This window comes from Kitasatospora sp. NPDC088548 (assembly GCF_044753005.1).
Lineage (GTDB): Bacteria > Actinomycetota > Actinomycetes > Streptomycetales > Streptomycetaceae > Kitasatospora.
The window spans coordinates 135,909-191,262 of the sequence record NZ_JBIVMI010000012.1 but is presented as its reverse complement, the minus strand read 5'-3'; the positions used below and the strand labels follow the sequence as shown (position 1 = coordinate 191,262).

The window sequence follows — 55,354 nt, the reverse complement described above, 5'->3', positions numbered from 1 at the left end:
GGACGGCGGAGCGGGCATCAGGTAGCAGTGCGCCTCGGGGTGGCCGGGGATCTGCGGGCCGATGCGGAAGAGACCGGTGTCGCCCGTGAAGACGGCGGTGTACTCGTTCAGCTTCTGCACCTCCTGCTGGTTGAACTGGCGCAGCTTCATCCCGATGACGAGGTCGTCCGCCGTGTTCTTGTAGGTGCGCACGCCGGTGGCCTTGACGTGCAGGCTCTCCCAGTACGCGCGCAGCTTGTCGCGCTTCTCCTTGGGGATCTGCTGGAGGTCGTCGTCCAGCTCGGCGGAGAGCACGTCCGCGCCCAGCTCGACGTCGTTGCCGTAGCCGCCCTCGTCCGGGCCGAGTTCGTAGCCGGCCGGGACGGGCAGCAGCAGGTCGCGCAGCGAACCGAAGTGGTTGCCGTTGGACTTGGCGCCGAAGGGGGTGGGCGTGGCGGTCGGGGCGGGGGCGGTGGTCGGCCCGGCGACGACGACGGGAGCCGGGTCGTCGTACTGGGTCTTGATGATGCCGATGCCGATGCCCACACCGACCAGGGCGGCCGCCACCGTCGCGCCGGTGGCGCGGAGCAGCCGTCGGCGGGCCGGGGAGGGGACGGCCGTCTCGGGGGCGGCGGCCTCGGGAGTGACGGCCTCGGGAGTGACGGCCTCGGCGGCGGGCGCGTCCACGACGGGCGGTGCCGGCTCGACGGCGGCGGTCGGCTCGACGGTCGGCACGGGGGCCGCGGCCCCGGTCACGGTGCTGTCGCTCATACCAGCCGCTCCCACTGCTGCTTGGCGATGTCCTTCACGACATCGGGGTTCACCGGCTTCGTGCCGAAGACCTCGACGTCCATCACCACGGTTCCGCGCTGCGCGAGCGCGGACCCGTAGTAGAACTGCTCGGTGGTCTCGGCCCAGTACTCGGCCTGGGTGTCGACCTGGTAGCCGCCGTTGGCGCCCTCCGCGAACGGCGTGAGGTGGTAACCGGCCGCACGGGACTTCGCCTCGGCGGCGCGGTCCGCCGCGTACTGGATCAGGGTGACCCGGACCTTCAGGTCGTCCTTCTTCCAGTCGACCTCGACGGCCCGCCGGAAGTCCTTGGAGTTCAGCGCCTTGAAGAGCGAGGCCGAACTGCCGCTGTGGCCGGCCAGTTCGCCGACGGTGATCCAGCTGGGCCGGTCCGGGTAGTCGGCCCAGGCCGTGCTGCCGTCCGGAGCCGTCATCAGCAGCTTCCGCAGGTCGCCGTCGATGGCCAGCGCCTTCGGCGCCTCCGCGGCGACGGCCGCCGGGTCCACCGCCTCGGCCGGGTAGGAGGGCAGCGCGACCTGGATCGGCGGCAGCGGGGTCGGCGGGCGGTTCGCCTGGATCGCGTACCCGACGGCACCGCCGACCACCGTGCCGAGCAGCAGGGCGGACACCAGCAGCAGCACCGGCCGGGGACGGCGCGGGGCGCGCACCGGCGGGACCGCGTCGGCGGGCAGGGCGGCGCCGCCGGGCAGGGCGGCGTCCGGGGCCGCGTCCTGGGCCGTGTCAGGGGCGACGGCCTCAGGGGCGACGGCCTCGGGCAGCGGCGGGACGGCCGGCACTACAGGCGGGGCGGGCGGCACGGCGGGCACCCCGGGCGCGGCCGGGGGCGGTACAGGCGGAACGGCCGCCGGAGGCGCGTCGGCGGGCGACGGCTCCACGGATTCGGTGGTCACGAAGTGGCTCCAGAAAGGAAGGAAAGGTGACGTCGACGACGGGCGGCGGGGTTCAGCCGCCGGAGGACAGCCACTCGCGCTGGCGCTTCATCAGCTCGCTCAGCAGTGCCTTGTCCGGAGTGCCCTTCACTTCGACGTCGATCGTGTACTGGACGTCGCCCTGGCTGGAGATGCCGGTCATCGAGCCGGTGTACGCCTGCTGCTTGGGCTTGTGCACATAGCCGTGGGCGTTGGGATCGCCGTCGATGTCGATCGAGTCCTGCTTCATCGTGTAGCCCTTGGCGAAGTCGCCCGCCTCCCGGGTGGAACCGAAGTGCAGCAGGGTGACGGTGACTTCGGCCTTCCCGTCGGCCGTGCGGTACATCCGGCTGGCGGCGTCCTTGTACCCGTACGAGCCCAGGATCCGCATGATGCCGTCCTGGTTGCCGAACATCTCCGAGACCTCGTCGTCGGTCAGGGTCGCACCGTCGACCGGCCCGTACGACTCGCCACCGTCCGGGATCGGGAGCAGGAAGTAGCGCAGATCGCCCTCGTGCTTGCCGCCGTTGACGCTGCCCTTGACGGTGCTCGTCGGCTTGGGCGCGGGCGGGACGGCCGGTACCTCGGTCGGCACGGCGGACGCGGTGGCGGACGCACTCGGGCTCGGCGAGGCGGTCGGTGACACGCCCGCGGCCGCCGTGCCGGTCGGTCCGGCCACGACGGCCGGCCGGGACTCCGGCTTCCCGACGGCCACGGTGACGGCCGCGCTGGTCGCCGTGACGGCGAGCAGGCCGGCCGTGGCGAGGGCCACGCCGACGGCGCGCGGCAGCCTGCGCGCGGGCGCGGCGACGGGTTCGGCGGCAGGCACGGGCTCGGTGGTAGGCACGGGCTCGGCGGTAGCGGGCTCGACGGCAGGCGCGGGCTCGACGGCCGCAGGCTCAGTGGCGGGCTCGACAGCGGTCTTGGCGAGATCGGGCACGGGCGCGGGCACGGCACCGTTCACCGGATCTGCGGCGGGCGGCACGTTTTCGGGCGCGGACAAGGAACTCCCCCCGGGGAAAGTGGAATATCGCGCACGGGCCCCTCGCGAGCCACCCCCCGTGGCTCTCCAGGCCGACCGTCACGCGTCTCACCTGCAATTATGAGAGCCGGTCCACACCTCTGCCAACAAAATGAATCACCACACTCCCGCCCAATGATCAATCAAACGGACACGTCGTGATCTAACCGCAACGGGCCGCCGCGCCGGATCGGGGCCGCGGTTCGGGAGCCGCCGCGTCCGACCGGCCCGACGGCCCTGCCGAGCGCGCCGAACACACCGACCGCGTCCCGTCAGCCCAACTGCGCCAGGCCCTCGGTGGCGATCCGCTCGAAGACGGCCAGGTCACTCGCGAAGATCGAGTCCGGCACCGGCCAGTGGATCACCAACTCCGTGATGCCCAACTCCTGGTACGTGCCCGCCCAGTCGACGAACGCACCCAGGGACTCCGGCGACTGGATCTTCGCCCCCAGCCAGAACTGACCCTCCACCGACGCCCTGGCCTGAACGTGGATGACGCGCTACCGAGGGGCGAAGGGCTCAAGGTGTACAGCTTCAGGGAGCTGTACGAGATGGAGTCGGATGGCGATCTCGTTGCTCGGCGCTCAGCTCGGCCCCGTGACCGACGGGACGCGGCGTCTTCCGCCCAGTTAGGGTCGATGACATGCGTCTCAGCACAGTGATCCTCCCCATCCACCGGTGGAGCGAGGGACAGAAGATCTGGCGGCGGGCCGAGGAACTCGGCTTCCACGCCGCGTACACCTACGACCACCTGTCCTGGCGATCCTTCCGCGACGCGCCGTGGTTCGGATCGATCCCGACGCTGACCGCAGCGGCCACCGCGACCGAGCGTCTGCGGCTTGGGACGCTCGTAACATCGCCGAACTTCCGCCATCCCGTGACGCTGGCGAAGGAGCTGATCACGCTGGACGACGTGTCCGGCGGGCGGTTCACGCTGGGGATCGGGGCTGGCGGGACGGGCTTCGACGCGACGGCGCTGGGGCAGGAGGCGTGGTCACCGAAGGAGCGGGCGGACCGGTTCGGGGAGTTCCTGCCGCTGCTGGACGAACTGCTGCGCAGCGACGCCACGACGCGCGAGGGCGCGTACTACTCGGCGGTCGAGGCGCGGAACATCCCCGGCTGCGTGCAGACTCCCCGGGTGCCGTTCTACGTGGCAGCGGCCGGCCCGCGCGGGCTGAAGCTGGCCGCCGAGTACGGGCAGGGCTGGGTGACGTACGGCGACCCGAAAGGTCCGGCGGACGTGCCGGTGGAGCAGGCGCCCGGCGTGATCGCGCAGCAGATCGGGAAGCTGACGGCGGCCTGCGAGGCCGTCGGCCGGGACGTGGCCGCGATGGAGAAGGTGCTGCTCCAGGGCTCGACCGCGGAGAAGCCGCTGCAATCCGTGGACGCCTTCGTCGACTGGGCGGGCACCTACCGGGAGCTGGGCGTCACCGAGCTGGTGATCCACTGGCCTGTCCCCGACTCGATCTTCGAGAACGACCTCGCCGTCTTCGAGAAGATCGCCACCGAGGGCCTCGCCCAGCTGGATTGATCACGGATTCTGCTGCTGACCACGCCGAGCGCTCCACGTGGTTCGTGCCGCCGGCCCACGCGGAGCAACCAGTCCGCCAGCGGCCTATTGGACGCTGGCGGACAAACGACATCAGCTGTCGCGACCCCGGGTGACCACAAGCTCCGTTCCCTCGAGTACCGCGCCAACGGGCGACTTGGCCCACTTGGCGAGAAGGTCCGCCTGTTGCTCGACCTTGTCCAGCAGACTGGTGAGCTGGGCCGCCTCCGGCGATACAGCCAGTTCGCAGCGAATCGCCACGACGCCAGTCGCGCTGCTGCACTCCTCGTCGTCGGGGTCGTCAGGTTCCCAGCGGGCGATCTCGATCTCCCAGGACTTGGCGTCCTCGTCACCCGGCTCCGGCGCGAAGATCGACAGGTAGTAGCCGTCCGAGTCGTACGGCTCCGAGAAGATACTGAGGGGAGCGTAATCCAGCGTGGCCTGCTCGCTGGAGCACCGAGAGTAAGCCGTGACCAGCACGCGCAGATTCGCGACGGCCTGCTTGCGTTCCTTCGACGAGATGTCCGTTTCGAGGCGATCCAACCGCTCCCGAACCTCACGGCTCAGCACCTGCATGCCGCCGTCATACGCCACGAATGGATAGCCGAATTCCCAGTCCCGTCGGCTCTCCGACGCAGGCACGGGGATTGCCTCCGAGTACTCCGCCAACGCATCACGCAGCCCGCGCGCCTCCGTCGCCAGCTCCGCATCGATCGCGGTCAGGACAGGCGGGGGAACAACCGCCAGCGCGTCGTCCAAGTCGGCCAGCGCCTGGTGGAGTTGCAGGCAGATGTACTCGTACCACAGGCTGTGCGAGCCACTCAGGAGATCGGCGCGCGAGTCCCGGTTGGTAAGCGCTGCGAGGTGCGTTCGCGGGTAGCGGTTCACGCCGCGATCGCGGTGATCCCGAACACTCACAGGAACGGTGACCAGAGCTGAGATCCGGTTGAGCGCTTCGACGATCGGCGCCGCGAGAGCGGGGGCGCTCAGACTCGTCACGGTGGACGACATAACCCCGCCCGGCCCCTGATAGGTCGCCAGAATCTGTGTCTTCCCACGGTTCGCATGCTGGGAGTAAATGGTCATGATGGCACCTTCCGACCACCGCACTGATGGCAGCCCGCTGGTCACGTGAGTGATGGGGAGGAAGGCGGTGGCGAGGGTACTTTCCGACGCTCCGTGCCGTGAAGAAATCAGCGGTGGTCCAGGCGCTCTCCCGGACTCCTTGCCGCTCTCACCCTAACGCACTCATCATGAATGCCTGCCAGGTTTCCGAACTCTACTGAAGCGCCTACAGCTTCACCCAACAGACGGCTTTCGACCCCATCACCATCGAGGATGCAGGTGGGGCCCGAATCCGCCGGCCTCCAGCAGCGACCGGCCCGCCGGCGCATCTGTGCTGGCGCCTCAGCCTTCCCTGTCGCGTTCCCCGCCGTCCCCTCGCCGACGGAGCACTCGCTCGGCGATCCCGCTTGAGAGCTTGCCCGTCACCGACCTGGCCCGGTCGAGGGTCTCGATGCCGAGGCGCCTGGCGGCACCAACGCCCTCTGCTCCCGTCTCGAACACCTTGTCCCTCGCCTCCGCGGCCGCGTCCACCCATCGTCTCGCGCCCAATGACTGTCGACCGCGCTCGATCCCGAGCCGCCCGTGAAAGTCAACGACGGCGATCGCGACATGGCTGCTCGAATGCACCACGGCCGGGGACGCGGTTGGGTGCAGCAGCACCTTCGTATTGGCCGTGCCGACAGCCGCATCCACGCGGGCCATCAGGCGCTCGGTGCTCCGTGAGATGAGCTCCATCCGGTTCTGTCGGGCAGCCCGGAGCGCGAGGCGATGCAGGTCCAGCTCGTCCGGAGACGCACCCAGCACGCGGTCGAGTTCGAGCACGGCGATCGCGTCGTGCAGTTGAAAGCAACGAGCTAGAACGGCGAGCCACTCCCGAACTGTGAACTCGGCGTCCTTGGACGCCCTGACGAGGTCACCGATCTTGGTCTTGTGCTCCATTTTCTCGGCGAGCGCGTCGAGTTGCCGCAACGCGTAGGCCTGGGTTCGCGCGATTGTCATCGACGTGGCCTGCACCTTCGACCACGTGACCTCGGAGACCCGGCCCACCTGCTCTCGGATGGTCATGGCCTCCTCGATGACGAACCCCGCTCCGATCATGTCCGCCAGCACCGCGTCCTTCTGGGCGCAGAGCACGTCGTCGACCTTCTCGTCGATCGCTGCGAGATAGTCGGTGATCTCGTTCATGGTCTGCTGCATCGCAAGCTGAGCCATGAGTCCCGCAGCACCTGCCAGAAGTGCCGGGTTGGTCAGAAGCGATCCGGGAGTCCTCACCAATTCGAGGATTCCCTTGATCTTGCCGTTCTCTGTCACCACGGCACGGCTGACACCCGCATGCGAACCCTTCATCAGCCCGTGGTTCTTGAGGGCTTGCGCGGACTGCTCAGTCAACTTCACCCAGCGACCCGAGTTCGCGGCAATCTCGGAACCTGCCTGCGCGGCTCCAGCCACGGCACCGAGGGTTGGCCCGAGCCTTGGCAACCCGAGGTCCTTCGACGGCAGTCCTTCGGAGACGAGGAAGCGCTCGACAGCCGTCGGACTTCCGATGACCGCCAGGCCGTCGCCGTCGCTGATCAGCTGAATATCGTCATCCATCGTCGGCTCCTGAAGTAGCTCTTCGCAGTTGAGGGCGTGGGCGGTGTGCGCGGCGGTGGCCGGGTAGGGTCGAGGTCCTCCGATGATGGAAGTCCTCACACTGCCCATCCGGAAGACGTCGACGTGCCTGACGCTACCTTCGTCCGCCCTGACCTGACCACGCTCTCTCGCCTCGATGAGCTCGGCTCGGAGGTGACCGGGCAGCGTGCGGAGCCGGATCAAGCGGTTCACTGGGCTGGGTTGGCTCCCGCGCCTACCGGCGGCAGTCCAATGGCAAGGTCGGACCGCTGCTACCTGAACTCAGAGGTAGCAGCGGTCCGACACACAGACAGCCCTTCGGGTGAAGACAGCTCAGATGGCGGGAGCAGGTTCCGATGCTTCTGTCGTGGCTTGCCGGGGAACCTCAACCGCTGCTGGCTGCAGCAACGATGTACCAAAGAATGCCTCAAAAACGAGGTCGAACTCGCAAATAGCCGATTCCTTGAAGACCGGCAGACCGCGAATGGCATCGGCGGTGGTGTAGCGCTCACAGAACGCGCGGGCCCGGTCGTTCTTGTTGTTCGACTCGCTGGCCTGGAGCTCGGGATAGTACGCCTCGATCGCCCCGCGCTCCCAGACATAGATGCCTTCGCGGCGAAGGTTCTTCAGCAGCTCCAGCTTCATCTTCTTCAGCTCCGGGTCCTCGGCTTCTTCGAGGATCCGCCGTGCGGCGCTGGAAGTGGAACGGGCGAAGAACGCCTTCACCGCTGCGTCGAGTTCCTCGAAGTCACACAGCCCCTGGGCGTGCTCCTCGCTCTTGAGCTGTGCGCGCTCCCACAGGGCACGTGCGCTACCGCTCTTGCTGAGGCTCTTTAGAGTACTGGCGGACGCCTTGACGTCCTCGTCCTTCACCAGTTCATTGACCTTGGTGACGACCCGCTCACGCAGTTTGCAGCACTCGGCACTCGCTCCCAGTTTGTCGAACCCGTCAAGAATTGCGTCCAGGTCCGCGATGACCGCGACCCTCATCTCAAAGCGCTGGAAGAAGCCGCGGTACCGCTCGATACTGCCTTTACCTTCGACCTTGGCGATCGCAGCGCCGTGCTTGTCGAAGTCCCACTGCGGTTCGAGGGTGCGCGCGATATGAGGGATGACGGTGCGGTCACTCGGACCCTCCACGAGGAGCACTGAGCTGGCGAAGAACGCCGCCTCGTTGTTCTCGTGCGTGATGATTTCGAACTGGTCGCGAGCGCCCATGTCTGACAGATCGATCACGCAGGTCCGGCTGGCCGGGGGGTCCAGCGTGTGGTCCTTGACCACCTTCACGAACGTGCCCGTCGCCCCGGGCGCGCAGAAGGCCGGCGAATGTGTGCTGACCAGAACGTCGTTGTAGTCGGAGAACACTGTCAGGGCTTCGAAGAGCTTGCGCTGCGCCTGCGGATGCAGAAAAACCTCGGGTTCCTCGAACAGCAGCAGGCAGGGCTGCCGGGCACCGTCAGGCTGAGTCGGTTTCGCGGTCTTCATGTCCACGTAGGCGCGCAGGATGGCGAAGGCCACTGACCGACGCAGGCCGTCCCCCTTGGTCTTGAACGGGCCGCTGATGCCGTCGTCGACGGCGATCTGCGCCTCCTCAAGCAGGCTGCGCAGGCGCGGCGGGGGGATCTCCAGGCGAACGCTCGCGCGCGGAAAGGACTCCTGCAGGTTGCGCTGGATCAGCGATTCGATCTTGCGTACCTCCTCCAGCCGACCGTCCGACTCGCTTCCGTCCTTCCCCGGCACGACGTTCAGCTGCCTGCGAAGCAGATCGAAGGATTCTTCCAGCTGCGGCAGTTGATGCTCGATGTCATCGAACAGGATGGACAGGAGGCGTCCGAACGTTGCCGTCGAGCTGGTCTTGAGATCGTCGTTGAGTTCCTTCACGGCGGGGATGTAGATCGGCTCCGGCAGCAGGGGAGCAACCGACTTGTCCAGGCCGGTCATCAGTGCGTCGTCGCCCGTGGTGTACTCGTCCTCCTTGAGTGCGGCGACGCATTCGACCCATTCCCTCCTCACAGCAGCCCGGTTGATCTTGCCGGACAGCCTGTCGAAGATCTCGGGATAGGTGTGCCGAACGTTCGCCGCAAGCTCCTCCGTAGAGATCTTGGGCTTGAGCACCTCCTCCAAGACCGCCTTGTGGAAGCGCTGGTCGCTCGGTACCTTCTGAACCACCCGCATCTGGCCTTTGCCCGGCCCGTTGTACGTCCGCGCCAGGGTCAGACGTCCGTCCTCAACCACCGGTTCGATGCGTGAACGGTGACTCTCTTCGAGGCGTTGCAGGTCTGCCGCGCCGATGCCGGCGAAGATGAGCTGGATGCGAATGGGCTGTGCCGGGTTCAAGAAGTCGGTATCGACCGCAGACCCCGAACGCAGGAACATGTTGAGCGCTTGGAACACCGAGGACTTCCCCGCGTTGTTCTCGCCGATGAGGCAACCAAATCGGGAAAACGACATGTCCACGTGGCTCAGACCGCGGAAGTTGTCGATCATGATGTGTTCGAGGCGCATGTTGCTCCAGAGGATGATCAAGCCCGAGCAAACATCGTAGTGGCCCACATGGTCATCGCTGCCGAGTTATACCGGGACCGAGGACGTCACCAGCAACACGTCATGGCGGTGACGTGTCGCGGACCGTGCGATCGGAAGGACTGTTCCCCGAGCGTGAAGGATGGTCGCCTTCATGGTCGCTGCAAGGTCCACCGACTTCATCCCAGCATCCCCATAGCCGCCCTGCAGCCTCTACGCTTCGTGCCCGTGCTCACGGCCCGTGCGACATGCTCAATGGAGTGCCAGATCAGACTGCGATGGGTGAACGAGGCTTGACCGAGGTCACCAGCGTCCCGAGCCGCAGCCGCTCGGCGGCCCCGGCCACGGCGCCGGGGCGGTCGCCCGCCGGATCCGACGGGCGCCGTGTGGACAGCCGCCTTGAGGCAGCCGTGCGCACTCGCCCGGTCTCGCCGGGCCGGGGCCACGCTCGCGCACGACTGCCACGCGCCGCCTCCGTCCGGCGTTGCCGGGGGTCAGGGTGGGATCAGTGCAGTACGTCCAGCTGGTTGGTCGCGTCGTCGACGAAGTAGACGGCGTCCTTGTCCAGGTCCACGGCGAGGCCGAAGAGCGCACCGGCCCCCGGAGGGTTGCCGCTTGCGTCGAGTTGGCGGAATGCCACCTGGGCGCCGCGCGGGGTGGTCTCCACGAGGTTGCCGTCGCCGGCGTTCACCGTGAGGATGTCGCCCCCGGGTGCGATCGCCAGGCCGAGCGGGCCGTTCAGCCTGCCGCCCGCGGTCACTTCCCGGCCGGTACCCGCGTCGGAGTCGCGGGTCAGTGCGTCCGGGATCGCGGTGATCCGGTTGCCGGCGGTGTCGGCCACGTAGAGGGTGCCGTCCTGGCCGAGTCCGACGCCGGTCGGGCCGATCACCAGGGCCGCCGGATCGGTGCGTTCGGTGAATCCGGAGCCGATCCTGGTGGTCGCCAACCGGCAGGGCGGCTCCCCGGCGCGCCCGGTGTCCAGGGTGATCCGCAGCACGGTGCCCTGATTCACGTCGTTGCCGCCGCCGGCCACCGTGCCGTTGAGCACGTTGGTCACGAACAGTTCGGTCCTGTCCCCGTGGCTCACCGAGGTCATGTCCCACGGGCCGTTGATGCCTTCACCGGCGAAGGTCTCGCGCACCGTGCCGTGGCTGTCCAGAACCAGCAGGCAACCCGCCCGGGCGGTGGCCGAGGTGCCGTCGGCCGTGGGCAGGCTGCCGACCACCACCCATCCGCCGGGGAGGACGGACAGCGCGGTGGTGAGCCCGACACCACCCGGGCAGGGGCCGGGCAGGTGGGCGGGATCGATCTCGGCGAATTGCCGCGCGGTGCCGTCGGGGCTCACCTGGACCAGCGTGGTGCCGGTGCCCTGCTGGTTGAGGCTGTTGTTGAAGTTGCTGACCAGCACATTGCCCCGGTGCAGGTCACCGGCGCTGTGCTGGACGACCGCCGTGCCGTAGGGGTTCAGATCGCCGTTGGCCGGGACTGTCGAAGCGATGAGCGACACGGTGTTCAGCGGACCGACGAACGGCTCGCGAGCGCCCGCCGGGGTGGCCGTGGCCGTGCCGGCCGCCATGGCGACCACCACCGCGGCCATCGTCGTCAGGCGGGTGCGGACTCGAACTCTCACGTGAAGCCTCCTGGACATCGAGTAGGGGACGTCTGCGGACGGAACGGACTCCGCCGACGCCGCCGCACGTGCCTCCCGGCCGCATCGGCGCACCAGGAGCACCGAGCGGTGAAAGCGCTACCGCGGCACGGCCCGACCGGAGTTCGTCCCGGGCGACCCTGATCCGGCGTTGCTCATGACGTCACGCTAGGCAGGCCCGCGGGCGGCCGCGCGGTGACGTCCGCCAAGAGTGCGCTCACACGGAGTGACACCGTTCCGGGCGCGGCCGTGCCGGAGCGACGCCCCCTGTCAGGCTCGGCCGCGACGGCCCGGGGGCAGGTGGCGGTAGCCGGGGTGGACGCCGGAGGTGAGGCCCTGCTGGCGGGCGACGGTGTCGAGCAGCCGGGCCAGCTGCGCCCGGTCGCCCTCGTCGAGGGCGGCGAGGAGGGCGTCCTCGTGCTCGGCGGCGACCTTCCCCACGCCGCCGAGCACGCGGCGGCCTTCGTCGGACAGGTACAGCTCGTGGTTGCGGCGGTCCTCGGTGCTGCGCCGCCGTTCCACCAGTCCCTTGCGGTCCAGGTTGTCGATCAGGGCGACGACACGGCTGGGCACCACCCCGAGGTCGGTCGCCAGCGATCGCTGGCTGCGGCCCGGCTTGCCCGCGATCATCCGCAGCAGCCCGATGTCCGGTGGGGTCAGGCCGAGTTCGGCGACCCGTTCGGCGAACCGCGCGGCGGCGTGCGCCCCGATCTGGGCGAGGAGGAACGCCGCTCCGCCACCGGGGCGCGGGGCCGGCGGGCCGGAGTCCTGGTCTGGTTGCCACGCACTGCTCACGGGGCTATGGTACGGAAAGCTAAATGATTCTCCACTGTGAACTGTTCAGTCGAGAGAACGGATATTCCCATGGAATCACCACGTACCGGCGACAGCTGGCCCCGCCACCCGGATCTCGACGGCAAGGTCGCTCTCGTCACCGGCGGATCGCGCGGCATCGGCGCGACGACGTGCCGGGCCCTGGCGGCCAACGGGGTGAAGGTCGCGGTCAACGGGCGGGACGAGACGGCGATCGAGGCCGTCGTCCGGTCGATCACCGAGGACGGCGGGCACGCCGTTCCTGCGCCGGGGGACGTGACCGAGCCGGACACGGCCGGGCGGCTCCGCGCCGTCATCGAGCGCGAGTTGGGCCCGGTCGACATCCTCGCCCCCTTCGCGGGCGGCCAGGGCCGGCCCGTACCGACCGCGCGGCTGACACCCGACGTGTGGAACGCCGCCATCGCGTCCGACCTGACATCGGTGTATCTGACGGTGTCCGCCTTCCTGCCGGCCATGATCGAACGGAGGTCGGGCACGGTGGTCATGATGTCCTCCACCGCCGGCCGCCACCCCGGCGGATCGAACGCCGCCTACGCCGCCGCGAAGGCCGGCGTGCTGATGTTCGCCCGGCATCTGGCCAACGAAGTCGGCCGCCACGGCGTACGGGTCAACTGCCTGGCGCCGTCGGCGGTACTCAACGAACGGATGCGACAGTCCATGTCCGACGAGCAGTTGACCGGCCTGGCCGGCATGTTCCCGCTCGGCCGGCTCGGGCGGCCCGAGGACGTCGCACAGGCGGTGCTCTACCTCGCCTCCGACGCCGCGTCCTGGGTCACCGGAGCCACGCTCGACCTGTCCGGCGGGCGGGTGATCGCATGACCATCGCCGCCGTCTCTCCTCCAGCACGACGACAGGCCCAGGGCGGGCCCCCACCGGGTGTGCTCGCCGTGGTGTTCACCGCGCTGTTCCTGGCCGGCCTGATCATCAGCACCCTGCTGGCCGACGGTCATCCGTTCCCCTCGCCGTTCGGCCGCACCGACGAGATCGTGGCCTACTTCCGCGACCACCACGGCGCCGTCCAGGCCTCCGGCGCCCTGCAGTTCGCGGCCGCGATCCCGCTCGCCGTCTATGCCGCGACCGTCTCCGCGCGACTGCACCGACTCGGCGTCCGCGCCCCGGGCGCGACCATCGCCCTGACCGGCGGCGTGCTCGCATCGGCCTTCCTGGCCTGCTGCGGACTGGTCACCTGGGCGCTCTCCCGGCCCGAGGTGCTCGACCAGCCCGCGCTCGTCCGGGCGCTGCAGTACCTGGCCTTCGCCACCGGCGGGCCCGGGCACGTGGTGCCGCTCGGTCTGCTCGTCGCCGGGATCGCCGTACCCGGTCTCCTCGCCCGCCTGCTGCCGCGCCGGCTGGCACTGGCCGGTCTGGTCGTGGCCGCCGTCGCCGAACTGGCCGCCCTCACCCTGCTGGTCGACGGCGCGGCCGTGCTGCTGCCGATTGCCCGCTTCACCGGCCTGGCCTGGCTGATCGCCGCCGGGTTCCTGCTGCCCCGGCAGCGTGTGCGGACGGAGGGACGACATGACCGCGAGGGATGAGACGACCACGGACCAGGCCGCAAACCAGGCCGCAAACCAGGCCACGGACCAGGTCACGGCCACGGCCGCCGGTCGGGCCAGGAAACTGCTGGTCTTCGGTGCCACCGGAGGCACCGGCGTACAACTCCTGGCGCAGGCCCTGGCCGCGGGCCACGCCGTCACCGCGGTCGTCCGTGACCCCGGCCGCGTCCCCGCCCCCGCCTCCCGGAAGGCCGACGGGCCACTGACCGTCCTGCGCGGTGACGTCCTCGACGCGGCGGGCTGGCGTTCGGCCCTCGCCGGACACGATGCCGTCCTGTCCTGCCTCGGCAGCACCGACCGCCGGCGCCCCACGACGGTCTACTCGCAGGGCACCCTGAACATCCTCGCCGCCATGCACGAAGCCGGGGTGAGCCGCCTGCTCTGTCTGTCCTCCGCCGGTCTGGAGACCGACCCCGGCATCCCGCTCGCCCAGCGGCTGGTCACCAGGCTGGTGATCCAGCGGCTCTACCGCCACGGCTACGCCGACATGGCCCGGATGGAGGCCGTGGTCAGGACCGACGACACCGCGTGGACGGTCGTCCGGCCGCCGATGCTCACCGACGGACCGCTCACCCGCCGCTACCGGACGGCGGAGAACGCCCATCTGACCGCCGCCACCTCGCTCTCCCGCGCCGACCTCGCCCACTACCTGCTCACCGGCGTGGGCGACCGGCGCACCCACCGGGCGGTCGTCGAAGTCTCCTACTGAGGCCTCCGGTCCCGAACTGCCGGACCGCGGACCGGACCGCCGCCCCGACCGGTCCCGGGGCCGGCGGGTGCGCGGCGCACAGGAAGGCCCGGCTACGGGTGCGGGCGGGTGCGCTGGGCCGGGAAGCGGGGCGGGGCCTCGGGGGTGCGGCGGGCGATGTCGGCGAGGGCGGCGAAGATGACGTCGCCGATCAGGACCGGTTCGCGCGCGTCGCGGGTGTCGTCCGGGGTGGTCGGTGGGCGCTCGTCTCGAAGCTGGCGAGTTGGCATGGCTCTTCCTGCCGACGGGGTGGCCATGGCAGTTCTGCCCGTGCGGGGGAAGCGGGACACCCCGATCGGGTGCGAATCGGCTGGAAACGTCGTATCCGGGGCCGAAACGCGCCGCACGGCACGGCACTTACCGGAAACAGATACGGGCAGGGGGTATTCTCCGGCCCGTGACGGCGGACGGGCACGGGAGCGGACGGCCGAGCGGACGGCCGAGCGGCGGGGCGATGGCCCGGCTGCTGGTGCTCGGCGCGCTCCTGGCCGGGCTGTTCCTGATGCACGGCTCCCCCACCTCGGCGGGCGGCTGCCACGAACCCGGGGCAGCGGCGGTCGCGATGGCGGCGGCCGGCCCGCACCACGACGCCCCCGCCCTGGACGGCCACCGGGCGCGCGGCAGTGATCCGCAGGCCGTCTCCTGCGTGTCCACCCGGGACCGGGACGGCGCCGGGCTGCCCGCCGCCGCGCCGCTCGCCGCCGGGGCGTTCGCCCCGCTGCTCGCCGTCCGGGTCGCCGCCGACCCGCGCGGGCGGCGGACCGGCGGCCCACGGGCACCACCCGCCGCCGGGCGGCGGCTGCTCCTCCGGGTGTGCGTCGCACGGACCTGACCGGGCCCGCGCCGGGCTCCACCGCCGAACGCGGGGAGGCCGGGCGCGCCGCGTCCTGCCCGTACCCACCGGAAGACACCGACCGACATGACTCCCACCCCCCGTCACCGCACCCGCACCCTCGCTCTCACCGCCGGCGCCGCCGTCCTCGCGGCCGCCCTGACCGCCTGCGGCTCCGCCGGAACGGGCGGGGCGAACGGGATGAGCGGGATGGACCACGGCGCGAGCACCGCCACGCCGGCCGCCTCCCCCAGCGGCGGCCATCAGGGCCACCAGCCGCCCGGCGCCGACTCGGCCACCGCGGCCGGGACCACCGCCACACCCGGCTCCGCGAACGCCCCCGGTCTCGCCGCCGAGCAGAACGGCTACCGCCTCGACCCCGCCACCGGGACACTCCCCGCCGGCACACCCACCGAGTACCGGTTCACCGTCACCGGCCCGGACGGCAGCCCCGTCACCGCCTACCAGACCGACCAGACCATGCGGATGCACACCTACGCGATCCGCTCCGACCTGACCGGCTTCCAGCACCTGCACCCCGAGATGGCCGCCGACGGCACCTGGACGGCCCCGCTGACCGCACTCGCCCCCGGCGACTGGCGGGTCTACGCCTCGTTCATCCCGGACAGCGGCGCCGGAAAGGGCACCGGTCTGGTGCTCAGCCGCCCCGTGACCGTCCCCGGCGACGGCTCGGCGGCGGCCGCCGAGCCGCCCGCCACCACCGGCACCACCACCGGCACCGCGACCGTGGACGGCTACACCGTCGCCGTCGAGGGCACCCCCGTGGCCGGGCGGGCCGGCGAGCTGAAGGTCACCGTCAGCCGGGACGGCAAGCCGGTCACCGACCTCCAGCCGTACCTCGACACCTTCGCCCACCTGACCGCCTTCCACACCGGCGACCAGGCCTTCGCCCACCTCCACCCCGAGGCCGGGGCCGAGCCGGGCGGCACCGGCGGCCCGACCCTGGCGTTCCACGCCGAACTGCCCGCGGCCGGCGACTGGCGGCTGTTCCTGCAGTTCCGCACCGGTGGCACCCTGCACACCGCGGCGGTGACCCTCAAGGTCGTCGTCTGAGGCAGGCCTCGGGGCGTCGGGAGGCCGCCGCCTCGGCGGTGACCTCCCGACGGCGGTAGGCGAAGATGGAGCGGTGACCAGCCAGCCGATGCCGCCCCGCCCCGTTGCCGCCACCCGTCTGATCGCCACCGACCTGGACGGCACCCTGCTGTGCTCCGGCGGCACCGTCACCGAGCGCACCGCCGCCGCCCTCGCGGCGGCCGAGGCGGCCGGGATCCAGGTGGTGTTCGTCACCGGCCGCCCGCCGCGCTGGATGCAGCAGGTCAGCCCGCACATCGGCGGCCACGGGGTGGCGATCTGTTCGAACGGCGGCGCGGTGGTGGACGTCCGGCGCGGCGAGCTGCTGGAGTCCTTCCCGCTCTCCGCCGAGGACGCGCTCGCCGTCGTGGCGGCGCTGCGGGCCAAGCTGCCCGGCACCGCGTTCGCCTTCGAGTACCCGGCCGGGTTCGCCCGTGAGCCCGGCTACGAGGTGCGGATGTGGGGCCAGGACGAGAACCATCCGGTCGGCCCGGCGGAGGAGCTGCTGGGCACCGGCGGCCCGGTGCGCGGCCTGTTCAAGCTGCTCGCCAAGCACCCGGACCTCGACCCGGACAAGCTGCTCGGCGAGGCCCGGGAGGCGGCCGGGCACCTGGCGGAGATCACCCGCTCCGCCCCGATCCCGCTGCTGGAGATCAGCGCGCCCGGCGTCACCAAGGCCAGCACGCTGGCCCACTGGTGCGCCGGGCGCGGGATCGACCGGAGCGAGGTGGTGGCCTTCGGCGACATGCCGAACGACCTGGAGATGCTGGCCTGGGCCGGCACCGCGTACGCCGTCGCCAACGCGCACCCGCAGGTGCTGGCGGCGGTGCCGCTGCACACGGTGAGCAACGAGCAGGACGGCGTCGCGGCGGTGCTGGAACGGCTGCTGGGCCCCGAGGCGTAGCCCCAGGGCCCAGCAGCCGTTCCAGCCATCAAGCCCCTTAGCCGAAGCGGCCGTTGACGTAGTCCGAGGTCCGCTGGTCGCGCGGGCTGCCGAACAGCTGCCCGGTCGGCCCGGCCTCGACGATCCGGCCCGGAGTGTCGTGGGTGGCCAGGAAGAACGCGCAGGACTGCGAAACCCGCTGCGCCTGCTGCATGTTGTGGGTGACGATCACGATGGTGAGCCGCCCCCGCAGCTCGGCGATGGTCTCCTCGACCCGCCGGGTGGACGTCGGGTCGAGCGCCGAACACGGCTCGTCCATCAGCAGGATGTCCGGCGAGACCGCCAACGACCTTGCGATGCACAGACGTTGCTGCTGACCGCCGGAGAGCGCGCCGCCGGGGGTGTGCAGCCGGGTGGAGACCTCGTCCCAGAGCCCGGCCCGGCGCAGGCTGGACTCCACCAGGTGCTCGCGCTCGTCCTTGGAGACCTTGATCCCGGCCAGCTTCAGCCCGCTGGCGACGTTGTCCTGGATGGACATCGCCGGGAACGGGTTCGGCCGCTGGAACACCATCCCGATCCGGCGCCGCACCTCGGCGGGCCGCCGCCCGGGCCGGTACACGTCGTCGCCGTCCAGCAGCACCTCGCCGGCGAGCGCGGCGCCGCGCACCATCTCGTGCATCCGGTTGAGGATCCGCAGGTAGGTGGACTTGCCGCAACCGGACGGACCGATCAGCGCGGTGACCTCCCCGGCCGGCATGGCGAGCGAGACCCGCTCCAGCACCTTGTGCGAGCCGAACCAGGCGGAGACGTCCCTGGTCTCCAGCCCGGCCAGCCCCTCCTGGCCCGGGCCCGCGGACAGGTCGGCCGCCGGGACGGGCGGCAGGGTGAGGGTGGTCTCGGCGTCGCCGGCCCGGGCGTACCCGGCCCGGTCCACCGGGTGGGGCACGGCGCCCTGGTGCGGTCCGCCGGTCGGGTTCGGCGCGTCGGTCATCGGTGCGTCGGTCATCGGTACTTCCGTCATCGGTACGTCCGTCATCGGTACGGTCCTCCGGGCGCGCGTCAGTAGAGGTTGGGCAGCAGGGCGGCGGCGTTCTCGTACACGGCCCAGAGCAGCGCGCCGACGACCGGCGCGAGGCTCAGATAGGCGGCCGAGCGGTGCCAGCGCCGGGCCAGTACGGTGGCGGCCACCACCGCGCCGAGCAGGCCGAGCATCCACAGCTGCAGCGTGGCCAGCGCGCCCTTGTCCGCGGCCAGCGCCTTGTCGTACGGGACGGTGGCGGGCCGGCCGCCGGGGTTGACCTCGGGGTCGCCCTCCAGCCGGGCGCCGATCAGCACCGTGGAGCCGGGGATCCAGTTGGAGTCCCCGGTGACCAGCACCAGCCGGTTGCGGACCGGGTCGCTGATCGGGTGGTCGCCGTCGCCGTACACGTTGACGGTGTAGGTGAACCTGCCCTGGCCGGTGGTCGCCTCGATCTTGTCGCCGACCCGCAGCTTGGACAGCTCGGCGAACGGCGCCCCGAAGCTCGCCCCGCGGCCGAACACCACGGCCACGCCGGTCTGCCCGGGCAGCGCGGTGTCCCGGCGGTGGCCGGGACCGCGCATCAGGTCCCGGCCGGTGGTGCCCTCGACCACCACGGCCTGGTGCAGGCCGATCGCCGGGATGTCGAGCAGCGCCACCGGGTCCCCGTCGGCGGCGGCGCCGGTGGGGGCGACCGCCCGGGCCAGCTGGTCCCGGAAGGTCTTGTAGGCGGTGGACTGGAAGTGCCGCTCCTGGACGTGCGAGAGCGTGAAGAGGTACCCGACGAAGCCCGTCACCAGCACGGCGAGCAGGCTGACCGCCCAGGCCGCCTGGAGGAACCGCCGCCGCCCGGGCGTCACGGCGGCGGCCTCCGGCACGTCCGGCTTCGGCGCCGGGGCGGGAGCCGCCGCGGGCGCCGGGGCCGCCGCCGGTCGGTCGGGGGCGGCGGGCTTCTCCAGTGCCGGGGCCGTCATGACCGGCCGCCGGTGGCGTTGCGGCGGCGCAGCAGCCGGCGGCCGAGCAGCGGCGGCACGGCGACGACGGCGAGCAGTTCGAGCGCGGTGAGGGTGGTCAGCAGCCAGTCCTCGGGCCGCCCGTCCACGGCGACCACGTTCGCCTGGACCTCGGTGGCGACGCCGCCCCGGCCGCGGGCGACCACCTGGCCGGTCTGCGGGTCGACGACGTCCTCGGCCGTCGGGTCGCCCTCGCCCCCGGTGGCGGCCGCGTCACCGCCGGCGCCGGGCTGGCCGGCCGCGTCACCGGTGCCACCGGCTCCGGAGCCGGTACCGCCCGCGCCGGAGCCGGCGCCCGTGGTGCCGGGGGTCTTGCCGTTACCGGTACCGCCGGTACCGCCGGTGCCGCCCGCGGCCGAACCGGAACCGCTGCCGCCCGTGGCCGAACCGCCCGAGCCGGACCCGTTGCCGACCGGCTTGCCGTTCTCCACGGTGCAGTTCAGCGGCGCGCCCGCCTTGTCGCACGGGCTGGGCTGCGGGGCGTTCTTGAGGACGGTCAGCTCACCGGCCGAGTTGAAGGTCGGGTTGGCGCAGTTGGAGAGGGTGTTGGGGTCGACCGGGCTGGCGTTGCCGGGGATGTGCTGGGTCTGCAGCAGCCCGCCGCGGACCAGGCCGCGCGGGATCGGCGAGTAGCCGAGGCCGTCCGCCTCGCCCTGGCCCTCGCAGAGCACGTAGGAGAGGAAGCGGCTGAGCGCGCTGCCCTTCTCGTTGGTGAACTTCGGCAGCTTCTCCAGGCTGTTCTCGCGCGGGACGATCAGATAGCTGTAGCTGGAGATCGGGTACGCGCGCGGGTCGTTCATGGTGTAGACGGCGTCGAGGTTCTGCTGCAGGTAGTTCGGGTCGTCCGGCGCGGTGTTGTCGTCCACGCCGCGGATCTTGGCTGCGGTGAGCGCGACGGCGACGTTGGAGGCGGTCGGCAGGGAGTAGTAACCGGCCGAGTTGAGCACCTTCACGACCGGCCAGTTGCTGCGCTTGGCGAAGGCGTACTCGTCGTAGCCGATGGTGCCGAGGCCGGACGGGGCCTTGATGTAGCCGGCGACGACGTCGGAGCCGTTCTGGGCGACCATGCGGCCGGACGGCGGGAAGAACTCGGTGTAGTCACCGCAGGGGACGCCGTTGATGCTGCGGCAGTACTCGTCCCACTGGGCCTGGTGCGTGTGGCTCATCCAGCGGGTGAACTGGGCGGTGGCGCCGGAACCGTCGGAGCGGACCACGGGGGTGATCGGCGTGCTGGGCAGGGCCTTGCCGTAGTCCGCGGTGATCTTCGGGTCGTTCCAGTTGGTGATCTTGTTGGTGAAGATGTCCACGATGGTCTGCGGGGAGAGTCGCAGGTCGCGGACCTGCTTCCCGGCCACCACGAGGTTGTACATGAACGTCGTCCCACCGGCCGTGACCGGCACGTAGGAGTAGCCGTAGCGCGGGTTCTCGGTGCCGCCCGCGCCGCTGGCGTGCCCGGCCTCGCCGAGACCGTCGTCCCGCTTGCTGCGGAACGGCACGTCCGAGGCGGTGAAGTCGTCCTGGCCGTTGCTCCACTGGGTGCGGCCGGCCGCCGAGCCGATCGGGTTGAAGTTGATCTGGATGCCCTGCGGCGCGACGTCCTGGCGCCACTGGTCGATGGCCGGGCCGGCCCAGCTGGAGCCGTCCGCGTTGAGCGCGACCGCCGCGTACGCCGGGGTGCTCTGCCCCAGCAGCAGGGAGGCCGAGGCGAGCAGCAGGGACAGCAGCACGGCCAGCGTGCGGGCCACGGGTCGGCTTGCGGCCTCCCACGACATGGGGACTCCTCTGGTGCGGAGGGTGGTTGGGTGGGACATCAGTGCTCCCCGGCGGGTACGGTCGTGGCGGTACGGGCGGTACGGGCGGTGGCGGCGGTCGTGACGGTGACGGCGGGGACGGCGCGGGCCGCGGTCTCGGCACGGCGGGCGCCGCGCTCGATCCGGCGCTTCTGACGTCGCGTCAACTGCCCGGGGCGTCGGCCGCCGAGCACCCGCGCGGTGACGAAGAGGATCAGCACCACGGCCATCAGGGTCAGCGCGGCGGCGAACGCCCGGGCGACCATCTCCGGGTAGGGCTGCTTGACGTAGTTCCAGATGTAGAGCGGCAGCGACACCTGGTGCTCGCTGAACGGGTTGCCGTTGAACTGCGAGGTGAAGCCGGAGGTCAGCAGCACCGGCGAGGTCTCACCGACGCCGCGCGCCATACCGAGCACCACCGCCGTGACCAGGCCGGGCCGGGCGGTGGGCAGCACCACGTTCCACACGGTGCGCCACTGGCTGCCCCCGAGCGCGTAGGACGCCTCGCGCAGCGTGCCCGGCACCAGTCGGATGACCACCTCGGCGGCGCGGGTGACGATCGGCATCATCATCACGGTGAGCGCGAGCGACGCGGCGAACCCGCTCTTCTCGAAGCCGAAGGTGAGGATCACGATGCCGAGGATGAAGAGCCCGGCGACGATCGACGGCAGCGCGGTCATCGCCTCGACCAGGGTCCGCACCGGGCGGGCCATCCGGCCGCCGACCTCGGACATGAAGACGGCCGCCGCGATCCCCAGCGGGACGGCGAACAGCGTGGCCAGGCCGAGCTGTTCGAGCGAGCCGACCACCGCGTTGAGCGCGCCGCCCGAGGTGATCGGGGAGAGCGCGGCGGTGTGGTCCATCGACTCGGTGAAGAAGTTGAGGTGCTTCGCCGCCTCCAGGCCGCGCAGCAGGACGTAGCCGATCTGGTCGGCGATCAGCGCCACCACCAGCAGGCCGGAGCTCCAGGCGACCACCGAGACCAGGCGCTCGCGCACCATCAGCGGCCCCCACTGCAACCGGCCGAGGGCGAAGTAGCCGATGAGGAAGAGCAGATACCAGCAGACCAGGAAGCCGAGCGCGCCGCTGAACGGCAGGATCCGCTCGTACAGCATCCAGTCGAGCGCCAGTGAGCCGGCGAGGGAGCCGGCCAGCGTGAACACGTCCTCGCGGGTGATCCCGCCGAGCTTCACCCGCTTCTCCGGGCGGGGCGGCTCGGGCGCCGGGGGAGCACCGGCCGGCGCGGGCGCCGTGACGGGTGGCAGGTCGAGCGTGGTCATCGGGTCGTCCCTTCGCGGGCGGGCGGCAGCGGTAGGCGGGCGTCAGACAGTTGAGTCATCGTCAGTCCGCCGTGGCCGAGCCGGAGCGGGACCGGTTGATCACGAAGCCGGCCGCCAGGTTGACCAGCAGGGTGAGCGCGAAGAGCACCAGGCCCGCCGCCATCAGGGCGGAGAGCGAGAGGGTGTCCGACTCCCCGAAGCGCAGGGCGATCAGCGCGGAGATCGAGTTGGCGCCGTTCTCCAGGATGTGCGTGATCGTCTTGAAGTTGGGCGAGATGATCAGCGCGACGGCGATGGTCTCGCCCATCGCGCGCCCGAAGCCGAGCATCACCGCGCCGATCACACCGCCCTTGCCGAACGGCAGCACCACCGTGCGCACCATCCCCCAGCGGGTGGAGCCCAGCGCGTAGGCACCCTCCCGCTCGCCCTGCGGGGCCTGCGAGAAGACCTCACGGCTGAGCGAGGTGACGATCGGGATGATCATCAGGGAGACGACCACGCCCGCGATGAAGGTCGAGGAGGTGTACGAGGTCCCGATGTCGCCGGTGCGCACCTTGAGGAAGGGAATGGCGTCACCGAGGTGGTTGGCCATCCAGCGGACGAAGCCGATGATCCGGGGCTGGAGGAAGAAAAGCCCCCAGAGGCCGTAGACGATGCTGGGGATCGCCGCCATCAGGTCGACCAGCGAGACCAGCGTGGCCCGTAGCCGCTGCGGCGCGTACTCGGAGATGAAGACCGCCGCCGTGAGCGCCACCGGCACCGCGATGACGAGGGCGATCAGGGCGATCAGCAGACCGTTGGGCAGCACGGCGGCGATGCCGAAGTTGTGCGCCTGGGTCTGCCACTTCTGCTCGGTGAGGAAGGACCAGCCGACCTCGGTCAGCGCGTCCGAACCGCGCAGCAGCAGGAAGAACGCGATCAGCCCCATGATGGCGAAGACCGAGAGGCCGGCCGCGCGCAGCAGGCCGCGGAACACCCGGTCGCCGGGCGTGGCGGGGGCGGTGATGGTGCGGGGTACATCGGGGTCGGGCTGTCGGTCTGGTTGGCGTGGAGCCCCGGCGTAGGGTGCCGCGGGCTCGGCGGCGGCTGTCATGGTCTGCTCTCCGGCGCGCTCGGTACGGAAGTGCTCGGGTACAGGGAGATCCCGGAGGCGAGGCCCCCGGGAAGGGGACTCGGCGGGGCCAGGACGGCGGCCCCGCCGAGTCGTTACCGCGGGAGCGTCAGGGCCTGCGGCGCAGCCGCGCCCAGCCGGAGCGCAGTCCGGCCGCGGCCTTCGCTCCGGCGGGGGTGCCGCCGAAGAAGAGCGCCGCCGGGCCGCCGACCAGCAGCACCAGGCCCGCGATCAGCGCGATCGGCAGGAGCAGGCGGGCGGTACCGGCCCGGTCGGCCGCCGGGGTCCCGGCCGCCACCGGAGCGGCTGCCAGCGGGCCGCCGGACGGGCTCGGCGTGGCGCCGGGCTTGCCGCCGGGAGCCGCCGGGGTGCCGGCCGCCGGGGCGCCCGTGGTGCCGTCCGGGCCGAGGCCGCCGGCGGTTCCGCTGCCGCCGGTGCCGCCTCCGCCGGAGGTCGTACCGGCACCGGTGCCACCGCCGGTGCCCGAGGTGTCGGTCGCCGAGGTGGTTCCGCCACCGGTACCGCCGGTGGTACCGCCGTCGGTGCCACCGGTCGTACCGCCGTCACCGCCGTTGGGCGGCGCGGGCGGGGCCACCTGGTTGCCGGGCAGCTTGCCGTCCTGGGCCTCGACGTGGTCGGCGGCTTCCTGCGCCTGCTGCCGCTGGGCGTTGGTCAGGCTGAGGAAGCCCGGTGCGAGCTTGCCGGGCTCGGTCCCGTAGACCTGGCCCGCGCCGCTCACCGTCTTGACGAACCGCGAGATCGCGGCGGCCTTGTCCTGCCCGACGCCGGCCGTGGGCACCATCGCGTACTGGACGGTGGTGAGCGGGTAGGCCTGTGCGTCCCGGAAGAACTCGGTCCCGGCCTGGCCGTACGGCAGCTCCTGGGTACCCGTGACCGCGTCGACGGGCATGTCCGCCACCGCGGCCTGGAAACTGGAGGTGGACGGCGACACGAAGGCTCCGGCCGGGTTCAGCAGTGCCGCCTCGGGCAGCGAGAAGGCCTTGGCCTGGCCCGCGTCCATGATGGCGAACAGGGTACGGACACCGCGTTCCATCGCCGGGCAGGCGTCGTGCCCACCAGTGCCGTTGAGATCGGGGTTCACACAGTTCGGCTGGTTCTGCAGAATCTTGCGAACCACCCCGAGCAGCCCGTCGGCACCGACCGGGTTCCACTCGTACTGCTTCCAGTGCTGCAGGCCCTCGGGCGCCTTCGGGTCGTCCACACCGGAGTCGTCCTGGCGCTGGAGCGCGTCGATCGGGTAGCCGGCGTACTTGGGCCGCAGGTAGAAGGTGTTGATGTGCATGCCCCACGGGTCGGCTTCACCGTTCAGGAACCGCGCGGCGTCCGGGTCCGCGCCGATCCACGAGGTCAGCTGGTAGGTGAGGTCCGTGGTGCTGCCGACGACGCTCGGCAGAAAGCGCCCACAGCTCGCCGGCCAGTGGATCCCGTTCTCGGCGGTCTCCGGATTGAGCTTCAGGAACTCCGGATCCTGGAAGACGCAGGCCGGGTTCCCGGACACCGAGGCGACCTTGGTGCCCGGTGAGGAGTACGACTGGGTGAGCAGCTTGGCCAGCAGTCTCGCGTTCAGCCGCAGGTCCCGGATCTGCCGCCCGGTCGTCTGGTCGTCGACGACGAACACCACCGAGGTTCCGGTGGTCGCGAGCGGCGCGTAGACGTAGGGCCGGGCCGGCGGACTCCGGTCCGGCCTGGCCGTCAGCGCGACGTCCGGCCCGGAGCCGCCGAGGAAGTCCCCGCGGGCCTGGGGCTCGCCGCCCGCCGGGGTGTACTGGATGGACATCGGGTTCTGGTCCAGGCAGAGACCGGTACGCCACTGCTGCATGGCGCGGTTGGCCATCTCCAGGCCCGCCGCCTTGAACGCCGACGCCGCGGCCTTGCAGTCACTCGGAGTGGGCGCGAACGACAGCGGCACGACGGCGCGGTGCTCCCACGCGCACATCTCGCCGATCATGAGATGGTCGTTGACGCCGCCGTCCCAGCCGTACGTGTTCTGCAGGAAGCCGTCGGTCGTGGTGTTGAAGTAGTAGTCGACGTCGCTCGAGTGGTCGTTGCAGTCCGCCTGTCCGTTGCGGGCGGCCCAGCCGTCGAGCGGGTCCCCACCGTAGTTCGGCTCGACCACCAGGGAGCAGGGGTGGGTCGCGTCGCAGCCGAGCGAGGGGCTCTGCTGGCCGGTCCAGACCTCGATGCTGGCCGCCCCGGAGCCGTCCGGCCCGGTCGGGGCGACGACCATGTTGGTGGGGAAGTCCGGCGTGGTGGTGCCCGGGGGCGGCGCCGGCTGCAGGAATCCCTTGGCCGGGTCCGCGTTGTAGACCGCGGTGCCGTAACAGTCGGTGATCTTGGGGTCCTTGCCCCGGCACTGGTAGACGCGCACCGCGTAGGCGATCGAGCTGTTCGCCCGGGGCACCACCGTCACGGGCCTTCCCCCGACGATGTCGACCGTCGGCGTGAAGCCGCTCCAGGACACCTGGAGCACCTGGTTGCCGAGGTTGCTCGCCTGCGAGACGGTGACGCTGCCCTCGGGGCCGTACGTCTCGGTCGCGGGCAGCCACACCTTGGGGCCCTTCACCGTCAGGGAGGACGCGGCCTGCGCCTGCGGCAGTGCCCCGATCCCGATCGGCACCACCCCGAGCGCCGCCACCACTCCCCAGACGAGCGCGAGCGCCGGTAGCCTCCGGCGCCACCACCCGGGATGTCTCCGGTCGGGCAGGCGGATTCTCATGCTGGGCACCTCCGTGCGATCCCGCACCACCGTTACGCGGCGCGGAGGATGGATCAGGCTGCGAGCGGCCGGCGATTCCGGTACGCATCCATTCGGCCAGCCATAGATGGCCGGATTCGGTCGGCCTGATGTACGAGGGCCCAACGTGGTGACTCTGTAGCGGAGTTGGGAACTCCACAACGGGGGGCGGGCCCACACCGTCGCGCGGGCCCGCCGAACTGCCGTGAGGTGCGGGAGAGATCAGCTGCCGGCCGTGAAGGTCAGCGAGAGCGAACCGAGGGACTGGCCGCCCTTGAAGAAGGTGGTGTTGAGCTTGGAGTCCACGTACCGCGCGCCCTCCGCGTCCACCTGGAGGTCGGCGGCCGTCAGGGTCTGGGTGGCGCCCACCTTGGTGACCTGGGTGTCGCCGGCCGGGTCCAGCAGCGCCACCGGGGCGGTGCCGTCCACCGGCACACCGGTGAGCTGCCAGTTGTCGGCGCTGAACGCGAGCTGCTTGAAGACCGCGCTCTTGCCGGTGAAGACGTTGATGAAGAGCAGGCCGCCACCGAGCTGGATGTTGCCGTAGTAGGCGGGCAGGTTGACCTGACCACCAGTCACCGGGAAGGTCGTCGAGAAGCCCGAGGTGTTGTCGTAGGACGGAGTCGCCGAGGGAAGCGGGATGACCACCACACCGTTGAGAGCGGAGTCCTTCAGGAAGGCGGTGTTCTCGTGCACCACCACGCTGCCGGTCGGGGCCGTGGCCGCCGGGGCGGCGGCAGCCACACTGCTGGCACCGGTGACGGCGAGGACGACGACGGCACCGGTGGCGGCCAGGCGGGCGCGGGTACGGGACATGCTGAGCTCCTTGGAGAGTGAAGGTTGTGCTGGGTGGAACACCGGCCCGGAAGGCCGGCCGCCGGTTGCCCGGATCCCGTGAACACGCACCGGGGATCAGAGGGAAGCCGAAGTTCTTGGGGTCACCGGCGCCGCACTCGCGTGGTCACCGCTCGCGGGCCGGTCGCTAGATGGTGGAACCGCACGCGATGGCCGGCAGTGGCAGGAAGCCGTAACTCCTGATCGTGCTGGTGGCGTTCTTGCAGATCCAGCCGTTGACGGAGACCGAGAGGCCGCTGTCCACCGAGCTCGGCCGGCCGATCGGCGCTGCCCCGGCCTTCGGCGCGATCGGCGAGGGCCCGGTCGCGTCCCAGCTGTACCCGGCGGAGAGCCCGTTGAGCACACCCTCGGTGTCCTCGGTGCCCACGCCCACGATGTCGGTCGCCGGCGGCGTGACCGCGGGGTCGGCAGCGGCGGTGCCGGTGGCCGTCACCGTGATGGCGAGGGCCAGAACGGCGAGCAGCTTGACAGAGGTTCTACGCACTGTTGCCAGGGCTCCTTGGGAATCCGTACTCGGCGCCGGATCCGGCCCGGCGGCCGGGGGTTCAGCACCCCCGGCCGCCGGTTGGTGACGGATGATCAGCTGGCGTTCTGGGTGGTGCTGCCGCACGCGGTGCCCGGCAGCGGCAGGAAGCCGTAGTTCTTGATGATGTTGGTGCCGTTCTTGCAGATCCAGCCGTTGCCGCTGGCCGGGCCGAAGATGGCGCGGAGCGCGGCGCCGTGGGCGTCGGTCGCCGTCCAGTCGCCCTGGCGAACCACGTTGTAGACCACGCGGCCGTACGCGGTGGAGGCGAAGGCGGGCGAGAGGGTGTTGGTGGCGGTGAGCGGCACGTTGCCGTCGGCGTTGCGGATGGTCAGGCTGCCGGGCGCGTCGGAACCACTGCTGTGGCCGCCGTAGACCTGGCCGATGTAGTGCGCGACCGAGTAGGGAACCAGCGAGGCCGGGTCGGTGAACGCGGCGTCGGTGCCCTCGTTCTCCTGCGGGCCGGTGGTGACGCAGCCGCCCAGGATCGGGTTGCCGATCGCGGTCAGGAAGAACGCGCGGGTGCCGGAGTTGGCCTGCGGCAGGTACGGCTTGATGGTGGTGCCGGCCGGCACCGACGGGACCAGCGCGTGCCAGTCGGTCGTGGTGCACTCGTAGATGCCCTTGAGCTGGGCGGTGGTGAGGTTGGCCGGGGCGTAGCCGGTGGCCGGGGCGGCCCAGGAGACCGCGTCCTTGGCGAAGGCCACGAACACGTCGGTGGTCGGGTCGCCGCCGGGGTTCGCCTTCGGGCCACGCGAGGAGCGGGCCACGTCGACCGGGCTGCTGACGGCGTTCAGCGCGTTGATGCCGGCGCCGGAGCCGTTCGGACGGGTGAAGCCGGAGACGCCGGCCCGCAGGTTGATGGTGGCGGAGCCGGTCGCGTCCCAGCTGTAGTAGCGCGGCGAGGTGGTGTCGCCGATGCTCGCCAGGTAGGCGTTGTAGTCGGTGGAGAACTGGTTCGACACGGCCTGGGTCGTGTCGGAGCCCACGCTCACGATGTCCGTGGCGGCCGGGGTGACCGTCGGGTCGGCAATGGCGGTGCCACTGGCGATCGTGGCGACCGAGGTCGCGAGAGCGGCGACGGCGAGCAGCTTGGCAGCGGTCTTGCGCATGTTCCTGTTCCTCCGGTGGGAGAGACGTACATCGCTGTACCCGGGCCCTGGTTGGGGGCCCGGGGCCGGTGACCGCGTCCGCGGCGGTCCGTCCGGCAGAGCTGATCCTGTCCGGCTCGGAGGTTCCGCCGGAAGGGTGGTCGACGACGGGCGGAGATTGTCGATACGTCGGTTCAGACAGGTTTAGCGACTGGTCAGCGCGGGCGTGGAGGGGCAGAAACACGCAGGTCGCAGGCCTGTGACGTTCTTCTCCAGGTGGCGGTTCGGGAGGCTGCCGGAAACCTGGGCTTCACCGGAACGGCGCGCACGGGGCAGCGGTAGCCACGGCGGGCGGACGTGCGGGGAGTGCCGGGCGGGCCGGGAGCGCGGGAACGCCGGAGCCGGGGCGGGCGGGAGGGCGCGAACGGGCCGAAGGGGGAAGAAACGAACGGCCGGCAGGGGCGCGCAGCGTCACCAGGGCCAGCGGGCGTCACGGCCGGCCCGCCGCAGTTCCTGGCCGACCCAGTGGAGCCCGGCCAGGAAGCCGTCCACCCCGGCCTGGCACTGGTCGCGCCGCAGATAGCCGCGGGCGCTGCGGGCGATCGGGCCGGCCTCGCCCGCGCCCGGCCGGGTGCTGCGCACCGGCAGGTAGGCGGTCCACACCCAGAGCCGGGCCTCGGACTGTCCGACGGTGCACCGCAGCGCGGCCCGTTCGATGATCAGTTCTCTGACCGCGTCGGCGAGTTCGTCCTCGCTGCGGTAGGTGCGCACACCGACGCCCAGCTGCCGCCCGTTGGCGGCGCGCAGCGCCCAGCCGACGCACTGGCCGGCCGCGGGGACGGTCAGCAGTCTCGGACCACGCCGCTCAGCCCGCATCGGACGGTCTCAACGGGACTCTGATGTCGGTGAGTTCGTGACCGGGATGCTTGGCCAGCAGCGCCACGAACCGCCGGAAGGCGTTCTGGCAGGTCGCGTACCGCTCGTACGCGCGGCTGGAACGCACCTCGGGGAGGGTGCGGGAGCCGGGGACGACCCAGATCCAGCCGATGCCGTCCCGGACATGGGTGATCCGGGCGACCAGCCCGTCCGCGCCGGCCCGTAAGCCGTCGAAGCCGCGCTCGGCCTCACCGGCCGTCTCGTACGCGGCCGGGGTGATCGCCACCACCCGGCCGTTGGGCGCCTTCAACTGCCAGCGGTACCGGCCGTCCGGCGCCCGTTCGGTCCGGAACCCCCCGCGACCTGCCCCTGCTGCGGTGTGACCGCGACCTGACGCGTCCACTGCTCCCCCAGTCCGGTACCTCTCCGAGACGGGAGTAAAGCTATGTGTGCACACGAGGGCGCCGGAAGGGAGGGAAATGCACAACTTGCTCCGTTGGCCGGGAAGTTCTCTCTCGTTAAACTTTCACCGGGTGTACACCAACTGGACGCCGTCATCCCTTTCCGCGCACAGGGCGTTCGAAACCGGCCGGACACTCAGCGTCGAACGTTCAGAGCCGGGCGGTCCAGCACACCCTCGTGCCCTTGCCGTACGGGCCCGGCTCGTGCCACGCGTCGCCGCCGAGCACCTCCGCCCGCCGGGTCAGGTTGCGCAGGCCGCTGCGGCGCCCACCGGGCGGAATGCCGACGCCGTCGTCCGTCACGGTGAGCAGCACACCCGGCCGCCCGGCCCGGTCCAGCGACTCCGGGCCGCCGCCCATCGGGTGGCCCTCGTCGTCCAGGTGCACGGTCGCGTCGATCTCCACCCCGACCCGCGAGGCCCGCGCGTGCCGGGCCGTGTTGGAGAGCATTTCCCTTAGCGCCGCCAGGAGTTGACGCCCGGTATTCTCGCCGACCAGGCTCTCCACCGGCCCGGTGAAGGTCACCGACGGCTTGAACCCGAGCGCCGCCGCGGCCTGACTGCCCTCCCGCAGCACCCTGGTCCGCAGGGTGTCGGGGGCGTCGCCGTGGTTGTCGTGCTGCAGTGCGTAGATGGTGGTGCGGACCTCCTGGATGGTGGCGTCCAGCTCGTCCACGGCCTTGCCGATGCCGACCTTCACCTCGGGGACGAGGGCCCGCCGGGCGGCGCTCTCCAGCATCATCCCGGTGGCGAACAGCCGCTGGATCACCAGGTCGTGGAGGTCCCGGGCGATCCGGTCGCGGTCCTGGAAGACGGCCAGGCGCTGCTGGTCCCGCTGGCCCTCGGCGAGCCGCAGGGCGAGCGCGGCCTGTGAGGCGAAGGTCTCGGCGAGCTGCTTCTCCGAGTCGGTGAACGGCAGCGCGCCGCGCGAGCGCCACACGCAGAGCCCGCCCAGCACCCGGCCGGCCGCGACCATCGGCACCGCCATCGACGGACCGAAGCTGCGCGCCAGGCGGATCACCACGGTCGGGTCGCTGGACATGTCGTCCAGGTAGACGCTCTCGCCCTGCAACAGCCGCGCGGCGAAGCTGTCCTGCGGCAGCAGCTCGCCCCGGACGAACTCGGCCGCCTCGCCCGAGGCGTGGGCCACCCGCATCTGGCCGTCCGCGGGCCCGCCGCTGGTGGGCAGCAGGATCATGCCGAGCGCCGCGTCCGCCAACTCCCGTACCTGCTCGGCCGCGACGGTCAGCGCCACCTCGGCCTCGTCGGTGGAGAGCAGCGCCGTGGTGACGGCGGCCGCGCCGGCGATCCAGCGCTCCCGGCGCCGGCCCTCCTCGTACAGCCGCGAGTTCTCGATCGCCACGCCGGCCGCGGCGGCGAGCGCGTGCACGACCTGCTCGTCCTCGGGGGTGAAGGCGCCGCCGCCCTTCTTCTCGGTGAGGTAGAGGTTGCCGAAGACCTCCTCCCGGATCCGGATCGGCTCCCCGAGGAAGGTCCTCATCGACGGGTGGTGCGCCGGGAAGCCGGACGAGCGCGGGTCGGTGGTGAGGTCGGTGAGGCGCAGCGGCTCGGGGCGGTCGATCAGCGCGCCCAGGATGCCCCGCCCGGCGGGCAGTTCGCCGATCTCGGTGGCGGTCTCGTCGTCCACCCCGACGTGGATGAAGTCGGCCAGTCCGTGTCCGCCCGGCGCGATCACCCCGAGCGCCGCGTACCTGGCGTCCACCAGTTCCGCCGCGCCGGTGGCGATCCGGTGCAGGGTGGCGTGCAGGTCCAGCCCGGACCCGACCGAGACCACCGCCTCCAGCAGCCGCTGCATCCGGTCGGTGACGGCCGCCGCCGACTGCAGGCGCTCCGCCACCTCGGTGACCAGCGTGTCCAGCCCGAGCGAGGAGATCTCGGGCACCCGGTGCGGCGCCGGATCGGACGGCGTCGGGCCGGGTGCGGCGGCGGAGAGGTCTGGCGTGGGGTCCATGAAGACGAGCGTAGTTTGTACGGTTTTCTGCCGAAGGACGGCACGGCCGCCCGGCATCAGTTTCCGACCGGCGCCCCGGCCCGGTCGGGGGCGGCAGGCCCGCTCCCCGGCGCGTCCACCAGCCCGTCCGCCTCCTGCTCCCGTTCCCACATCGCCCGCAGCCGGCCGCCCCGGTCCGCCACCAGGGCCGACCAGGTGCCGCGTTCGGCGACCCGTCCGGCGTCCAGCACCAGGACCTCGTCGACCGTGGTGTCGTCCAGGCCGGCCAGCCGGTGGGTGATCAGGACGGTGGTGCGGCCCGCGGTGGCGGCGAGCAGGTCGGCGGTGAGGGCGTCGGCGGTCGGCAGGTCCAGGTGCTCGGCGGGCTCGTCGAGGACCAGCACGGGGAAGTCGGCGAGCAGCGCGCGGGCGAGCGCGAGCCGCTGCCGCTGGCCGCCGGAGAGGCGGGCGCCGTGCTCGCCGACCATGGTGTCCAGGCCGGCCGGGAGGGTGTCGGTCCAGTCCAGCAGGCGGGCGGCGGCGAGCGCCGCGCACAGCTCGTCCTCGGTGGCCGCCGGCCGGGCCAGCCGGAGGTTCTCCCGCAGCGAGCTGTCGAAGACGTGGGCGTCCTGCGCGCAGAGCCCGATCACCCGCCGGACGTCGTCCCCGGCGAGCTCCCGGCTGTCCACGGCCGGTGGACGGCCGGCGGCGAGGGTGACCGTGCCCGCCGTCTGGTCCAGGAAGCGCAGCAGCGCCTGGGCCAGCGTGGTCTTGCCGGAGCCGGACGGGCCGACGACCGCGATCCGGCGCCCGGCGGCGAGATCGAGGTCCACCCCGGTGAGCGCGGATTCGGCCTGTCCGGGGTGCCGGGCGGTCAGCCCGCGGACGGCGATCGGCAGCGGCTGCCCGGGCAGCGCCGCCGGGGCGGCGGGCTCGGCGACCACGGCCGGCGCGTCCAGCACCTCGCGCAGCCGCGCCGAGGCGGCCCGGCTGCGCTGGCGGGCCTGGACGGCGAGCGGCATGCCGGTGACGGCCTCGAAGGCGGCCAGCGGGGTGAGCACGACGACCGCCAGGCAGACCGGCGCCAGCGCGCCGGCCCGCACGCCCTGGACGCCGACGGCCGCGGCTGCGGCCACCGTCAGCCCGGTGAGCAGCGCGATCAGGCCGGTGCCGAGCGCCGTGGTGGCGGCCGACCGGGCGGCCAGCCCGGTCAGCGCGGAGTCGGCGGAGCGGACGGCGGCCAGCCGGCCGGGGAGCGCCCCGGCGACGGTCAGCTCGGCGGTGCCGGTGAAGGTGTCCACCACGGCGGTGGCCAGCCGCCCCCGGGCCGGCGCCTGCCGCCGCTCGGTGCCGGCCGACCAGCGGGCGGCCAGCGCGGGCACCACGGCCCCGGCCAGCAGCAGCCCCAGCCCGAGCACGACGCCGGCGGCGGGCAGGAACAGCCCGAGCGCGACGGCGGAGGCCAGCGAGACCACGGCCGCCACCGCCGCCGGCAGCCGCCAGCGCAGGTAGTGGTCCTGGACCGCGTCGACGTCCGCGACCAGCCGCGACAGCAGGTCCCCCCGGCGGAACGCGGGCAGCCCGGCCGGGGCGAGCACGGTGAGCCGCCGGTGGACGGCCGCCCGCAGCGTGCCGAGGGTCCGCAGGACGGCGTCGTGCGAGACCAGCCGCTCGGCGTAGCGGAAGACGCTCCGCCCGATGCCGAAGGCCCGGACCGAGGTGACGGCCATCATCAGGTAGAGGACGGGCGGCATCTCGGAGGCGCGGGAGATGAGGTACCCGGAGGTGGCCATCAGGGCGACCGCGCAGCCGAGGGCGAGCGAGCCGAGCAGGACGGAGAGCGCGAGCCGCGGCGTGGTGGCCTCGGCGGCGGGGTCGTCCTCGCCCGGGTCGGTGGCGGGCACCGGCCGGCCGTCGTGCGTGAGCCGGGGCGGGCGGGCGGCCGCGGCGGCCACCGGGGCGGGCCCGGCCAGCCGTACCCGCTCGTCCGCCACCGCCAGCAGGGCCGGGCGGTGGGCGACCAGCAGCACGGTCCGCGCCGGGTCCTCGGCCAGTGCCCGGACGGCGGCCACGACGGCCGCCTCCGACTCGCCGTCCAGGTTGGCGGTCGGCTCGTCGAGCAGCACCAGCGGCCGGTCGTCGGCGAGCAGCACCCGGGCGAGCGCCAGCCGCTGCCGCTGGCCGGCCGAGAGCCCGGCGCCGTCCTCGCCCAGCACGGTGGCGAGCCCCTGCGGCAGCCGGTCCACGAAGTCCAGCGCGTGCGCGGCGCGCAGCGCGGCCCGCAGTTCCGGTTCGTCCGCGTCCGGCCGGTACAGCCGCAGGTTGTCGGTGATGGTGCCGGCGAACAGGTGCGGGTGCTGCGGCACCCAGGCGATCTGCCGGCGCCAGCTCTCCGGCGCCAGCTCGGCCAGGTCGTACGTCCGCCCGTCGGCGGCGGTGATCCGGACGGTGCCGGTGTCCGGCGTGGTGAGGCCGAGCAGGACGGCGAGCAGGGTGCTCTTGCCGGCCCCGCTCGGGCCGGTGAGCGCGACCGTGCCGCCCGGGCGGAGGGTCAGCGAGGCGTCGTCGAGGGCGGGCCCGGTACGGCCGGGGAAGGTGACGGTGAGGTCTTCGGCCGTGACGACGGCACCGGCGAGGGCGGGTGCCGCCACCGTGCCCGCCGCCGGCAGCGGGGTCTCCAGCACCTGGAAGATCTCGTCCGCCGCCGTCAGCCCCTCCACGCTGGAGTGGTAGAGCGCGCCGACCTGGCGGATCGGGAAGTACACCTCGGGCGCGAGGATCAGGACCAGCAGCCCGGTCTCCAGGTCCAGCGTGCCGTCCACCAGCCGGAAGCCGATGGAGACCGCGACCAGCGCGACGGACAGCGTGGAGAGCAGTTCCAGCGCGAACGAGGAGATGAAGGCGATCCGCAGGGTCCGCAGGGTGGCCCGGCGGTAGTCGGCGGTGATCCGGGCGATGGTGGCGGCCTGGGCCCGGGCCCGGTTGAACACCTTGAGGGTGGGCAGCCCGGCGACCACGTCGAGGAAGTGGTGCGAGAGCCGGGAGAGGGTGTCCCACTGCCGGTCCATCCGGGACTGGGTGGCCATCCCGATCAGCACCATGAACAGCGGGATCAGCGGCAGCGTCCCGGCGATGATCGCGGCGGAGGCGAAGTCGGCGCCGACGATCCGCAGCAGCACGATCACCGGCACCACGACGGAGAGCGCCAGCTGCGGGAGGTAGCGGGCGAAGTAGTCGTCGAGCGCGTCGATGCCGCGGGTGGCGAGGGTGGTGAGTTCGCCGGTGCGCCGGCCCGCCAGGTAGGCCGGGCCGAGCGCGGTGGCGTGGTCGAGCAGCCGGCGGCGCAGGGTGGACTTCACCCGGGCGACGGACCGGTGCGCGGTGAGTTCGGTGAGCCAGCCGACCAGCCCGCGCCCGAGCGCGGTCAGCGCGAGCAGGACCAGCGGCGTGGTCAGCTCGCCGAGGGCCGCGCCCTGCTGGAACGCCCGGACGACGATCTCGGCGATCAGGCTCGCCTGGGCGACCACCAGGGCCGCGCCCGCCCCGCCGAGGACCACCGATCCGGCGAGGAAGGCACGGGTGGTGCGGGCGTACCCGAGGAGTCGGGGGTCGACCGGCTTCACGGGGTCAGGCCTTGTCGAGCGCGGCGGCCGGGTCGTGCCCGGGGATGTGCTGGACGCCGATCCGCTTGCGGAACACCCAGTACGTCCAGCCCTGGTAGAGCAGCACGAGCGGGGTGAAGACCGCGGCGACGATGGTCATCAGCTTCAGCGTGTACGGCGAGGACGAGGCGTTGGAGACGGTCAGGCTCCATTCGGTGTTGAGGGTGGACGGCATCACGTCCGGGAAGAGCGCCAGGAAGAGCATCGCGACGGCGGCCACCACGGTCGCCCCGGAGGCGATGAACGCCCAGCCCTCGCGGCCCAGTTGGTTGGCCACCAGGGCCGCCACCAGGGCCAGTACGGCGATCACCATGGCCACGAGGCTCCAGCCGTTGCCGCTGTCGGCCTGGGTCCAGACCAGGAAGGCCAGCGCCAGCACGGCCGTCACCAGGCCGGCCCGCAGCGCCATGACCCGCGCCCGCTCCCGGATGTCGCCGACCGTCTTGAGCGCGGCGAACACCGCGCCGTGGAACGTGAACAGCGACAGCGTCACCAGGCCCCCCAGGATGGCGTACGGGTTGAGCAGGTCCCAGAAGCCGCCAACGTAGTTCTTCTGCTGGTCGATGTCGACGCCGCGGACGATGTTGGCGAAGGCCACGCCCCAGAGGAAGGCCGGGATCAGCGAGGTCCAGAAGATGGCCTCCTCCCAGTTCCGCTGCCAGCGCTCCTCCGGGCGCTTGGCCCGGTACTCGAAGGCGACGCCGCGGACGATCAGGCAGACCAGGATGATCAGCAGCGGGATGTAGAAGCCGCTGAACAGCGTCGCGTACCAGTCGGGGAAGGCCGCGAAGGTGGCCCCGCCGGCGGTCAGCAGCCAGACCTCGTTGCCGTCCCAGACCGGGCCGATGGTGTTGATCAGTACCCGCCGCTCGGCACGGCCGCGGGCCAGCGGCTTGGTCAGGATGCCGATGCCGAAGTCGAAGCCCTCAAGGAAGAAGTAGCCGATCCACAGGACGGCGATGAGGATGAACCAGACGTCGTGGAGTTGCATTTCGGATCCTCAGTAGGCGAAGGCGAGCGGCTTGTCGGCGTCGTCCTCGGAGGACGGGCCGCGCAGCGTCGGGTCCTTGGCGGGCGGCTCCTCGGCGGTGACCGGGCCGGCCTTGGCGTACTTGACCAGCAGCCGCACCTCGACGACGGCGAGGATCGCGTACAGCAGGGTGAAGGTGGTCAGGGCGCCGATCTGGGTGCCGATGCCGACGTTCGGCGAGACGGCGCTCGCGGTGGTCATCAGCCCGAAGACGGCCCAGGGCTGGCGGCCCATCTCGGTGAAGATCCAGCCGAAGCTGTTGGCGATCAGCGGGAACCCCATGGTGAGGATGCCGATCCGCCAGCTCCACTTGGTGAGGAACGGCCCGAGCTCGCGCTTCGGGGTGAGCATCAGCCGGGGCACCTCGGTCTCGCCGGTGCGGAACTCCGGTGCCAGGAACCGCTTCTTCCGGGTGGTCCAGAGTCCGATCAGGCCGGCCATGAAGGAGGTCATCCCGAAGCCGATCATGAGGCGGAAGCCCCAGTACGTCACGAAGATGCTCGGGATGTAGTCCTTCGGGTCACCGCCGTACTTGGCGGCCTCGGCCTGGGCGGTGTCGTTGATGCCCGGGACGGAGGAGCTGAAGTCGCTGTTGGCGAGGAAGGAGAGTATCCCCGGGATCTCCAGCTCGACCGAGTTGTGGCCCTTGCTGACGTCACCGACCGCGAAGACCGAGAACGGCGCGGGCGCCTGGGTGTCCCAGAGGGCCTCGGCGGCGGCCATCTTCATCGGCTGCTGGCGGAACATGACCTTGGCCAGCGAGTCGCCGCTGAGCGCGGTGCCCAGACCGAAGATCACCGCGAGGACCAGGCCGAGCCGCAGCGAGGTCCGCATCACGGCGGTCTTCTTGGGGTCGGCCGTCTCCGGCTTGCGCTTGGCCTTCCAGAGGTGGAAGGAGGCGATGCCGACCATGAAGGCCGCGCCGGTGAGGAAGGCCGCGGTCAGGGTGTGCAGCACGACGGTGACGGTGGTGTCCTGGAACAGCACCCGCGCTATGTCGGTGAGCTGCGCCTTGCCGGTCACCGGGTCGATCGAGTAGCCGACCGGGTGCTGCATCCACGAGTTGGCGGCCAGGATGAAGTAGGCCGAGAGCACGGTGCCGAGTGCGACCATCCACATGCAGGCGCAGTGCAGCTTCTTCGGCAGCTTGTCCCAGCCGAAGATCCAGAGCCCGATGAAGGTGGACTCGAAGAAGAAGGCGATCAGCGCCTCCATCGCGAGCGGGGCACCGAAGACATCACCCACGAACCGGGAGTAGTCCGACCAGTTCATGCCGAACTGGAACTCCTGGACGATGCCGGTGACCACGCCCATCGCGATGTTGATCAGGAAAAGCTTCCCCCAGAACTTGGTGGCGTGGAAGTACTTCTCCTTGTTCGTCCGCACCCAGGCGGTCTCCAGCCCGGCCACGATGGCGGCCAGGCTGATGGTGAGCGGGACGAAGAGGAAGTGGTAGACGGTGGTGATGCCGAATTGCCATCGCGCGATGGTCTCGTGAGCGATTGCCAGTTCCACGTCGCCCTCTCTCCAACTGACCCTGTCATAGGGCACATTCAGGACAAACTTCATCTATAGCTGTAGACCGCTGCCCAACCGCGCAAGCTTGTCCGCTTGTGAACGTGAACACGTTCACAAGGGAAGTATCCACGATGCTTACGAGCGGCCCGCAGGCGGGGTGGGGGTTGACCAGCGATGTTGTGCGCACAGTCTGCGGACCCGCCCGGCGCCGCCACAACAAGCGGGCCGGGCGCGCACCGCGGCAATCTTGGCCGATCCGTCGCTTGACAGACGGGGCCGGGCGCGGGCCGATCGGCAGGATCCGGCCGGCAACGAGTTCTGCGTCAGGTAGCCGCGCCGCCGGCCGCCCGGAAAGGTACCCCCACGCTGTTCGGCGGTCCCTCGCTGCTGCGAGGGCCCGCCGGGCTCGGGCTACGTGGCGTAGCCGAGCTCCTTCCGTACGGCGGGGGTGCAGTCGGGGCAGGCGAGGACGAGCCAGCCGGGGCCGCTGACGGCCTCGATGTGGCCGACGACGGTGACGCCGGGGCGGCGCCGGTGGCAGTGCGAGCAGAACTCTTCGGGGGTCTCGTCCGGCGTGCTGTCCGTCACCGGGCCACCGCCCCGACGGTGAGGCTGTCGAGCCAGTGGGAGGGGTCGGGCAGGTCGAGCGCGGCGGCGAACGCCTCGGCCCGGCGCCTGCGTTGGCGGGCCACCTCGGCGAGCCAGGTGTCGAGGTCGGTGCAGATGAAGCTCGCGACCTCGGGCCCGCGCCGGGGCTTCGGGGCGAGGAAGGCACAGGCCGAGCGGAGGGCCGAGGGCTTCGCCCGTCGGCCGGTGCCGGGGGCGAGGAACGCCCGGAGGGGTTCGAAGAGGGTCGCGATAAGCTCGCGCATGTCGTCAGCTCCGTTGCAGCTGGTGGCATCGGCCTCGGACCGTTCCCGCGATCCGAGGCCACTTACGTCTTCGACGGTACCTAACCCTATCCCCGCCTGTCCATACCTATACCCGGATGCCCGGGCCTATGAGGGGAAGGCATCCCCTGTGTACGGTCATGCCGTGATCGAGTTCGACCCCACCCAGCCGAAGTGGCAGCAGATCGCGGAGCTCCTGCGAGCGCGCATCGCGAGCGGCGAGTACCCGCCGCGCCACCTGATCTCCGAAGTGCAACTGGAGAGCGAGCTGGGCGTGAACCGGAAGACTGTCCGCAAGGCGACGGACGCCCTGCGGACAGAGGGCCTGATCACGACGACGCCCGGGATGGGCTCCTTCGTCACCGACCGCAGCGCGTAACGTCCGCCCTCTTCAGGCAGCCCGTTGACCGTGGACGAGAAGCGGGAAGCGGTAGGGGACGGTGGCGAGAGCCTCCTGCACGCGGGCGGCCTGGGCGGGGCTCATCACGCCGGGCAGCTCGCACGGGTCGACGAACCGGGCGCCCAGCAGACCGCTCCGGTTCCGGGGCGGCACGGCGATGCGAGTGGCTTCCCGGTCCGCGACGGTGCCGCCGTCGAAGACCAGGTTGAGACGTTCCAGGTAGCGGTCGGCGGGGGTGAAGTCCACCGCGACGAGATGGGTGACGCGGCGGTGGAGGCCGGTCTCCGCCCGGAGGTGCCGGGCAGCGGCCTCGTGCGGGGGCTCATCGGGGCGGGCACTGCCGCCGGGGAGGATCAGGCCGTCCATGAAGTCCGGGTCGATGAGCAGGACGTGGCCTCGCCGGTTCCGCAGGAGCACGAGGCAGCCGAGCCGGCAGACCGGGGGCTTGGCCGACAACCGGGGATCGCGCACCGAGGTGGCCACCTTCCCGCCTCGGCCGACGGAGGAGTTCAGCCTTCGACGGCTTGCCGCTCATACCGCAGGCCCTTTCGCAGCAGGTCCGTGATCCGGACGATCTGGGCAGTTCGGGCCGACCCGAGGTTGATCAGATAGGCCCCGGTCAACCGCCCGTAGTCCCAGTCCACCTCGACAGAAGGCAGCTTGGCGTCACCGAGTGCCAGGACAGCGACCAGGTCCTCAACGGCAACGGCGGCCTCCCGCCGGTACTCGGCGGTCGCCCGGTTGAGCATGGTCCCCATCACGCCACCACCCGGTGCGACTCGACCCCCCCCCAGGGCTTCTCGGCAACGCTGAAGGACGAGAGCCCGCACAACGCCCCGTCGGAGCCACGCAGCCACTCCCCCGTCAGCTCGTTCCGCACCCGGTAGAGCCGGGCCTCACGATCCCAACGCACGCCGTAGCCGTGGAGCTTGGCGATCGACGGAGCGGCCTCGGTTTCGTGGACCCGTGGCACTTCGCTTCCCGCTCTCTCCGGCTCGCCGACCGACCTGATGGCCTCCATGGCGAACCACCCCTTCCTCAAGCATCAATCAGACAAACAGACTTGGAGCGAACTTAACTGTCCGTGTCCCAATCGTTGCTCACCGCAGGTACGCTGACCAGCGTTGCTCTGTGCCGCGCTGGGAATGGACACATCGGAGGGGCGCCATGGCCTTCAAGCCCAACGAGCTGGATCCGGGGCGTTCGGCCCGCGACCTCTTCGGGTGGGAGATGCGTACGCATCGCCAGCGCGCCGGATCCATGTCTCTGGACCAACTGGCCTTGGTAGTCGGTTACATCTCCAAGGGGCACCTGGCTCGCATCGAGCGCGCCGAATCGATGCCTCCGCCCGATCTTCCGGCCAAGCTTGATGCCGCCTTCGGAACGGACGGCATCTTCGGCCGGATCTACCGAGTCGCCAAGAAGGAAAAGTTCCCGGGCAAGTACCGCCGATGGTCCGAGTTGGAAGCCAGAGCTTCTGTCATCGAGGAGTACTCCTGCGCCACCGTCCCAGGACTTCTCCAGACGCCCGAACTTGCCCGCCTCTCACTCCAGGTAGGGCATCCATACATGACTCCACAAGAACTGGACACGTCGCTCACGACACGGCTGGACCGGCAGAAGCGCCTGGATTCGGAAACACCACCCCACTGCTGGTTCATCATCGATGAGTCCGCGCTCCATCGCCCTGTCGGCGGACACGTGGTGATGGCCAGACAGCTTGACGCACTCGCTGCCGATCGACGCCCCCACATCACGATCCAGGTGCTCCCCTTCACCGCAGGGGAGCACGCCGAGATGGGTGGCTCTCTCTTCCTGTACACAGTCTCCGACAGCCCGTCGATGGCATGGGAAGAAGGCGCCCGAAACGGCGAGCTCATCGAAGACGTCAAGGGTGTGGCCAAACGCCGCAGGTCCTACGATCTGCTGAGGGCTCTGGCCCTGTCACCCCGGGACTCCCGGGCCATGATCAGACGCATCTCGAAGGAGTACGGCCGTGCGAGCACACCAGCAGGAGAAGTGGCGGAAGAGTAGCTACAGCAACAACGACGGCGGCGCCTGCATCGAGGTGGACAACACCCACCCGGGCCGAGTCCGGGACAGCAAGGACCCCGACGGACCCCGGCTGCACTTCTCGCCGACGGGCTGGCAGGCCTTCGTCACCGCCGTCCGCACCGGCGAGTTCGACGCCAGCTGATCAGCCCTTCGGCGCTGCCGCCCCTTCGCACCGGGGCGGCAGCGCCTTCTGAAAACCCGAATCACCTGAGCGAGGCTACGTCTCTCGTACTACCGAGACATTGAGGCGCTGTCGCAGGCTGCATCACTGGCAACAATCCGCAAGGCACGAGAGGAACTCCACCCATGGCTGAGGCCGCCATCCCCGTAGACCTGTCCGACGTTTCCTGGTTCAAGTCCACGTACAGCGACAACGGCGGGACGTGTGTGGAAGTATCGCCCGACCTCCCCGATGTCGTCCCCGTCCGTGACTCAAAGGACCTGGGGGGACCCGTTCTTGTGTTCCCGATCGGTGTCTGGCAGTCGTTCGTCACCGCCGTGCAGGCCGGCGAGTTCGGCGCTGTCTGACACTGTCCTGTTCCTGTTGCCCCAAGCAATGATCAGGCACATCTCGAAGGAGTACGGCCGTGCGAGGACACCAGCAGGAGACGTGGCGGAAGAGCAGCTACAGCAACAACGACGGCGGCGCCTGCATCGAGGTGGACGACACCCACCCGGGCCGGGTCCGGGACAGCAAGGACCCCGGCGGACCCCGGCTGCACTTCTCGCCGGCAGGCTGGCAGACCTTCGTCACCGCCGTCCGCACCGGCGAGTTCGACACCCTCTGATCACCCTTCCCGCAACGCCGGGCGAGCGCGCGACGCTCGCCCCGCGCCGTGGGAACTCCCCTCGCCGTAACGGGGAGTAGCAGGGATCAGTTGCCGTACGGGCGGGTGATGATCTCCATGCCGTGGCCGACCGGGTCGAGGAAGTACAGGCCCCGGCCGCCGTGGTGGTGGTTGATCTCGCCGGGCTGCTTCAGGTGCGGGTCGGCGTAGTAGGTGAGGCCGTCCGCCTTGATCCGGGCGAAGGCGGCGTCGAACTCCTCGTCCGAGATGAGGAACGCGTAGTGCTGCGCGACGATCGACTCGGCCGGGACGGTCGCGAAGTCGAGGGTGACGCCGTTCTCGGTGGCCACCGGGATGAACGGCCCCCACTCGGCGCCGACCTCAAGGCCGAGGATCTTCGCCAGGAACTCGGCGGACTCCCGCTTGTCCCGGGCGTGAACGATGGTGTGATTCAACTGAACTGCCATGCGGAATGCCTCCATCAAGGCACTCACGGGCTACCTCCATGCCTCACCCAGCCGGTGACCGACACGCGATGCCGTACCTCCGATCCTAGGCCTCGATCCGCCGGCGGGCCAGCTCCCGGAGGTCGTCGGGAAGTGCTTCGGCGGTCAACAGGTCCGGCAGCAGGCCGGGTTCGAGGGTGAAGGCGCGGAAGGCGAGAGCGATCGTCACCCCGTGTGCGGGGCGGTGGACGATCTCCACCCGGTCGCCGCCGTGGAGGTCACCGGGCGTGACCACGCGGAGGTAGGCGCCGGGCACCGCGGCCCGGGTGAAGCGCTTGATCCAGCCGTCGCGCTCCAGCCAGCCCTGGAAGGTGCCGCACGGCACCCGCGGGCAGGACACCTCCAGGACGACGTCGGGTCCGATCCGCCAGCGCTCACCGATCAGGGCGCCGTTGACGTCCAGACCGGCGGTGGTGAGGTTCTCGCCGAAGACGCCGTTGCCCAGCGGGCGGCCCAACTCGGCCTCCCAGCCGTCGAGATCCTCGCGGGCGTAGGCGTAGACGGCCTGGTCGTCGCCGCCGTGGTGTTTGACGTCGAAGACCTGGTCACCGGCCAGACCCACCCGGCCGGTGCCCTTCGGGCCGGGGGCGGAGACGGCCACCGGGCCGTCCACCGGCCGTTTGTCGATCCCCGTCGCGCCGACGCCGCTCTTCCACGGGTTCTGCCGGGGCCTGCCCACATTGACCGATAGCACCTTCATAGCCTTCGACGGTACGGCCTGACCCGTACGTCCGGCGAGCGGTTTCCGGTCCGTGCCAGACTTCCACCCCATGCGGACGATCATCGAGTCGATGGCCGGGCGGCTGGCCGTGGTGCCGGGTGTGGTCGGCGTCCTGCTGGGTGGCAGCCGGGCCCGTGGGGAGCACCGGCCGGAGTCGGACTGGGACCTCGGCGTCTACTACCGCGGCGAACCCGACCTCGGCGCTCTGCGGGCCCTGGCCGGCCCGGGCGTCGAGGTGGCCGGGCCGGGCGGCTGGGGGCCGTGGGTCAACGGCGGCGCCTGGCTGGAGGTGGACGGCGTGGCGGTGGACTGGATCCTGCGCGATCTGGACCGGGTCGAGCGGGTCTGGTCGGACTGCCGCGAGGGCCGCTACGAGGTGGGCGTACAGGCGGGGCACCCGCTCGGCTTCTGGTCGCCCTGCTACCCGGGCGAGCTGGCGCTCGGACGGGTACTGGCCGATCCGACCGGCGAGTTGGCCAGAACCAGGGCCACCATGGCGGAGTACCCGGAGCCACTGCGGGCGGCGCTGACGGCGGCCGTCTGGGAGGCGGAGTTCCTGGTCGTCTCGGCCGCCAAGGGGGCCGCCCGGGCCGACACGCTGTACGTCTCGCTCTGCCTCTCCCGGGCCGTCGGCATCCTGGTCCAGGCGCTGCACGCCGACGCCCGCCGCTGGTGCCTGAACGAGAAGGGCGCGCTGGCCGTCGCCACGGCCCTCCCCGGCGCCCCGCCCGGCTTCGGGCCCCGTGCCCACCAGCTGCTCGCGGCTCCGGGCGCCGGCCCCGAGGAGCTGACCGCCACCGTCGCCGGGGCCCGCACCCTGGTCGCGGACACCGTCGCCGCCCTGCGGGCCCGGGAGACGCCTCAGGACCAGGAGATGGCTCAGGACCAGGAGACGCCTCAGGCCCGGCCGAGGAGCTGACTGCCGGGGGTGGAGGCGGCGCGGGCGGTGAAGAACTCGGTGAAGCCGCGGAGGAACTCCTCCTCGGTGATGCGGCCGTCCCCGTCAACGTCCAACTGGCGGAATCCGTGCGAGAGTTCCGCCGGGTGGACGCGGTGGCCGCCGAACACGGCACGGTACTCGTCGGCGTCCAGGTAGCCGCTGCCGTCGGTGTCGGCGGCGGTGAAGACGGCGCGCAGCGCGGGGAGCAGCCCGCCTTCGAGGTAGCCGGGATCGCGGTCGCAGCCGGCGAGGGTGGCGGCGACGAACTCGTCCTTGCTGACCCGGCCGTCGCCGTTGGCGTCCATGGCCGCGCGGAGCTGCTCCCACCAGGCGTCGAAGGCGGCGTACACCGCGGCCTCCGCCGCCTCGGTGAGCTCCAGCTGCCAGCAGACGTTGTGCGCCATGGCCTGGAGGTCGCGGGCGGTGACGAAGCCGTCGCCGGTCTGGTCGAGGACTTCGCGGAAGAACTGGTCCAGCCGGGGCCGGCGGGCGTCCCGCCGGGGCGGACGACCGCGCTGGGCGGGGATCCGCGGCCCCTGGGTACGGTACCGGCGGCGGTCGGGCAGCCGGGTCATCAGCGCACGGCCGCCCCGGTGCAGCAGCCAGGAGAGGGCGGCCGCGCGGCGGGTGCGGACCAGACCGAAGCGCTCGCGGTAGGCGGGCGGCAGGTCGGCGACGGTCAGGCTGGTGAGCACCGCGGCCACCACCGCCCGCAGCACCTTCCAGCCGGCCGCCCCGAGGAACCGCAGCCGGCGCGGACGGGGCGCCTCGCGCAGGATGTCGTACAGCAGGTAGCGCACCGACTCGCCGAACTCCAGTTGCTCGCGCACCATCCGGTCGACGTAGCCGGGCAGTTCGGCGGCGGTGGCCGGCAGCGCGTCGGCCGGGAGGCCGAAGGCCTTGACGACCTCCCCGAACTCCTCGTACGCCAGCTGGAGTTCGCCCGCCGGGTACGGGTCGCCGCTCAACTCGCGCATGGTGACGACGGCTTCGAAGAGGGTGAGGAGCACCCAGGCCCGGGTGTCCTGGTCCTCGGCGTCGTACCGGCGGCCGTCCGGGGCGGTACCGCGGATCCGCCGGTGGGCGCGGTCGAGGCGCTCGATCTCGCGGCGCAGGCTCTCCGCGTCGGCGTAGAAGAGCCGTTGGCCGCTGCCCATGGTGTGCTCGATCCGCCGCCAGGGGTGGGCGCGGTAGGTGGAGTGCTCGGCCATGCCGGCGCCGACCACGGGGTGGGACGCCTGCAGGACCAGCAGCCGCCACGCGACGAGGATGATCCGCCACTCGCTGAGGTCGCGCCGGAAGGACGCGTCGGGCCTGGCCATCTCGGTACCCCCGGGGTGCTGCGGATCTTCCTCGTCGCGGGCGGTCTTCCCTTCGGTCCCGGCAGGAAACTCCCATGGGATTAAAGGTATTTGCAGACGAACACCCGTTCCGGGTCACCGCCGGGCGAGCGCCCCCAGCTCCGCCAGGTCGTCCGCCCCGAACCGCAGCGACGCCGCCGCGACGTTCTCCTCCAGGTGGGCGGGCGAGGAGGTGCCGGGGATGGCCAGGATCGCCGGGGAGACGGCGAGCAGCCAGGCCAGCATGACCTGGGCGGGCGTGGCCCCGTGGCGCTCGGCGACCCGCCGGAGCCCCGGATCGGCGGGCACCCCGGAGCCGCCGAGCGGGAAGAAGGGCACGAAGGCGATGCCTCGTTCCGCGCAGGCGGCCAGCAGGGCCGCGTCCTCCGCGCTGTGCTCCAGCACGCTGAAACGGTTCTGCACGGCCACCACCGGAGCGATCTCCAGCGCCTCGGCGAGGTGGTCCGCGCGGACGTTGCTGAGGCCGAGATGGCGGATCAGCCCCTCCTCGCGCAGCTCGGCCAGCACGGCGAAGCGATCCGCGATCGACGCGGTCTGGCTGGGCATCCGGCGCAGATAGACCAGGTCGAGCCGGTCCACCCCGAGCTCGCGCAGATTGCGGTGGACGGCCGCGCGCAGCTCCGCCGGACCGGCCGGGTCCATCCAGCCGCCGTCCGGCTCACGGCCCGGGCCGACCTTGGTGGCGATCACCAGCTCGTCCCGGTACGGGTGCAGGGCGGCGCGGATCAGGGCGTTCGCCGAGACGTCCCGGTGGAAGTAGAACCAGGCCGTGTCGATGTGGTCGACGCCGAGTTCGACCGCGCGGCGCAGGACGGCACGGCTCTGCTCCGGGTCGCAGGCCGGGCCGTCCCAGTCCCGGGCGGGGAGCTTCATCGCGCCGAAGCCCATCCGGGACACCGGCAGGTCGCCGCCGAGTCGAAGGGAGCCGGCGGCGGAGGCGTGGGGTGTGGTCGTCATACCCATCACCCTCCGCCGCCCTCGCCACTCCCCCGTCCGATCTGGCAGGTTGCTGCCATGAACACCGACCGGATCATCACCCTGCACGGCGAGCGGGAACTCGTCCAGCGGGCCGGCCACCTCTTCGTCGACTCGCGCGAGGAGTTCCTGGTCGCGGCCACCGACCTGGTGACGTGGTCGGCCGGGGTCAACGCCGCCTTCGCCGAGGGCAAGCGGCCGCACGTCGTCCCCGGCCTCACCATGCGCAAGCTCTACACCCGGCGCGCGCTGGCCGACCCGGAGTCGCTGCGGCGCCTGCGGCGGATCGCCGCCTCCGGCATCGAGGTCCGGATCAGCGACGGACCGCTGTCCCGCGAAGCGATCATCATCGACCGGCGCACCGCCATCCTGGCCGGCGCCCCGGTGCGCGGCGTGCGGGCGTACACCGTGGTGCACTCGCCGGAGGTGGTCGACGGGGTGCGCTCGCTGTTCCGCGCCAGCTGGGAGACCGCCACCGACCTCGCCGACTGCGCCTGCCCGCCGCACCTCACCGGGCAGGCCCGGCAGATCCTGCGCACCCTGGCCGCCGGTCACACCGACGAGACCGGCGCCCGGCTGCTCGGCGTCTCGCTGCGCACCTACCGCCGCCGGGTGGCCGAGCTGATGACGGCGCTCGGCGCCACCTCCCGCTTCCAGGCCGGTCTTCGGGCCCGGGAGTACGGCCCGGACGCCGGTCACTGACCTCATCGGCCGTCCGGGGCCGCCGAATTGACGAGACGGCAGGCCGTGGACGGCGAAAGGTCACCGCTGGTGCGGCAGTTCCACCCGGAAGGTGGCGCCGGCACCGGGGGTGGTGTGCAGGGTGAGGGTGCCGCCGTGGGCGTGGGTGAGCGCGGTGGCGATGGCCAGGCCGAGGCCGGCGCCGCCGCCGTCCTGGCGGCTGCGGGAGGCGTCGACCCGGTAGAAGCGGTGGAAGACCCGGACGGCCTGCTCCTCGGTGAGGCCCGGGCCGGAGTCGGCGACCTCCAGCAGACAGAGGCCCGCGTCGGTGCCCACGCCGATCCGCACCGGGGTACCGGGCGGGGTGTGCTTCACGGCGTTGCCGACCAGGTTGGTGACCACCTGCCGGAGCCTGGCCTCGTCGCCGAGGACGGGCGCGGGGCCCGGCGCGCCGACACCGGCCAGGCCGGTGAGCGCCACCGGGCGGGTCGGGTCCAGGGCGGTGAGATCGTGCAGGGCGTCCGCCGCGAGGGTGCGCAGGTCCATCGGGGCGAGGTCGAGCGGGCGCTCCTCGTCCAGCCTGGCGAGCACCAGCAGGTCCTCGACCAGGGTGCCCATCCGGACGGCCTCGTTCTCGATCCGGCTCATCGTCCGCTTGACGTCGGCCTCGGTCGGCAGCGCGCCCATCCGGTACAGCTCGGCGAAGCCGCGGATGCCGGCCAGCGGGGTGCGCAGTTCGTGCGAGGCGTCGGCGACGAACCGCCGCATCCGGGCCTCGGATTCGGCGCGGGCGGCGAACGCGGCCTCGATCTGGGTGAGCATGCCGTTGAGCGCGATGGAGAGCCGGCCGACCTCGGTGCCCGGGGAGAGCTCCGGCATCCGGTGCGAGAGCCCGCCGGAGGCGATCCGCTCGGCGCCCTCCTCGATCCGCTCCAGCGGCCGCAGCCCGGCCCGGACGGCGAAGAAGCCGAGCCCGGCGATCAGCATCAGCACCGCGCCGCCGATCGCCAGGAAGGACGTGCGCAGCTTGGCGACGGTGGCGTCGATGTCCTCCCGGGACACGGCGACCATCAGATACGCGGGGGTGGGCGCGGGTGCGGCGAAGACACTGGCGGGGGCCGGCTGGCGCTGGAGCGGCAGGACCACGGCCCGCCAGGTGCGGTGGCCGCGCTGGTCGGGCAGGTCGAAGGGGGAGTCCGGGTCGGTGTCGGCGGGGTCGAGGCCTCCCAGTTGCGGCGCCGGGTCGGTGTCGGAGACGGGCTGGCGGACGACCTGCTGCACCTTGCCGTCCACCGAGAGGTACTGGACGAGGTACTGGCTGGGCAGCGCGGCCAGGTACTGGGTGGTCCGCTTGCCGCCGACCGCCGACTGCTTGGCGTCGGGCCAGGTGAGCCGGCTGGGCGAGCGGTGCGAGAGCGGTTCACCGAAGCGCTGCAACTGCTCGTCCAGCCGTTCCACCAGCTGCACCCGGACGGTGCCGAGCACGACGGTGTCGCTGACCGCGAGCCCGGTGGTGACCAGGGCGAGCGCGAGCACGAGCAGCCGGGCGCGCAGCGAGAGCCGGGTGAGCACGGGCGGCGGTCAGTTCTGCGGGGGCCGGCGCAGCGCGTAGCCGATGCCGCGCACGGTGTGGATCAGCTTGGGGCCGTGCGCCGGGCCGGAGTCGAGCTTGCGGCGCAGGTAGGAGATGTACGACTCGACGATGGAGAGGTCGCCGCCGAAGTCGTAGGCCCAGACGTGGTCGAGGATCTGCGCCTTGGAGACCACCCGGCCGACGTTGGCCATCAGGTAGTGCAGCAGCTTGAACTCGGTCGGCGAGAGCGAGACCGGGGAGCCGCCGCGGGTGACCTCGTGGGCGACCGGGTCGAGGGTGAGGTCGGCGACGATCAGCCGGCCGTCCTCGGCGGGGCCGCCGGCCCGGCGCAGGATCGCCCGGATCCGGGCGATCAGCTCCTCCAGGCTGAACGGCTTGGTGACGTAGTCGTCCGCGCCGACGGCGAGACCCTGGACCTTGTCGCCGACGCCGTCCTTGGCGGTGAGGAAGAGCACCGGCAGGTGGTCGCCGGGGTGGCCGTGGCCGGGGCCGGCGAGCTGGCCCCGGCTGGTCTGCTCGCGCAGCCGCTCGACCACCGTGAAGCCGTCGAGGTCGGGGAGCATCACGTCGAGGACGACGAGGTCGGGGCGTTCGGCGGCGATCAGGGCGAGCGCCTCGGTGCCGCTGGCGGCGGAGGCGACCCGGAAGCCGGAGAAGCGCAGGGAGGCGGAGAGCAGCTCGCGGATGTTGGGTTCGTCGTCGACGACGAGGAGGAACGCCTCGCCAGGGCCGCCGGCCACCGCCGAGCTGCCTGGTGTGGACACAGTGCCTTGCACGGGGGTTCCGCCTCCCGGTCGGACGATGGCGTTCAGCTTGAGGCTAGCCCGGGGAGGCTATGCGCCATCGATGAATGTTGGATTAACACCTTATCGGGCGGATTTGGGCCGCCAAGCCCGCCGGGTGCGGCTGGATGGTGTGCGCACGGGCCCTGACGTGCGAAGGCGCGGTCCGGTCGCCGGAGGAATTTCGACCGGACCGCGCGGACGTCCGCAGGCTGCGGGGTCAGCCTTCGGACCCCTCCTCCCTACCCGTTGGTGGCGGGCGAGGAGGGAGCAGTGCGGTTGCCACCGCCGAAGCCGCCGAAGCCGCCGAAGCCGCCGGAGCCACCGAAGCCGCCCGCCCCGGCGCCGGCCGCGCCCTCGACGAGCTGGGTGGCGTGGTAGCCGCCGTCGGCGTCCGGGGTGCCGACCACCGTCACGCTCTGGCCGGGCTGCAGGTCGGCGACCTTGCCCTCCTTGTTGAGCTGCACCTTGGTGGTGTCGCCGGTGGTCACCTTGACGGTGTTGCCGTTGGCGTCGGTGAGGTAGACGGTGGAGCCGTCCACCGCCTTGACCGTGCCGCGGGTGAAGCCGCCCTGACCGCCGCCCTGACCGCCCTGGCCCTGGCCGTTCTGCCCGGCCTGGCCCTGGCCGTTCTGGCCGCCGCGGCGCGAACCGTTCTGCCCGTAGCCCCCGGACGCCGCCGCCCGGGGCTGCTGCCCGCCCGCCGCGACCGTCTTCCCGCCGGACGAACCGTGGTTCTGCTGGTACCAGACGCCGCCCGCGAACGCGGCCGTGGCGATCACCCCGCCCGCCAGCGCCAGCGTCACCCAGGGCAGCCGGCGGCGCGGGGGCGCGGCCAGCTCGGCGGTGATGTCACGGGCGTCCGGCGGGGTGGAGAGCAGGACGACCTGCTCGGCCGGGGTGGCCGGGGTAGCGGAATTGACCGGGGTGATCTCGTTGCTCATGGGTGTCACGTCCTACTCGTCCTACTCGTGCCGGAGGGCGTCGATGGGGCGCAGGGAGGCGGCCCGGTTGGCGGGATAGCTGCCGAAGAACAGCCCGATGGCGACGGCGATGCCGAAGGCGCCGAGGACCGACTCGGGGATCACCACCGGCTTGATGCCGACGATGCTGAAACGCGAGCCCACGATGCCGACCGCCACCCCGAGCCCCGCGCCGAGCACCGACAGCAGGGTCGACTCGGTCAGGAACTGCCCCAGGATCACCCCGCGCGGAGCGCCGAGCGCCTTGCGGATGCCGATCTCCCTGGTCCGCTCGGTGACGGTGACCAGCATGATGTTGGTGATGCCGATCCCGCCGACCAGCAGCGAGATCGCCGCGACCGCGCCGAGCAGCACGGTGAAGGTCCTGGTGGTGCTCTCCCGGGCGGTGAGCAGCGAGGCCTGGTTGCTGATCCGGAAGTCCGCCTTGGCGGGGTCGGCGATCGCGTGGGTGCCGAGCAGCACCCGGGTGATCTCCGCCTGGGCCTCGGCGGTGGTCTCCGCCGAGGTGGCCTGCACCAGGATCTGGTTGACCGAGCCGAAGCCGGTGAACGCGTTCTGCACGGTCGGCAGCGGCGCGATCACCACGTCGTCCGGGTCGGTGAAGCCGGTGCCGCCCTTGGCCTGGAGCACGCCGACCACGGTGAGCGGTGTGCCGCCCACGGTGATCTGCCTGCCCACCGGGTCCGCGGTGTCGAACAGCTGCTTGGCGGTGGTGGCGCCGAGCACCGCGACCTTGCGCGAGTTGAGCACGTCGTCGTTCGAGAAGTAGTCGCCGTGCCCGATCTTCTGGTTGGCGGTCTCGAAGTACGCGGGGTAGGTGCCGACGATCGAGCCGGGGCTGTACGAGATGTCCCCGTACAGCGCGGTACCGCTGGTGGTCACCACCGGCGCGACGGACTTGATCGCGGCGGCGTCCGCGCCGCTCGCCAGCGCCTGGGCGTCGGCGACCGTGAGCTTCTTCGCGGCGGTCGCGCCGCGCGAGCCACCGAAGGACGAACCGGAGCTGACCGTCAGGGAGTTGGTGCCGAGCGAGGTGATCGACTCCTTCACCGCCACCGACGACCCGTTGCCGACCGCGAGCAGCAGGATCACCGAGGCGACGCCGATCAGCACGCCGAGCATGGTCAGGGCGGAACGCACCTTGTTGGCGGCCAGACCGCCGACCGCGAAGCGGATCATCTGCCAGAGGATCACGCGAGCACCCCCTGGCGGCCGGCGGCGCCGCGCAGCGCGGGCGGCGGCCCGGCCACCGGGGCCTGCCGGACGTCGCTGACGATCGCGCCGTCCACCAGCCGGAGCACCCGCTTGGCGTGGCGCGCGACCTCGTCCTCGTGGGTGATCAGCACCACCGTACGGCCGGTGGCGTTGAGGCCGTCGATGATGCCCAGCACCTCCTCGGTGGAGCGGCTGTCCAGGTTGCCGGTGGGCTCGTCCGCGAGCAGCATCGCGGGCGCGGTGACCAGGGCGCGGGCCACCGCGACCCGCTGCTGCTGGCCGCCGGAGAGCTCGTTGGGCCGGTGGCCGGACCGCTCGGCCAGGCCGACCAGGGAGAGCGCGGCCAGCGCCCGGCGACGACGCTCCGCGGCCCGTACGCCCGCGTAGGCGAGCGGCAGTTCGACCTGGGCGAGGGCGGTGGTGCGGGGCACCAGGTTGAAGGACTGGAAGATGAAGCCGATCTTGCGGTTGCGGACCAGCGAGAGCTGCCCCTCGTCCAGGTGGCCGACGTCGATGCCGTCCAGCAGATAGCGGCCGGCGGTGGGGACGTCCAGGCAGCCGAGGATGTTCATCAGGGTGGACTTGCCCGAGCCCGAACTGCCCATCACCGCGACGAAGTCGCCCTGGTCGATGGAGAGGCTGACGCCCAGCGGTTCACCGGTGACCGGGTCGGCCGGGCCGCGCAGCGCGTGCACGGTGGCGTCGCCGTGGCCGTACGCCTTGGTGACCCGGCGGATCTGGATCACGGGGGGCGGCGCGGAGGATGCCTGACACTCCATCAGCGACTACCGCCCCGGCCCGCGCCGCCGCCACTGCCGCCCGCGCCGCCGACCCCGGCCACGCCCGCCGCACCGCCGGTCCCGCCCGCCCCGCCGCGGCCGCCCTGGCCGCCGTTCAGGCCCGGGAAGGAGCCGTTCGGGAAGCCGTTGCCCCCGCTGGTGGAGGCGAGTTCGACCTTGTCGCCCTCCTTGAGCCCGGAGACCACCTGCACCGTGGTGTCGCCCTCGACGCCCACCTCGACACTGACCCGCTCGGTGGAGCCGTCCGGGTGGACGACGGTGGCCGTCCGGCTGGTGCCGGTACCGGCCAGCGCGGCGGTCGGCAGCGAGAGCGCGCTGTCCGCCTCACCGGTGATCACCGAGACGGTCGCACTGAGACCGGTGCGCAGCTTGCTGGTGTCCCCGCCGATCTGCAGCGTCGCCGCGTACTGGACGGCCGTCGAACCGCCGGTGCCGCCACTGCCGCTGGGCAGCGAACTGACCGACAGCACCGTTGCGTTGAGCTTGGTGTCGGACTGCGCGTTCAGGGTGACGGTGGCCGCCTCGCCCTTCTTCAGTTTGAGCGAGTCCAGCTCGGAGAAGTTGGCGGTGACCTGCATCCCGGTCGGGTTGGTCAGCACGATGAATCCGCTCGGGGTGCCCGAACCCGTGCTTGTGCTGCCGGACTTCGCCGTCGTGGAGCCGCTGCCGGTACCGCCGGAGGTGCCGCCCGGGGCACCGCCGCCGACGGTGTCGCCGACCTTGCCGGAGACGGAGGCGACCGTGCCGTCCACCGAGGCGGTGAGCGTCGTCCCGGCCAGCGCCGCCTGGGCGTTGGCGAGGTTGGTCTGCGCGGTGGCGACCTGCTGCTGGGCCTGGGCCACGGCGGCGTCGTCGACCTTGGTGGTGGTGATCGTGGTGGTCTGCGGGGCGGGCGTACTGCTCCCGCCCGCCCCGCGTTCCCCACCGCCGCCGGAGCCGCCCGTGCCGCCGGATCCTCCGGTGCCACCGGAACCGCCCGAGCCGGACGAGTTGGCGGTGCCGGGGATCTGCTGGGTGGTCGTGGTGGTGACGCCGGCCTGCGCCTTGGTGAGGTTGGCGTTGGCCGTGGTGAGCGCCGCCTGTGCCGCGTCCACCTGCTGCTGGGCCGCCGTGGTGTCGACGGTGGCGAGCACCTGCCCCTTGGTCACGGTGTCCCCCACCGCCACCTTGACGGCGGTGAGCCGCCCGCCGGTGGTGAAGTCCTGGGCCGCGTCGGTGGGCGAGGCCAGGGTGCCGGTTCCGGACACGGTGGCCAGGACCGTGCCCTTGGCCACGGTCGCCGTCCGGACCTGGGCCTTGCCGGCCGCCACGCCGGTACCGCTGTCCAGGGTGGTGTACACCAGGGCGGCGCCGCCCAGCAGGGCCACGCCGAGCGCGGAATTGACGAGGACGGCACCACGCCGTCGCGGGAGCACCTTCATGCCGCACAGCTTCGCGGCGCGCTCTTGCGGCACCCTGGACGCCGCCTGGGAGAAGGCTGACCGGCCGAATCCGGGCATTCCGGCACGGGTCGCCCGGCCCGAGCCCTCGGCTTGGCCGTCGCCCGGTCATTCGTTGGCCGAACCCCCAGCAGCCTCCCAGCCACCCCCAGCCATCCGGGAGCCCGGTGCCACCCGGGCGGGGGTCCGCCCGCCGTACGGAGGTCCGGGGCCCGCGTAATTCACGGCGCGGTACGGCAGTGCCGGCCTATCCTGCCTGCCGTGACCGACTGGACCATGATCGAATCCGACGACTGTGCCGTACCCGCCGACCGCCCCCTGGAAGAACTGGTGCGAGAACTCTCCGCCGCCCTGGGGGATCCCGATCCGGCGGTCCGGGACGGAGCGCCCTACTCCGTCCTCGCGACCTGGATAGCCCGCGGGGTGATCGACGCCCCCCGGCGGCTGGCGCTGGGGGACGAGATGGCCGCCCGCCTCCAGGACCGGGAGATCCAGGCCCGCACGTTCGCCCCCCTCGTGCTCGACATGCTCGTGGAGAAGGGGGACTTCAGGGTCGGCTGGGTGGACGCGTTCGAGCGGTGGTACCCGGCGGAGACGGATCTGCGCGGCTACGACGAGAAGCTCGGCTGGCTTCATGCCGTCGCGCACGGCGCGGACCTGCTGGACCGGTTCGGGCGCCACCCCGAGGTGGATCCGGTGCGGATGCTGCACCTCGCCGCCACGCGGCTGACGACGCCCACCGACCACGTACTCGACCAGCTGGAGGACGACCGGCTGGCGAGGGCGGTCGCCCGTGTTCTCACCCGGCCCGACCTGAGCGAGCGCGACGCGACCACATGGCTGGACCCGATCGGGGCCTGCTTCGGAGCCGACCGCCTCAGTACCCCGGTTCCCGCCCACCTCACCAACTGCCTGCGCACGCTGCGCCTGCTCTATGTCCTCGCGGACCGGGGCGTGCGAGCGCCGGGCACCGAGTCGGCACCGGAAGCGCTCCGCCACCGTGCGGCGGTCAAGGAACGCATCGCCGCCGTCCTCGATCTGATCGTCAAACGATAGGCGCGGAGCTCGGGCGGGTCCGGCCGCGGGCCGCGGCCGGCAACGAAAACGGAGTGGGAGGTCGGCCCCGCCGACCACCCACACCCCAGCCCGACACGCCCAACAGCACCGTGCGGAAGGCCACGGCCACCCAGAGGCAGATCGAGTTGCCCACGACCGCGCCGAGCGAGATCCCG

The 55,354-nt window shown here is 71.7% G+C and carries 53 protein-coding genes and 2 pseudogenes (1 of these 55 running past the window's edge); 15 read left to right on the top strand and 40 right to left on the bottom strand.

Features of this window, described 5'->3' with window-relative positions; translation table 11 throughout:
• The 4 genes and pseudogenes from ACIP82_RS17945 to ACIP82_RS17930 form a co-directional block, all read right to left on the bottom strand.
• Positions 1–750, bottom strand: partial view of a hypothetical protein gene (locus ACIP82_RS17945; protein ID WP_400654237.1) — the 5' portion only. 153 nt of this gene lie to the left of the window's left edge; 750 of the gene's 903 nt are visible here — the first part of the coding sequence; the start codon lies at positions 748–750; the stop codon falls past the left edge of the window.
• Positions 747–1,679: a hypothetical protein gene (locus tag ACIP82_RS17940; RefSeq protein WP_400654235.1), complete on the bottom strand. Its 933-nt coding sequence runs from the start codon at positions 1,677–1,679 to the stop codon at positions 747–749. Before ACIP82_RS17940 ends, ACIP82_RS17945 begins: the two co-directional genes overlap by 4 nt.
• A 52-nt stretch (positions 1,680–1,731) precedes the next feature.
• On the bottom strand, positions 1,732–2,544 hold the full coding sequence (locus ACIP82_RS17935) for a hypothetical protein (RefSeq protein WP_400654234.1): 813 nt from the start codon (positions 2,542–2,544) through the stop codon (positions 1,732–1,734).
• Between the two features lie 446 nt (positions 2,545–2,990).
• Positions 2,991–3,146 (bottom strand): annotated as a pseudogene (locus tag ACIP82_RS17930) (LLM class flavin-dependent oxidoreductase); the annotation flags it as partial.
• A gap of 197 nt (positions 3,147–3,343) precedes the next feature.
• Between ACIP82_RS17930 and ACIP82_RS17925 the strand changes: the two are divergent.
• Positions 3,344–4,249 (top strand): annotated as a pseudogene (locus ACIP82_RS17925) (LLM class flavin-dependent oxidoreductase); the annotation flags it as partial.
• A gap of 111 nt (positions 4,250–4,360) precedes the next feature.
• On the opposite strand, the gene ACIP82_RS17920 reads toward ACIP82_RS17925, so the two are convergent.
• From ACIP82_RS17920 to ACIP82_RS17900, 5 genes are all read right to left on the bottom strand, one after another.
• The gene (locus ACIP82_RS17920; RefSeq protein ID WP_400654232.1) at positions 4,361–5,353 is read right to left on the bottom strand and encodes a hypothetical protein; all 993 of its coding nucleotides are present in this window, start codon (positions 5,351–5,353) and stop codon (positions 4,361–4,363) included.
• A gap of 321 nt (positions 5,354–5,674) precedes the next feature.
• Entirely contained in the window at positions 5,675–6,925 is a 1,251-nt protein-coding gene (locus tag ACIP82_RS17915) for a hypothetical protein (protein ID WP_400654231.1), read from the bottom strand.
• A gap of 351 nt (positions 6,926–7,276) precedes the next feature.
• Complete coding sequence (locus ACIP82_RS17910) at positions 7,277–9,469, bottom strand: ATP-dependent nuclease (protein ID WP_400654229.1); 2,193 nt, start codon at positions 9,467–9,469, stop codon at positions 7,277–7,279.
• 502 nt (positions 9,470–9,971) lie between these two features.
• On the bottom strand, positions 9,972–11,096 hold the full coding sequence (locus ACIP82_RS17905) for a hypothetical protein (protein ID WP_400654227.1): 1,125 nt from the start codon (positions 11,094–11,096) through the stop codon (positions 9,972–9,974).
• A gap of 288 nt (positions 11,097–11,384) precedes the next feature.
• Positions 11,385–11,909 carry a MarR family winged helix-turn-helix transcriptional regulator gene (locus tag ACIP82_RS17900; RefSeq protein ID WP_363605236.1) on the bottom strand — a complete coding sequence of 175 codons (525 nt, stop codon included), beginning with the start codon at positions 11,907–11,909 and terminating at the stop codon, positions 11,385–11,387.
• A 69-nt stretch (positions 11,910–11,978) separates the two neighbouring features.
• Here ACIP82_RS17900 and ACIP82_RS17895 point away from each other — a divergent pair, with 69 nt between their 5' ends.
• From ACIP82_RS17895 to ACIP82_RS17885, 3 genes are read left to right on the top strand one after another with little or no spacing between them, the layout of a single operon-like run.
• A complete protein-coding gene (locus tag ACIP82_RS17895; protein WP_363605235.1) occupies positions 11,979–12,767 on the top strand; it encodes an SDR family oxidoreductase in 789 nt (262 codons plus the stop codon).
• The gene (locus ACIP82_RS17890; RefSeq protein ID WP_363605233.1) at positions 12,764–13,483 is read left to right on the top strand and encodes a hypothetical protein; all 720 of its coding nucleotides are present in this window, start codon (positions 12,764–12,766) and stop codon (positions 13,481–13,483) included. Before ACIP82_RS17895 ends, ACIP82_RS17890 begins: the two co-directional genes overlap by 4 nt.
• Positions 13,467–14,213 (top strand): NAD(P)-dependent oxidoreductase, encoded by a 747-nt coding sequence (locus ACIP82_RS17885; RefSeq protein ID WP_400654224.1) that lies wholly within the window; start codon positions 13,467–13,469, stop codon positions 14,211–14,213. Before ACIP82_RS17890 ends, ACIP82_RS17885 begins: the two co-directional genes overlap by 17 nt.
• 92 nt (positions 14,214–14,305) lie before the next feature.
• Here ACIP82_RS17885 and ACIP82_RS17880 read toward each other — a convergent pair whose 3' ends face one another.
• Positions 14,306–14,482, bottom strand: coding sequence for a hypothetical protein (locus ACIP82_RS17880; protein WP_363605231.1), 177 nt, complete (start codon positions 14,480–14,482; stop codon positions 14,306–14,308).
• Between the two features lie 167 nt (positions 14,483–14,649).
• Here ACIP82_RS17880 and ACIP82_RS17875 point away from each other — a divergent pair, with 167 nt between their 5' ends.
• From ACIP82_RS17875 to ACIP82_RS17865, 3 genes are all read left to right on the top strand, one after another.
• Positions 14,650–15,084, top strand: coding sequence for a hypothetical protein (locus tag ACIP82_RS17875; RefSeq protein WP_400654222.1), 435 nt, complete (start codon positions 14,650–14,652; stop codon positions 15,082–15,084).
• A gap of 87 nt (positions 15,085–15,171) precedes the next feature.
• Positions 15,172–16,158 carry a hypothetical protein gene (locus tag ACIP82_RS17870; RefSeq protein WP_400654220.1) on the top strand — a complete coding sequence of 329 codons (987 nt, stop codon included), beginning with the start codon at positions 15,172–15,174 and terminating at the stop codon, positions 16,156–16,158.
• A gap of 73 nt (positions 16,159–16,231) precedes the next feature.
• Positions 16,232–17,080, top strand: coding sequence for an HAD family hydrolase (locus tag ACIP82_RS17865; protein WP_400654218.1), 849 nt, complete (start codon positions 16,232–16,234; stop codon positions 17,078–17,080).
• 37 nt (positions 17,081–17,117) lie between these two features.
• Here the strand turns inward: ACIP82_RS17865 and ACIP82_RS17860 are convergent, their stop codons facing one another.
• From ACIP82_RS17860 to ACIP82_RS17780, 17 genes are all read right to left on the bottom strand, one after another.
• Positions 17,118–18,065 (bottom strand): phosphate ABC transporter ATP-binding protein, encoded by a 948-nt coding sequence (locus ACIP82_RS17860; protein ID WP_363605228.1) that lies wholly within the window; start codon positions 18,063–18,065, stop codon positions 17,118–17,120.
• A gap of 53 nt (positions 18,066–18,118) precedes the next feature.
• Positions 18,119–19,051: a class E sortase gene (locus ACIP82_RS17855; RefSeq protein WP_400654216.1), complete on the bottom strand. Its 933-nt coding sequence runs from the start codon at positions 19,049–19,051 to the stop codon at positions 18,119–18,121.
• A complete protein-coding gene (locus ACIP82_RS17850; protein WP_400654214.1) occupies positions 19,048–20,862 on the bottom strand; it encodes a phosphate ABC transporter substrate-binding protein PstS in 1,815 nt (604 codons plus the stop codon). Before ACIP82_RS17850 ends, ACIP82_RS17855 begins: the two co-directional genes overlap by 4 nt.
• Before the next feature lie 38 nt (positions 20,863–20,900).
• Entirely contained in the window at positions 20,901–22,160 is a 1,260-nt protein-coding gene (gene pstA / locus ACIP82_RS17845; protein WP_400654212.1) for a phosphate ABC transporter permease PstA, read from the bottom strand.
• A 61-nt stretch (positions 22,161–22,221) separates the two neighbouring features.
• Positions 22,222–23,253: a phosphate ABC transporter permease subunit PstC gene (gene pstC / locus ACIP82_RS17840; protein ID WP_400654210.1), complete on the bottom strand. Its 1,032-nt coding sequence runs from the start codon at positions 23,251–23,253 to the stop codon at positions 22,222–22,224.
• A 127-nt stretch (positions 23,254–23,380) separates the two neighbouring features.
• On the bottom strand, positions 23,381–26,008 hold the full coding sequence (locus ACIP82_RS17835) for a hypothetical protein (protein WP_400654208.1): 2,628 nt from the start codon (positions 26,006–26,008) through the stop codon (positions 23,381–23,383).
• Positions 26,009–26,248: 240 nt separating this feature from the next.
• Positions 26,249–26,842 (bottom strand): hypothetical protein, encoded by a 594-nt coding sequence (locus tag ACIP82_RS17830; protein WP_400654206.1) that lies wholly within the window; start codon positions 26,840–26,842, stop codon positions 26,249–26,251.
• A 166-nt stretch (positions 26,843–27,008) separates the two neighbouring features.
• Positions 27,009–27,365: a hypothetical protein gene (locus ACIP82_RS17825; RefSeq protein WP_400654204.1), complete on the bottom strand. Its 357-nt coding sequence runs from the start codon at positions 27,363–27,365 to the stop codon at positions 27,009–27,011.
• Positions 27,366–27,460: 95 nt separating this feature from the next.
• Positions 27,461–28,516 carry a substrate-binding domain-containing protein gene (locus ACIP82_RS17820; protein ID WP_400654202.1) on the bottom strand — a complete coding sequence of 352 codons (1,056 nt, stop codon included), beginning with the start codon at positions 28,514–28,516 and terminating at the stop codon, positions 27,461–27,463.
• A 450-nt stretch (positions 28,517–28,966) separates the two neighbouring features.
• A complete protein-coding gene (locus tag ACIP82_RS17815; protein ID WP_363605217.1) occupies positions 28,967–29,371 on the bottom strand; it encodes a hypothetical protein in 405 nt (134 codons plus the stop codon).
• Positions 29,361–29,681, bottom strand: coding sequence for a hypothetical protein (locus tag ACIP82_RS17810; protein ID WP_363605216.1), 321 nt, complete (start codon positions 29,679–29,681; stop codon positions 29,361–29,363). The genes ACIP82_RS17815 and ACIP82_RS17810 overlap by 11 nt, the downstream gene beginning before the upstream one ends.
• A gap of 301 nt (positions 29,682–29,982) precedes the next feature.
• Positions 29,983–31,647 carry a GAF domain-containing protein gene (locus ACIP82_RS17805; protein ID WP_400654287.1) on the bottom strand — a complete coding sequence of 555 codons (1,665 nt, stop codon included), beginning with the start codon at positions 31,645–31,647 and terminating at the stop codon, positions 29,983–29,985.
• 212 nt (positions 31,648–31,859) lie between these two features.
• Positions 31,860–35,405 (bottom strand): thiol reductant ABC exporter subunit CydD, encoded by a 3,546-nt coding sequence (cydD, locus tag ACIP82_RS17800; protein WP_400654199.1) that lies wholly within the window; start codon positions 35,403–35,405, stop codon positions 31,860–31,862.
• 4 nt (positions 35,406–35,409) lie between these two features.
• Positions 35,410–36,435, bottom strand: coding sequence for a cytochrome d ubiquinol oxidase subunit II (cydB, locus tag ACIP82_RS17795; RefSeq protein WP_363605214.1), 1,026 nt, complete (start codon positions 36,433–36,435; stop codon positions 35,410–35,412).
• A gap of 9 nt (positions 36,436–36,444) precedes the next feature.
• On the bottom strand, positions 36,445–37,989 hold the full coding sequence (locus ACIP82_RS17790; RefSeq protein ID WP_363605212.1) for a cytochrome ubiquinol oxidase subunit I: 1,545 nt from the start codon (positions 37,987–37,989) through the stop codon (positions 36,445–36,447).
• 414 nt (positions 37,990–38,403) lie between these two features.
• On the bottom strand, positions 38,404–38,580 hold the full coding sequence (locus tag ACIP82_RS17785; protein ID WP_363605209.1) for a hypothetical protein: 177 nt from the start codon (positions 38,578–38,580) through the stop codon (positions 38,404–38,406).
• The gene (locus ACIP82_RS17780) at positions 38,577–38,864 is read right to left on the bottom strand and encodes a hypothetical protein (protein ID WP_400654196.1); all 288 of its coding nucleotides are present in this window, start codon (positions 38,862–38,864) and stop codon (positions 38,577–38,579) included. The genes ACIP82_RS17785 and ACIP82_RS17780 overlap by 4 nt, the downstream gene beginning before the upstream one ends.
• A gap of 163 nt (positions 38,865–39,027) precedes the next feature.
• Between ACIP82_RS17780 and ACIP82_RS17775 the strand changes: the two genes are divergently transcribed.
• The gene (locus ACIP82_RS17775) at positions 39,028–39,261 is read left to right on the top strand and encodes a GntR family transcriptional regulator (RefSeq protein ID WP_363605205.1); all 234 of its coding nucleotides are present in this window, start codon (positions 39,028–39,030) and stop codon (positions 39,259–39,261) included.
• Positions 39,262–39,273: 12 nt separating this feature from the next.
• Here ACIP82_RS17775 and ACIP82_RS17770 read toward each other — a convergent pair whose 3' ends face one another.
• From ACIP82_RS17770 to ACIP82_RS17760, 3 genes are read right to left on the bottom strand one after another with little or no spacing between them, the layout of a single operon-like run.
• Positions 39,274–39,753 (bottom strand): NUDIX domain-containing protein, encoded by a 480-nt coding sequence (locus tag ACIP82_RS17770; protein ID WP_400654193.1) that lies wholly within the window; start codon positions 39,751–39,753, stop codon positions 39,274–39,276.
• A 38-nt stretch (positions 39,754–39,791) separates the two neighbouring features.
• On the bottom strand, positions 39,792–40,040 hold the full coding sequence (locus ACIP82_RS17765; protein WP_363605201.1) for a hypothetical protein: 249 nt from the start codon (positions 40,038–40,040) through the stop codon (positions 39,792–39,794).
• Entirely contained in the window at positions 40,040–40,303 is a 264-nt protein-coding gene (locus ACIP82_RS17760) for a hypothetical protein (protein ID WP_400654191.1), read from the bottom strand. The genes ACIP82_RS17765 and ACIP82_RS17760 overlap by 1 nt, the downstream gene beginning before the upstream one ends.
• Positions 40,304–40,449: 146 nt before the next feature.
• Between ACIP82_RS17760 and ACIP82_RS17755 the strand changes: the two genes are divergently transcribed.
• From ACIP82_RS17755 to ACIP82_RS17740, 4 genes are all read left to right on the top strand, one after another.
• Positions 40,450–41,316, top strand: a complete 867-nt coding sequence (locus tag ACIP82_RS17755) for a helix-turn-helix domain-containing protein (RefSeq protein ID WP_400654189.1) — start codon at positions 40,450–40,452, stop codon at positions 41,314–41,316.
• Entirely contained in the window at positions 41,279–41,479 is a 201-nt protein-coding gene (locus tag ACIP82_RS17750; protein WP_400654187.1) for a DUF397 domain-containing protein, read from the top strand. The genes ACIP82_RS17755 and ACIP82_RS17750 overlap by 38 nt, the downstream gene beginning before the upstream one ends.
• A gap of 164 nt (positions 41,480–41,643) precedes the next feature.
• The gene (locus ACIP82_RS17745; RefSeq protein WP_400654186.1) at positions 41,644–41,865 is read left to right on the top strand and encodes a DUF397 domain-containing protein; all 222 of its coding nucleotides are present in this window, start codon (positions 41,644–41,646) and stop codon (positions 41,863–41,865) included.
• A gap of 59 nt (positions 41,866–41,924) precedes the next feature.
• On the top strand, positions 41,925–42,125 hold the full coding sequence (locus ACIP82_RS17740) for a DUF397 domain-containing protein (RefSeq protein ID WP_400654184.1): 201 nt from the start codon (positions 41,925–41,927) through the stop codon (positions 42,123–42,125).
• A gap of 86 nt (positions 42,126–42,211) precedes the next feature.
• On the opposite strand, the gene ACIP82_RS17735 is transcribed toward ACIP82_RS17740, so the two are convergent.
• Both ACIP82_RS17735 and ACIP82_RS17730 read right to left on the bottom strand, forming a co-directional pair.
• Complete coding sequence (locus tag ACIP82_RS17735) at positions 42,212–42,592, bottom strand: VOC family protein (RefSeq protein ID WP_400654182.1); 381 nt, start codon at positions 42,590–42,592, stop codon at positions 42,212–42,214.
• 85 nt (positions 42,593–42,677) lie between these two features.
• Positions 42,678–43,331 (bottom strand): MOSC domain-containing protein, encoded by a 654-nt coding sequence (locus tag ACIP82_RS17730; RefSeq protein ID WP_363605187.1) that lies wholly within the window; start codon positions 43,329–43,331, stop codon positions 42,678–42,680.
• Positions 43,332–43,401: 70 nt separating this feature from the next.
• Between ACIP82_RS17730 and ACIP82_RS17725 the strand changes: the two genes are divergently transcribed.
• A complete protein-coding gene (locus tag ACIP82_RS17725) occupies positions 43,402–44,271 on the top strand; it encodes a nucleotidyltransferase domain-containing protein (protein ID WP_400654180.1) in 870 nt (289 codons plus the stop codon).
• On the opposite strand, the gene ACIP82_RS17720 is transcribed toward ACIP82_RS17725, so the two are convergent.
• Positions 44,250–45,614 (bottom strand): oxygenase MpaB family protein, encoded by a 1,365-nt coding sequence (locus tag ACIP82_RS17720; protein WP_400654178.1) that lies wholly within the window; start codon positions 45,612–45,614, stop codon positions 44,250–44,252. The genes ACIP82_RS17725 and ACIP82_RS17720 overlap by 22 nt on opposite strands.
• A 114-nt stretch (positions 45,615–45,728) precedes the next feature.
• Positions 45,729–46,610: an oxidoreductase gene (locus ACIP82_RS17715; protein WP_400654176.1), complete on the bottom strand. Its 882-nt coding sequence runs from the start codon at positions 46,608–46,610 to the stop codon at positions 45,729–45,731.
• A 57-nt stretch (positions 46,611–46,667) separates the two neighbouring features.
• Here ACIP82_RS17715 and ACIP82_RS17710 point away from each other — a divergent pair, with 57 nt between their 5' ends.
• On the top strand, positions 46,668–47,330 hold the full coding sequence (locus ACIP82_RS17710) for a DNA-binding response regulator (protein ID WP_400654174.1): 663 nt from the start codon (positions 46,668–46,670) through the stop codon (positions 47,328–47,330).
• A gap of 60 nt (positions 47,331–47,390) precedes the next feature.
• On the opposite strand, the gene ACIP82_RS17705 is transcribed toward ACIP82_RS17710, so the two are convergent.
• From ACIP82_RS17705 to ACIP82_RS17680, 6 genes are all read right to left on the bottom strand, one after another.
• Positions 47,391–48,881 carry a HAMP domain-containing sensor histidine kinase gene (locus tag ACIP82_RS17705; RefSeq protein WP_363605179.1) on the bottom strand — a complete coding sequence of 497 codons (1,491 nt, stop codon included), beginning with the start codon at positions 48,879–48,881 and terminating at the stop codon, positions 47,391–47,393.
• Positions 48,882–48,890: 9 nt separating this feature from the next.
• Complete coding sequence (locus tag ACIP82_RS17700; RefSeq protein WP_400654285.1) at positions 48,891–49,667, bottom strand: response regulator transcription factor; 777 nt, start codon at positions 49,665–49,667, stop codon at positions 48,891–48,893.
• A gap of 260 nt (positions 49,668–49,927) precedes the next feature.
• Complete coding sequence (locus ACIP82_RS17695; protein ID WP_400654172.1) at positions 49,928–50,629, bottom strand: hypothetical protein; 702 nt, start codon at positions 50,627–50,629, stop codon at positions 49,928–49,930.
• A 21-nt stretch (positions 50,630–50,650) separates the two neighbouring features.
• Positions 50,651–51,862, bottom strand: a complete 1,212-nt coding sequence (locus ACIP82_RS17690; RefSeq protein ID WP_363605177.1) for an ABC transporter permease — start codon at positions 51,860–51,862, stop codon at positions 50,651–50,653.
• Positions 51,859–52,662 (bottom strand): ABC transporter ATP-binding protein, encoded by an 804-nt coding sequence (locus tag ACIP82_RS17685; RefSeq protein ID WP_400654169.1) that lies wholly within the window; start codon positions 52,660–52,662, stop codon positions 51,859–51,861. Before ACIP82_RS17685 ends, ACIP82_RS17690 begins: the two co-directional genes overlap by 4 nt.
• Positions 52,662–54,104, bottom strand: coding sequence for an efflux RND transporter periplasmic adaptor subunit (locus tag ACIP82_RS17680; protein ID WP_400654167.1), 1,443 nt, complete (start codon positions 54,102–54,104; stop codon positions 52,662–52,664). The genes ACIP82_RS17685 and ACIP82_RS17680 overlap by 1 nt, the downstream gene beginning before the upstream one ends.
• Positions 54,105–54,383: 279 nt before the next feature.
• Between ACIP82_RS17680 and ACIP82_RS17675 the strand changes: the two genes are divergently transcribed.
• Positions 54,384–55,178: a DUF2785 domain-containing protein gene (locus ACIP82_RS17675; protein WP_400654165.1), complete on the top strand. Its 795-nt coding sequence runs from the start codon at positions 54,384–54,386 to the stop codon at positions 55,176–55,178.
• Positions 55,179–55,354: the final 176 nt, after the last annotated feature.

Excerpts from the sequence above, each read along its gene's own strand:
- ACIP82_RS17920 (WP_400654232.1), bottom strand. The coding sequence starts at position 5,353 with ATGACCATTTACTCCCAGCATGCGAACCGTGGGAAGACACAGATTCTG.
- ACIP82_RS17915 (WP_400654231.1), bottom strand. The coding sequence starts at position 6,925 with ATGGATGACGATATTCAGCTGATCAGCGACGGCGACGGCCTGGCGGTC.
- ACIP82_RS17895 (WP_363605235.1), top strand. The coding sequence starts at position 11,979 with ATGGAATCACCACGTACCGGCGACAGCTGGCCCCGCCACCCGGATCTC.
- ACIP82_RS17890 (WP_363605233.1), top strand. The coding sequence starts at position 12,764 with ATGACCATCGCCGCCGTCTCTCCTCCAGCACGACGACAGGCCCAGGGC.
- ACIP82_RS17885 (WP_400654224.1), top strand. The coding sequence starts at position 13,467 with ATGACCGCGAGGGATGAGACGACCACGGACCAGGCCGCAAACCAGGCC.
- ACIP82_RS17880 (WP_363605231.1), bottom strand. The coding sequence starts at position 14,482 with ATGCCAACTCGCCAGCTTCGAGACGAGCGCCCACCGACCACCCCGGAC.
- ACIP82_RS17870 (WP_400654220.1), top strand. The coding sequence starts at position 15,172 with ATGACTCCCACCCCCCGTCACCGCACCCGCACCCTCGCTCTCACCGCC.
- ACIP82_RS17860 (WP_363605228.1), bottom strand. The coding sequence starts at position 18,065 with ATGACCGACGCACCGATGACCGACGCGCCGAACCCGACCGGCGGACCG.
- ACIP82_RS17855 (WP_400654216.1), bottom strand. The coding sequence starts at position 19,051 with ATGACGGCCCCGGCACTGGAGAAGCCCGCCGCCCCCGACCGACCGGCG.
- ACIP82_RS17850 (WP_400654214.1), bottom strand. The coding sequence starts at position 20,862 with ATGTCGTGGGAGGCCGCAAGCCGACCCGTGGCCCGCACGCTGGCCGTG.
- pstA (WP_400654212.1), bottom strand. The coding sequence starts at position 22,160 with ATGACCACGCTCGACCTGCCACCCGTCACGGCGCCCGCGCCGGCCGGT.
- pstC (WP_400654210.1), bottom strand. The coding sequence starts at position 23,253 with ATGACAGCCGCCGCCGAGCCCGCGGCACCCTACGCCGGGGCTCCACGC.
- ACIP82_RS17835 (WP_400654208.1), bottom strand. The coding sequence starts at position 26,008 with ATGAGAATCCGCCTGCCCGACCGGAGACATCCCGGGTGGTGGCGCCGG.
- ACIP82_RS17830 (WP_400654206.1), bottom strand. The coding sequence starts at position 26,842 with ATGTCCCGTACCCGCGCCCGCCTGGCCGCCACCGGTGCCGTCGTCGTC.
- ACIP82_RS17820 (WP_400654202.1), bottom strand. The coding sequence starts at position 28,516 with ATGCGCAAGACCGCTGCCAAGCTGCTCGCCGTCGCCGCTCTCGCGACC.
- ACIP82_RS17815 (WP_363605217.1), bottom strand. The coding sequence starts at position 29,371 with ATGCGGGCTGAGCGGCGTGGTCCGAGACTGCTGACCGTCCCCGCGGCC.
- ACIP82_RS17805 (WP_400654287.1), bottom strand. The coding sequence starts at position 31,647 with ATGCAGCGGCTGCTGGAGGCGGTGGTCTCGGTCGGGTCCGGGCTGGAC.
- cydB (WP_363605214.1), bottom strand. The coding sequence starts at position 36,435 with ATGCAACTCCACGACGTCTGGTTCATCCTCATCGCCGTCCTGTGGATC.
- ACIP82_RS17780 (WP_400654196.1), bottom strand. The coding sequence starts at position 38,864 with ATGCGCGAGCTTATCGCGACCCTCTTCGAACCCCTCCGGGCGTTCCTC.
- ACIP82_RS17765 (WP_363605201.1), bottom strand. The coding sequence starts at position 40,040 with ATGGGGACCATGCTCAACCGGGCGACCGCCGAGTACCGGCGGGAGGCC.
- ACIP82_RS17760 (WP_400654191.1), bottom strand. The coding sequence starts at position 40,303 with ATGGAGGCCATCAGGTCGGTCGGCGAGCCGGAGAGAGCGGGAAGCGAA.
- ACIP82_RS17755 (WP_400654189.1), top strand. The coding sequence starts at position 40,450 with ATGGCCTTCAAGCCCAACGAGCTGGATCCGGGGCGTTCGGCCCGCGAC.
- ACIP82_RS17745 (WP_400654186.1), top strand. The coding sequence starts at position 41,644 with ATGGCTGAGGCCGCCATCCCCGTAGACCTGTCCGACGTTTCCTGGTTC.
- ACIP82_RS17735 (WP_400654182.1), bottom strand. The coding sequence starts at position 42,592 with ATGGCAGTTCAGTTGAATCACACCATCGTTCACGCCCGGGACAAGCGG.
- ACIP82_RS17730 (WP_363605187.1), bottom strand. The coding sequence starts at position 43,331 with ATGAAGGTGCTATCGGTCAATGTGGGCAGGCCCCGGCAGAACCCGTGG.
- ACIP82_RS17725 (WP_400654180.1), top strand. The coding sequence starts at position 43,402 with ATGCGGACGATCATCGAGTCGATGGCCGGGCGGCTGGCCGTGGTGCCG.
- ACIP82_RS17720 (WP_400654178.1), bottom strand. The coding sequence starts at position 45,614 with ATGGCCAGGCCCGACGCGTCCTTCCGGCGCGACCTCAGCGAGTGGCGG.
- ACIP82_RS17715 (WP_400654176.1), bottom strand. The coding sequence starts at position 46,610 with ATGACGACCACACCCCACGCCTCCGCCGCCGGCTCCCTTCGACTCGGC.
- ACIP82_RS17710 (WP_400654174.1), top strand. The coding sequence starts at position 46,668 with ATGAACACCGACCGGATCATCACCCTGCACGGCGAGCGGGAACTCGTC.
- ACIP82_RS17695 (WP_400654172.1), bottom strand. The coding sequence starts at position 50,629 with ATGAGCAACGAGATCACCCCGGTCAATTCCGCTACCCCGGCCACCCCG.
- ACIP82_RS17685 (WP_400654169.1), bottom strand. The coding sequence starts at position 52,662 with ATGGAGTGTCAGGCATCCTCCGCGCCGCCCCCCGTGATCCAGATCCGC.
- ACIP82_RS17680 (WP_400654167.1), bottom strand. The coding sequence starts at position 54,104 with ATGAAGGTGCTCCCGCGACGGCGTGGTGCCGTCCTCGTCAATTCCGCG.